Source organism: Pseudomonas sp. NPDC089401, assembly GCF_044749485.1.
Classification (GTDB): Bacteria; Pseudomonadota; Gammaproteobacteria; order Pseudomonadales; family Pseudomonadaceae; genus Aquipseudomonas.
The window spans coordinates 111,647-169,317 of record NZ_JBIVIA010000007.1; the positions used below are offsets into that span (position 1 = coordinate 111,647).

The following is a 57,671-nucleotide window of genomic DNA, read 5'->3' on the forward strand; positions in this document are numbered from 1 at the left end:
GGCTGATGGACACTTCGCCGTTGTTGATCGGCTTGCCGATCACCGCGACGCAGTCTTCCAGGCCAGCGGCGCTGAACTGGGCCAGCACGTCCGGGGTGGCGTCCTGACGCACCTGGATGACCGCGCCCAGCTCTTCGTTGAAGAGGATCGCCGGCACTTCGGCCTTGCTGTCGGTCAGCGGGTCGAGGTGCAGGTCGAGGCCGCAATGGCCGGCGAAGGCCATTTCCACCACGGTGGTCAGCAGGCCGCCGTCGGAACGGTCGTGGTAGGCCAGCAGGTGGCCGTCGGCGTTCAGGCCCTGGATCACGGCGAAGAACGCCTTGAGGTCCTCGGCATCGTCGACGTCCGGAGCCTGGGCGGCGATCTTGCCGTAGGTCTGGGCCAGGATCGAGGCGCCCATGCGGTTCTTGCCGCGGCCCAGGTCGATCAGGATCAGGTCGGTCTCGCCCTTGTCCATGCGCAGTTGCGGGGTCAGGGTCTGGCGAATGTCGGTGACCGGGGCGAAGCCGGTGATGATCAGCGACATCGGCGAGGTGACGCTCTTCTCGGCGCCCTCTTCGCTCCACTGGGTCTTCATCGACATCGAGTCTTTGCCGACCGGAATGGTGATGCCCAGCTCAGGGCACAGCTCCATGCCGACCGCCTTGACGGTGTCGTACAGGCGCGCGTCTTCACCCGGGTGACCGGCGGCGGACATCCAGTTGGCCGACAGCTTGATGTCGGACAGCTTGTCGATGCGCGAGGCGGCCAGGTTGGTGATGGTTTCGCCGATCGCCATGCGCCCGGAGGCCGGGGCGTCCAGCAGGGCCAGCGGGGTACGCTCGCCCATGGCCATGGCTTCACCGGTGTAGACGTCGAAGCTGGTGGCGGTGACGGCGCAGTCGGCCACCGGTACCTGCCACGGGCCGACCATCTGGTCGCGGGCGACCAGGCCGGTGATGGTGCGGTCGCCGATGGTGATCAGGAAGCTCTTGCTGGCCACGGCCGGGTGGTTCAGCACGCGCTGCACGGCGGCGTCCAGGTCCAGCCCGCTTGGGTCGAAGTCATCGCCCAGCTCGGCTTCGCGGGTGACCGAGCGGTGCATGCGTGGCGGCTTGCCCAGCAGCACGTCGAGCGGCATGTCCACCGGGGTGTTGCCGAAGTGGCTGTCGCTGACGGTCAGGTGCGGCTCTTCGGTCGCTTCGCCGACCACGGCGAACGGGCAACGCTCGCGTTCGCAGATGGCCTGGAAGCGCTCGAAGTCGTTGGCGCTGACGGCCAGCACGTAACGCTCCTGGGATTCGTTGCTCCAGATTTCGTGCGGGGCCATGCCCGGCTCGTCGTTGGGCACGTTGCGCAGTTCGAAGCGGCCGCCACGGCCGCCGTCGTTGACCAGCTCCGGGAAGGCGTTGGAGATGCCGCCGGCACCGACGTCGTGGATGAAGGCGATCGGGTTGGCGTCGCCCAGCTGCCAGCAACGGTCGATGACCTCCTGGCAACGGCGCTCCATCTCGGGGTTCTCGCGCTGTACCGAGGCGAAGTCGAGGTCGGCCGAGCTGGCACCGGTGGCCACCGACGAAGCGGCGCCGCCGCCCAGGCCGATCAGCATGGCCGGGCCGCCGAGCACGATCAGCTTGGCGCCGACGGTGATCTCGCCCTTCTGCACGTGGTCTTCACGGATGTTGCCCATGCCGCCGGCGAGCATGATCGGCTTGTGGTAGCCGCGCACTTCTTCGCCGTGCGGGGTGTTGATGCTTTGCTCGAAGGTACGGAAGTAGCCGGTCAGGGCCGGGCGACCGAACTCGTTGTTGAACGCAGCGCCGCCCAATGGGCCTTCGATCATGATGTCGAGGGCGTCGACGATGCGCTCGGGCTTGCCGTAGGCCTGTTCCCACGGCTGTTCGAAGCCCGGGATGCGCAGGTTGGAGACGGTGAAGCCGGTCAGGCCGGCTTTTGGCTTGGCACCACGGCCGGTGGCACCTTCGTCGCGGATCTCGCCGCCGGAGCCGGTGGAGGCGCCGGAGAACGGGGCGATGGCGGTAGGGTGGTTGTGCGTCTCGACCTTCATCAGGATGTGCACCGGCTCCTGCACCGCGCCGTACTGGCGGGTTTCAGGGTTCGGGAAGAAGCGGCCGGCGACGCTGCCGACGATCACCGAGGCGTTGTCCTTGTAGGCCGACAGCACGCCTTCGCTGTGCATCTGGTAGGTGTTCTTGATCATGCCGAACAGGCTCTTTTCCTGAGCCTGGCCGTCGATGTCCCAACTGGCGTTGAAGATCTTGTGGCGGCAGTGCTCGGAGTTGGCCTGGGCGAACATCATCAGTTCGATGTCGTTCGGGTTGCGCTTGAGCCCCTGGAAGGCATTGACCAGGTAGTCGATCTCGTCTTCGGCCAGGGCCAGGCCCAGGTCGAGGTTGGCCTGGGCCAGGGCGGCGCGGCCACCTGCGAGGATGTCGACCGAGGTCATCGGCTTGGGCTGGGCGTGGCTGAACAGGTCGCTCGCCTGCTCCAGCTGGGCCAGCACGCGCTGGGTCATGCGGTCGTGCAGTTCGGCGGCGACGAGTTGCGCATCGGCGTCGCTGAGGCTGCCGGCAACGTAGTAGGCGATACCGCGCTCAAGGCGCTTGATCGACTCCAGGCCGCAGTTGTGGGCGATGTCGCTGGCCTTGCTGGCCCAGGGCGAGATGGTGCCCAGGCGCGGCACGACCAGGAACAGGCGGCCGGTCGGCTCCTGCACCGGCACGCTCGGGCCGTACTTGAGCAGACGGCCCAGCACCTGCTGCTGGTCGGCGGTCAGCTCGCCGTCAACGTCGGCGAAGTGGGCAAATTCGGCATACAAACCAGTAACAGCGGGGACTTTCTGGCTCAGTTGCTCGAGTAATTTACCGTGGCGAAAGGCAGAAAGGGCAGGAGCGCCGCGCAGGATCAACATCGTCGGGACAGCCTCAGGAAGGGGTGTGCTTAGAGGCCGTGCATTCTAGCCTAATTCGATGGCTTTCGGCACCCGCTCTACGCCAAGCCTGCCGGGCGGCCGAACCGGACTTCAGGGTCAAAAAAAACCAGGGGTTTCCCCCTCCTGCCAGGCCGGCCTGCACGGCCACCTGGCCCGTGTAGACGACGCCCATACAAAGCCTGCTATCAGACAACCCACCTATTGTCGAGATATGGTTGGGCCTTTCCTTTGCGTATACTGCAACCTATGTTCGCCCACACTGCTCTGCGCCAGCGTTGCGCCAAATGGCTTGTTGCAACCGGTCTCTTTTTGCTGCTCGGTGCCTGCGTTGAAAAACCCAGCACCCTCGAGCGCGTGAAGGAGGACGGCGTGCTGCGCGTGATTACCCGCAACAGCCCGGCCACCTACTTCCAGGACCGCAACGGCGAAACCGGCTTCGAGTACGAGCTGGTCAAGCATTTCGCCGACGATCTGGGCGTCAAGCTGCAGATCGAGACCGCTGACAACCTCGACGAACTCTACGGTGCCCTGGGCAAGCCGTCCGGCCCGGTGCTGGCGGCCGCAGGCCTGGTCAGCAGCGAGCGGCGCAAGGCCCAGGTCAAGTATTCGCACCCGTACCTGGAAGTGACCCCGCAGGTGATCTACCGCAACGGCCGGCCGCGCCCCACCGACGCCAAGGGGCTGGTCGGCAAGAAGATCATGGTGCTCAAGGGCAGCAGCCACGCCGACCAGCTGGCGGAGCTGAAGAAGCAGTACCCGGGCTTGCAGTATGAAGAGTCCGACGCCGTCGAGGTGGTCGACCTGCTGCGCATGGTCGACGAAGGGCAGATCGACCTGACCCTGGTGGACTCCAACGAACTGGCGATGAACCAGGTGTACTTCCCCAACGTGCGGGTCGCCTTCGACCTGGGCGACACCCGCGACCAGCGCTGGGCGGTGACCGCCGGCGAAGACAACAGCCTGCTCAACGAAATCAACGCCTACCTCGACAAGGCGCAGAAGAACGGCACCCTGCAGCGCCTGAAGGACCGCTACTACGGCCATGTCGACGTGCTCGGCTACGTCGGTGCCTACACCTTCGCCCAGCACCTGCAGCAGCGCCTGCCCAAGTACGAGAAGCACTTCAAGAGCTACGCCAAGGTCGAACAGGTCGACTGGCGCCTGCTGGCGGCGATCGGCTACCAGGAATCCATGTGGCAGCCGGAGGTCACGTCCAAGACCGGCGTGCGCGGCCTGATGATGCTGACCCAGCGCACCGCCCAGGCCATGGGCGTGTCCAATCGCCTGGACCCGAAGCAGAGCATCCAGGGTGGCGCCAAGTACTTCATGAAGATCAAGGAAGAGCTCGACGACAGCATCAAGGAGCCGGACCGCACCTGGTTCGCCCTGGCCGCCTACAACGTCGGCAGCGGCCACCTGGATGACGCCCGCACCCTGGCCAAGCGCGAGAAGCTCAACCCGAACAAGTGGCTGGACGTGAAGAAGATGCTGCCGCGCCTGGCGCAGAAGCAGTGGTACCGGCAGACCAAGTACGGCTATGCCCGTGGCGGCGAACCGGTGCATTTCGTGGCCAACATCCGCCGCTACTACGACATCCTCACCTGGGTGACCCAGCCGCAGCTCGAAGGCCAGATGGCCGAAGGCAACCTGCATACGCCTGGGGTGAACAAGGACAAGCCGGCGGACCAGTCGCCGCCGATGTAAACCCGCACCGGCCCCTGTGGGAGCGGGTTTACCCGCGAAGAGGCCGGTACAGGTTAACCTTTGGCCCGTCGAGCCTTGAAGAAGTCGCTCAGGATCTGCCCGCACTCCTCCGCCAGCACCCCGCCCTCCACCATCACCCGGTGGTTGAGAAAGCCCTGCCCGAAAAACTGCCCCTGGCTCTGCACGATGCCGGCCTTGGGCTCCAGCGCGCCGAACACCACCCGCGCCACCCGCGAATGCACGATCAGCCCCGCGCACATGCTGCAAGGCTCCAGCGTCACGTACAGGGTGCTGCCGGGTAGCCGGTAGTTGCTGGCGGCCTGGGCCGCCGCGCGGATGGCCACCATCTCGGCATGGGCGCTGGGGTCGCTGTCGACGATCGGCCGGTTGAAGCCCTGGCCGAGCACCTGGCCATGCTGCACCAGCACCGCGCCTACCGGCACCTCACCCATGGCCGCGCCCTCGGCGGCCAGGGCCAGGGCCAGGCGCATGAATTCCTGATCGCGGCTGCGATCGATGATCTGCGGGCGCATCAGACCACCGCGATCGCGGCCATCAGGCCGGTTTCCATGTGGTCGATGACGTGGCAGTGGAACATCCAGGTACCGGGGTTATCCGCCACCAGAGCCACCTGGGCGCGCTCGTTCTTGCCCAGCAGGTAGGTGTCGGTGAAGTAAGGCTCGGGAATTTCGCGGCGATTGGAACCGATCACCTTGAAACTCATGCCGTGCAGGTGGATCGGGTGCTGGTACTGGGTCATGTTCTTCAGCTCGAAGATGTAGCTGTTGCCCTTCTTCAGCGTGGCGATCGGCCGGTCGGCGCAGGTCTTGTCGGTGATGTCCCAGGCCTGGCCGTTGATCTGCCACATGCTCGACGGCTTGTCCGGGGTGGCATCGACCGAAACGCTCGCTGCCCATTCGAAATTGAAGTTCAGCTTCTCGGCATTCTCCAGGTCCGGCTCGGCGATCGGGTTGGCCGGCAGGGCCTTTGGCCACTCGCCCGGCGCGTCGGTGCTGGCCACCGAGCGTAGGGTGCCCAGGCGTACGAAGCCGTCGCGCAGGGAAATTTCCTCGCCCGCTTGGGGGATGCGGATGGCCAGGCAGATACGCATGCCTGGGCCGAGCCAGTATTCATCCTCAAGTGGCCGAGGCGTCACCGGGTTGCCGTCGAGGGCGTAGATCTTCGCTTCGCAGTTGCCCTTGAGGTTGAGGCGGTAGGTCCAGGTGTTGTCCAGGTTCAGCAGGCGCACGCGCACCACCTGGCCGGCCGGCAGCTCGGTGACCGATTCGGCCTGGCCGTTGATGGTGATCAAGCGCCCGGCAGTACCGTTGCGCGCGGCCTCACGCGGGATGCTGAAGGGCAGCCAGGCGCCCTGCTCGTCCACGTGCCAGTTCTTCAGGCTCAAGGTGCGCTCGTGGGCGAAACCGGTCGGCTCGCGCTCCTCGACGATCAGCGGGCCGACCAGGCCGCGCCCCAGTTCTTCGGAGCTGTCGACATGGGGGTGGTACCAGTAGCTGCCGGCATCCGGCACGCGGAACTTGTAGTCGAAGTACTCGCCCGGCTTGACCGGCAACTGCGAAACGTAGGGCACGCCGTCCATTTCCAGCGGCAGGCGGATGCCGTGCCAGTGGATGGTGGTTTCCACCGGCAGGTGGTTGATGAAGCGCACCCGCAGCCAGGTGCCCTGGCGCACCCGCAGTTCGGTACCCGGCGCCGAAGAGCCGAAGGCCCAGGCCTCGGTCTTGAAGCCCGGCACCAGCTCGACGTCCAGGGGCGCGGCGATCAGCTCGTAGTCGTGCCCGGCGTTGTCGTCTTCCACCTTGCCCAGCCAATAGCGCGCCGCGCCACCGGCGCCCAGGCCAACCACAACCAGGCCGGTCAAGCCTTTGAGCATTTGTCGACGGGTGAAGGACATCGGTGCGGGTACCTCGTGATCGGCGCAATCAAGCTGCCAGCATGGCTGGCGGTGAAGGGCGAATACGATACACCTGCAAATGGGAAAGATTAAGTGAAGTCTTGTATCGCCCGCTCGGGCCTCTTCGCGGGTAAACCCGCTCCCACAGGGACCGCACGGTTCCTGAGGTCTGCGCAGTGATGGACCGCGGCAGACGACAGATAGCACAAGGGCGCCTTGCGGCGCCCTTGTGACTCAACTCATTCCCACTCGATGGTGGCCGGCGGCTTGCTCGACACGTCGTAGGTGACGCGGGAGATACCCTCGATTTCGTTGATGATACGGCCGCTGACGGTTTCCAGCAGCTCGTACGGCAGGTGCGCCCAGCGCGCGGTCATGAAGTCCACGGTCTCGACGGCACGCAGGGCCACGACCCAGGCGTAGCGGCGGCCGTCGCCGACGACACCGACCGACTTGACCGGCTGGAACACCACGAACGCCTGGCTGGTCTTGTGGTACCAGTCGGCCTTGCGCAGTTCTTCGATGAAGATGTGGTCGGCGCGACGCAGGATGTCGGCGTATTCCTTCTTCACTTCACCAAGGATGCGCACACCCAGGCCCGGGCCCGGGAACGGGTGGCGGTAGACCATGTCGTACGGCAGGCCCAGCTCCAGGCCGATCTTGCGCACTTCGTCCTTGAACAGTTCACGCAGCGGCTCGACCAGCTTGAGGTTCATTTCCTCCGGCAGGCCACCGACGTTGTGGTGCGACTTGATCACGTGGGCCTTGCCGCTCTTGGCGCCGGCCGACTCGATCACGTCCGGGTAGATGGTGCCCTGGGCGAGGAACTGGATGTTCTCCAGCTTGCTGGCTTCGGCATCGAAGATGTCGATGAAGGTGCGGCCGATGATCTTGCGCTTCTTCTCAGGGTCCGCTTCGCCTTCCAGGTTGTCGAGGAACTGCTTCTCGGCATCGGCACGGATCACCTTGACGCCCATGTTCTCCTTGAACATGGCCATTACCTGGTCGCCTTCGTGCAGGCGCAGCAGGCCGTTGTCGACGAATACGCAGGTCAGCTGGTCGCCGATGGCGCGGTGCAGCAGCGCGGCAACCACCGAGCTGTCGACGCCGCCGGAGAGGCCCAGCAGGACGTTGGCCGAGCCCACTTGCGCACGCACCTGGGCGATGGCGTCTTCGACGATGTTGGACGCGGTCCACAGGGCTTCGCAGCCACAGATGTCCTGCACGAAGCGGGACAGGATGCGACCGCCCTGCTTGGTGTGGGTCACTTCCGGGTGGAACTGCACGCCGTAGTAGCCGCGGGCGTCGTCGAACATGCCGGCGATCGGGCAGCTCGGGGTGCTGGCCAGCACGTGGAAGTTGCCCGGCATCTGGGTGACCTTGTCGCCGTGGCTCATCCACACGTCCAGGCCCAGTACGCCGTCGTCGTCGACGTGGTCTTCGATGCCGTCGAGCAGGCGGCTCTTGCCGACCACGTCGACACGGGCATAACCGAACTCACGCAGGTCGGAACCTTCGACCTTGCCGCCCATCTGCTCGGCCATGGTCTGCATGCCGTAGCAGATGCCCAGCACCGGCACGTTCAGGTCGAACACGGCCTGCGGGGCGCGCGGGCTGTTGGCTTCGTGGACCGACTCGGGGCCGCCGGCGAGGATGATGCCGCGCGGGTTGAATTCGCGGATCGCTTCATCGTCCATGTCGAACGGGTGCAGCTCGCAGTACACGCCGATTTCGCGCACGCGGCGGGCGATCAGCTGGGTGTACTGGGAACCGAAATCGAGGATCAGGATACGGTGAGCGTGAATGTCGAGGGCCATGACTCAATCTCGTCAGTGGAAATCGGAAACGACGCGGGGCTGTAATGACAGCCCCGCTTTCTGTTGTAGCTGGGCTTCGCACGAAATGTGCCTGCGCGGCGATCATGCTGCGTTGAAAACAGGCTCGGAATGCTCATTTGCAACCAGCAAACTGCGCTTCCTCGCCTGTTTTCGCCTTGCCTGATCGCCGCTCAGCTACATTTCGTACGAACCCGAGAAGCCTCAGCCTACGCGGTAGTTAGGGGCTTCTTTGGTGATCTGCACGTCATGCACGTGGGACTCGGCCATGCCGGCACCGGTGATGCGCACGAACTCCGGCTTGGTGCGCATCTCTTCGATGGTCGCGCTGCCGGTGTAGCCCATGGACGAACGCAGGCCGCCCATCAGCTGGTGGATGATCGCGGCCAGGGCACCCTTGTACGGCACGCGGCCTTCGATGCCTTCCGGTACCAGCTTCTCGGCACCGGCCGAGGAGTCCTGGAAGTAACGGTCCGACGAGCCTTGCGCCTGTGCCATGGCACCCAGCGAGCCCATGCCGCGGTAGGCCTTGTAGGAACGGCCCTGGAACAGCTCGACTTCACCCGGTGCTTCTTCGGTACCGGCGAACATCGAACCCATCATCACGCAGGAAGCACCGGCGACGATGGCCTTGGACAGGTCACCGGAGAAACGGATGCCGCCGTCGGCGATCAGTGGCACGCCAGTGCCTTCCAGTGCAGCGGCGACGTTGGCGATGGCGCTGATCTGCGGCACGCCGACACCGGCAACGATGCGGGTGGTGCAGATCGAGCCAGGGCCGATACCGACCTTGACCGCGTCGGCGCCGGCTTCAGCCAGGGCCTTGGCGGCGGCGCCGGTGGCGATGTTGCCGCCGATCACCTGCACTTGCGGGTAGGTTTCCTTGACCCAGCGAACGCGGTCGATCACGCCTTTGGAGTGGCCGTGGGCGGTGTCGACCACCACCACGTCAACGCCGGCGGCAACCAGGGCGGCAACGCGCTCGCCGGTGTCCTTGCCGGTGCCGACCGCGGCGCCGACGCGCAGGCGACCCTGGTCGTCCTTGCTGGCCAGCGGGTAGGCCTTGGCTTTTTCGATGTCCTTGACGGTCATCATGCCCTTGAGGGCGAAGTTGCCGTCGACGATCAGGACTTTTTCCAGGCGGTGCTTGTGCAGCAGTTCGCGGACTTCGTTCTTGTCGGCGCCTTCGCGGACGGTGACCAGACGCTCTTTCGGCGTCATCACGTCGCGGACCTTGGCATCCAGACGGGTTTCGAAGCGCACGTCACGGGAGGTGACGATGCCGACCAGGTCACCGTTGGCCAGTACCGGTACGCCCGAGATGTTGTTCAGGCGGGTCAGCTCGAACAGGTCGCGCACGGTGGCGTCGGCCTCGATGGTGATCGGGTCCTTGACCACGCCAGCCTCGAACTTCTTGACCTTGCGCACTTCGCCGGCCTGCTGTTCGATGGTCATGTTCTTGTGGATGATGCCGATACCGCCTTCCTGGGCCATGGCGATGGCCAGGCGCGCTTCGGTCACGGTATCCATGGCGGCTGAAACCAGCGGAATGTTCAGCTCGATGCCACGGGTCAAACGGGTCTTGAGACTGACTTCATTGGGCAGTACCTCGGAATAGCCAGGTACAAGGAGGATATCGTCGAAGGTCAGGGCTTCTTGGCTGATACGCAGCATCGCGGGGGCTCCCGGGCGGGAAAAATGGAAGCGCGCCATTATACTCATGCACGGCGCGCCGCTCAATGCAAAATAAGGGCCTTCGGTCAGCGTGATGGCAGTTTTACCTGCACCACCGCCACTGGCTGGTCGAGCCAGTCGGCGAAGCTGTCGAGAAAGGCCTGGGTAAACCCGGCCTCGCCCCAGTTGTTGAAGATGAACCCAAGGTTGGAAAAGGCACATGGCTGCAGGTAGATGAAGCCATTGATGTCGTCTTCATGGCCGCACAGGGGGCAGGTGAAGTTGTCGCTGACCGCCGGCATCCACTCTTCCAGGCTCTCGAACAGCGGTTCGCCGACCTCGCGCCGGCATTCCGGGCAGCCGGCTTCCTCGAGAAAACCTTCGGTCGGCGTGTAGATGCAACGCTTGAGCATCACCTCCAGGCCATTGACCTGCTCGCCGAACGGCAGCTTCTCGGGATGCAGGGCAACCTTGCGCGCGCCGCTGGCCAAAGCATGGCCCATGCGGTTGCCGGTGCGGCCACAGGTGGTCAGTTGTTCCTCGACGATTTTCTCGCGCACCAGCCAGCGCAGGATGGCCCGCGATCGGGCTTCATGCGAGGGAACGGTGGACAGTTTGGGGACGATGATACTTTGCGTGTTCATGAACGAAACGGGCCTGCGGACTGCGCTGTTCCGGCAATTCTACAGCTCAGCCGCTCAGGTAGCGACCAATCAGCGCCAGGCCGCTGGCCAGTACCAGCCAGGTGACCAGGCGCACGAAGGCCTCGCGGGACAGTTTCAGGGTCAGCCGACGGCCGACCCACAGGCCGACGAGCATCACCGGCAGCAGGCAGGCGGCCAGCAGCAGCAGGCGGGTGTCGGTGTAGACGCCGGCGATCAGGAACAGCGACAGGCGCACCAGGGTGCTGCAGCTGATCAGCGCACTCTGGGTCGCGCGCACCTGCTCTTTCAGCTCCAGGCGGGCACCGAGGTAGATCGCGTAGAGGAAACCGCCGCTGCCGAACAGCGCACCGAACAGCCCGCCCACGGTGCCCATCGGCAACGCCCACATTCCCGAAAGCTTCGCCGGCCGCACCTTCACCGCCAGGCCGTAGACCGCATAGGCCGTGACGAACAGCCCCATCAGCAGCAACAGCAGGTCGGACTTCAGCTGCAACAGGAACACCACCCCCAGCGTGCAGCCCACGGCCATGCAGGGCAGCAACCGCAGCAGCTCGGCACGCACCACATCGCGCCGCGACGGCAGCAGATTGCCGAAGGCGGCGACGAAATCGAGCAGCACCAGCAACGGGATGATCCGCGACAGGGGCATGAAATGGATCAGCACCGGGCCGGCCACCAGGGCAGTGCCGAAACCGGCGATGCCAAACACGACATAGGCGCCAGCGATCGCGAGCAGGATGACGAGCCAGTCGATGGGGGCAAACGACAACATGGCTGGCATCATCCTGAGTTCCGGCAATGGCTCGACGGGCCTGCCGCAGGCAGGCTCAAGCCTTGTAGCGCTGCACCAGTGCGTAGATGATCGCGGCGGTTTCGGCATCGAGCACGCCGCGGTGGTCATCCGCTCGGAAATGCAGCTGGAAAGCCCTGAGCAAGCGCTGGGCGAAGAGCTTGTCGGGCGCCGGGGGAACACTGTAGCCATAGGTGCGCAGTTTGTCGAAGACCTCGCTCGGTGGCGGCAGGCCATCGCTGAATCGCGCCTGGAGCTGCGCCTTGAGCGCAGGGTCATACCAGGCGCCGATGCCAGCCTGGTGCAGGGCGTGCCAAGGAAACGCCGCACCGGGATCGCTCTTGCGCCCGATGGAAATATCGCTGTGGCCCAGTACATGGGGCGGGGTGATGGCCGGATAGCGCTCGAGGATGCCCTGGCACACCTGGATCAATGCCTCGATCTGCGATGGCGGGTAGGCCGGGAAGTTGAACTGGCCGTTGCTGATCGAAGCCTCGTTGACCAGTTCGATACCGATCGCCGAGTGGTTCAGGCCGTTGTGCCCGGCCCAGTGGCTGACACCCGCGTGCCACGCCCGTTCGTGCTCGTCGACAAGGTTGAAGATCCGCACCTTGTCGAAGCCGGCGCGCCGGTAACTCGGGTCATCGGGGGTCGGCAACAGGTAATGGGCGCTGACCTCGCCGCCCTTGACCAGCGAATTGACCGCCCCGTTGAAATTGACCACGGTGTAGTGCAGCACGAGAAAGCGTATCTCCTGCTTGCGTCGATCAAACGCCCTGGAGCGGTATGTCGTGGCATCGATGTCGTACATAGGAACCTCCCATGCGTGATTGATGCTCACACGCTAGGCGCCTGTCCCTGGCCCGATAAGTCCTCGGGTTCGATGCATCCGGTAGGAGCTTTCATGCAGCTTTTGTCCGACTGCACGGCAGCGGTGCATCGGCTCGCCATGTCCTTTATGATGCCCGGCATGATCAGAGACCCTTTCGAACGACTCGGCCTGGACCGCGAGGTCCTCACCGTCAGCCAGCTCAACGGCCGCGCCCGGGTGCTGCTGGAAGACGTGTTCCGCAGCGTCTGGGTGGAAGGCGAGATATCCAACCTCGCCCGCCCGGCCTCCGGCCACATGTACTTCACCCTCAAGGACAGCGGTGCCCAGGTGCGCTGCGCGCTGTTCCGGCAGAACGCCACCCGGGTTCGCCAGGCCCTGCGCGACGGCCTGGCGGTGCGGGTGCGCGGCAAGGTCTCGCTGTTCGAGGGGCGTGGCGACTACCAGCTGATCCTCGACAGCGTCGAGCCGGCCGGTGACGGCGCCCTGCGCCTGGCCTTCGAAGCGCTGAAGGAAAAGCTCGGCGCCGAAGGGCTGTTCAGCGCCGAACGCAAGAAGCCGCTGCCGGCCCACCCGCGGCGCATCGGCATCATCACCTCGCCCACCGGCGCGGTGATCCGCGACATCATCAGCGTGTTCGGCCGCCGCGCGCCGCAGGTCGAGCTGAACCTGATTCCCACTGCCGTGCAGGGCCGCGAGGCGATCAAGCAGATCGTCCACGCCCTCCAGCAGGCTGACAGGCAGGGCTTCGACGCGCTGATCCTGGCCCGCGGCGGTGGCTCTCTGGAAGACCTCTGGTGCTTCAACGAAGAAGCCGTGGCGCGCGCCGTGGCTGCCTGCGTGACGCCGATCGTCAGCGCCGTGGGCCATGAAACCGACGTATCGATCAGCGATTTCGTCGCCGACGTGCGTGCACCCACGCCATCGGCCGCCGCCGAACTGCTGGCCCCCGACAACAGCGGCCTGCAGCAGCGCCTCGACGGCCTGCAACGGCGCCTGCTGCTGCGCATGCAGAACCGCCTGAGCCATGACCGCCTGCGCCTGGACTCGCTGGCCCGGCGCCTGCGCCACCCCGGTGAGCGGCTGCGCCAGCAGGCCCAGCGCCTGGACGACCTGGACATGCGCCTGCGCCGCGCCTTCGCGCTCAGCCTCAACCAGCGTCGCGAGCGCCTGGCACGCCTGGACACGCGCCTGGCCGCGCAGCACCCGGGGCGCAGCCTGAAGCTACTGGGCCAGCGCCTGGACAGCCTCGCCGAGCGCCTGCCACGGGCCATCCGCGAGGTGCTCAAGGACCGCCGTCAGCGCTTCCAGGCCCAACTGCAGACGCTGCAGGCGGTCAGCCCGCTGGCGACCCTGGCGCGCGGCTACAGCATCCTCCTCGACGAGCATGGCCAGGCCATCCGCAGCGCCGAGCAGACCCGCAACGGCCAGCGCCTGACCGCGCGCCTGAACGAAGGCGAGCTGCAGGTCCGCGTCGAAGACAACCACCTGACCCCGGTCACCCTCTCGCTACTGGACTGACACATGCCCCGCCTGTTCGCGCCCCTGCTCGCCCTTTCCCTGATGCTGCTGGCCGGCGGCGCCCAGGCCAGCTACATCACCCGTACGCTGAACAAACCGGTGCCCGGCGGCGTCGCCGTGGTCGACCTGGGGCCCTCGGCCGCAGCGCCAAGCGCACGCTTCGACGGCAAGCCGGTGCTGGTGGTCAAGGAGCAGGACAACTGGCTGGCCATCGTCGGCATCCCACTGACCCAGAAGCCCGGCAGCGCGATGCTGACCCAGGGCGGTCGCAACCTGCCCTTCACGGTCGGCAGCAAGAAGTACCCCGAACAGCACATCACCCTGAAGAACACCCGCCAGGTCAACCCGAACCCCGCCGACCTCAAGCGCATCGACCGCGAGCTGGCCGAGCAGATCAAGGCCTACCGCAGCTTCAGCCCCGGCCTGCCGAGCAACCTGGTACTGGACAAGCCGGTAAACGGGCCGCTGTCGAGCAAGTTCGGCGTGCGTCGCTTCTTCAATGGCGAAGAGCGCAACCCCCATGCCGGGCTGGACTTCGCCGTGCCCGCCGGCACGCCGATCAAGACCCCGGCCAACGGCAAGGTGATTCTGCTCGGCGACTACTTCTTCAATGGCCGCACGGTGTTCGTCGACCATGGACAGGGCTTCATCAGCATGTTCTGCCACATGTCGAAGATCGACGTGCAGGTGGGCCAGCAGCTGCGTCGCGGCGACGTGGTCGGGCGCGTGGGCTCGACCGGACGGGCCACCGGGCCGCACATGCACTGGAATGTCAGCCTGAACGATGCACGGGTGGACCCGGCGATCTTCATTGGCGCATTCCAGCCCTGAGACCGCGTCGCCTGCTTCGCGGGTGAACCCGCTCCCACAGGTACTTCACCGGCTTCAATGGCTGTGTTTTTCCTATGGGAGCGGGTTTACCCGCGAAGAGGCCGGCACATGGAAACACCGCTTCCCCTGTGTTGCGCCATCGAAAAATACCGCGCAACAATTCAAAACCCCAAAACAAAAATCAGCGATAAAATCTCGCCATCCCACTTTTTTTAAGCATTCCTCTCAATTTTTTTCCAACGCTTGCCATCCCTCAACCCACTGGTTAGGGTTGAAAGCATGAAAACCTTCAGCACCCTCATCCTGCTCCGACAACATCGCAGCCTCTGCCTGGTCAGCGCCCGACTACCAGGCTGATTCGCGTCGCCTCGCCTCTTCATTTCGTTATCGCTCGGCAGGCCCGATCTCGGCCGCACACAAAAGGATTGCTTCCATGTCCATGCTCAAAGACCCATCGAAGAAGTACCGCGCCTTCCCGACCATCGACCTGCCGGACCGTACCTGGCCGTCGAAGACCATCACCGAAGCGCCGATCTGGTGCAGTTCGGACCTGCGTGATGGCAACCAGTCGCTGATCGAGCCGATGGACTCGGAGAAGAAGCTGCGCTTCTGGAAGACCCTGGTGCAGGTGGGCGTGAAGGAAATCGAAGCCTCGTTCCCCTCGGCCTCGCAGACCGACTTCGACTTCGTGCGCACCCTGATCGAAGACGGCCACATCCCGGACGACACCACCATCCAGGTGCTCACCCAGGCCCGTGAAGACCTGATCGCCCGTACCTTCGAGTCGCTGCGCGGGGCGAAGAAGGCCATCGTCCACCTGTACAACGCCACCAGCCCGTCGTTCCGCCGCATCGTCTTCAACCAGGACAAGCAAGGCGTGAAGGACATCGCGGTGAACGCGGCCAAGCTGTTCGTCAAGTATGCCGCCCAGCAGCCGGAAACCCAGTGGACCTTCCAGTACTCGCCGGAAACCTTCAGCGCCACCGAGATGGACTTCGCCAAGGAAGTCTGCGACGCGGTCATCGAGGTGTGGAACCCGACCCCTGAGCACAAGGTGATCCTCAACCTGCCGGCCACCGTGGAAGTGTCCACGCCGAACATCTACGCCGACCAGATCGAGTGGTTCTGCCGCAATGTCAGCCGCCGTGACAGCGTGATCATCAGCCTGCACTGCCACAACGACCGCGGCACCGGTATTGCCGCCACCGAGCTGGGCCTGATGGCCGGCGCCGACCGCGCCGAAGGCTGCCTGTTCGGCAACGGCGAGCGTACCGGCAACGTCGACCTGGTGACCCTGGCGCTGAACCTCTACACCCAGGGCATCGACCCGCTGCTGGACTTCTCCGACATCGACGGCGTACGCAAGGTAGTCGAAGAGTGCAACCAGTTGCCGGTGCATCCGCGCCACCCGTATGTCGGCGACCTGGTCCACACCGCGTTCTCCGGCTCGCACCAGGACGCCATCCGCAAAGGCTTCGCCAAGCAGCAGGAAGGCGAGCTGTGGGAAGTACCGTACCTGCCGATCGACCCGGCCGACATCGGCCGCAGCTACGAGGCGGTGATCCGCGTCAACAGCCAGTCGGGCAAGGGCGGCATCACCTACCTGCTCGAGCAGGAATACGGCATCAGCCTGCCACGCCGCATGCAGATCGAGTTCAGCCAGGTGGTACAGGGTGAAACCGACCGCCTCGGCCTGGAAATGACCGCCCAGCAGATCTACACCCTGCTGCACAAGGAATACCTCCAGGCCAACGCCCCGTACGCGCTGGTCAGCCACCGCCTGCAGGAAGAAAACGGCAACAGCGCCGTGGAAGTGGAAGTCGCCGGCGAAGGCGAAACCACCCTGCACTGGCGCGGCAAGGGCAACGGTGCCCTGGAAGCACTGGTCGCAGGCCTGCCGGTAGCCGTGGAAATCATGGACTACAACGAGCACGCCATCGGTGCCGGCACCAACGCCAAGGCGGCGGCCTACATCGAACTGCGCGTGGCCGGCGGCCGTCCGGTGCATGGCGTGGGTATCGACGAGAACATCACCACCGCCAGCTTCAAGGCCCTGTTCAGCGCGCTGAACCGCTCGCTGAGCCAGCAGGAAGCCAAGGCGGCCTGAGCAGTCCGGCATTAGAAGAAAGCCCGCATCGTTCGATGCGGGCTTTTTTGTTGGCCTGTGCTGGCCTCTTCGCGGGTGAACCCGCTCCCACAAGGACCTCACAGCATTCGAAAGCTGTGCAGTACCTGTGGGAGCGGGTTCACCCGCGAAGAGGCCAGCACAGGCCACACAAGAACATCAGGCAAAAAAAAGGGGCGCCGACCAAGCGCCCCCACAAGCCGTAAAGCACACAACAAATTCAGTTGGCGTCCAGCAACGCCATCGCCTCGGCACTGCACGCTTCGATCCGCGCCCAGTCACCGTTCTTGATCCAGCTGCTGTCGAGCATCCAGGTACCGCCCACGCACATCACGTTGGGCAGCGCCATGTAATTGCGCACATTGGCCGGGTTGACCCCGCCGGTCGGGCAGAAGCGGATATCGCCGAACGGGCCGGCAAAGGCCTTGATCGCCGCCACGCCACCGCTGATTTCCGCCGGGAACAGCTTGAAGCGGCGATAACCCAGTCCGTAGCCCATCATGATCTCCGACGGCGTGCTGATGCCTGGCAGCAGCGGGATCTCGCTGTCCACGCCCGCCTCGAGAATGTCCTGGGTGATGCCCGGGGTGACGACGAACTGCGCGCCGGCGGCCTCGACTGCCGCGAACATGCCGCGGTCGAGCACGGTACCGGCGCCCACGCACAGCTCCGGGCGCTGCTCGCGCAGGACCTGGATGGCCTTCAGGCCGTGCTGCGAGCGCAAGGTCACTTCCAGGGTGCGGATGCCACCGGCGGCCAGGGCATCGGCCAGCGGCAGGATATCTTCCTCACGGGCGATGGTGATTACCGGCAGGATGCGCGCCTTGTCGCAGATGGCGTCGATCCGGGCGGCCTTCTCGGCCATCGAGAGCTTTGGCTGTGGGCGTTCAAGGGTGGTCATGACAGTGGATCCTTGGCTCATGGGCACCAGTAGATGTCCAGGGGGGCGTGAAGAAAGGCGCGAATCGGCATTTCCGAAAGGTCGTTGCCCGCCAGCGCGGCGCGCAGGCTGGCGAGTTTGCCCGGGCCTTGCACGGCCAGGGCGATAAAGGCGGCGCCGGCCAGCAGCGGGCGGGTCAACGTCAGGCGCTGGTGCGGCACGCTTGGCGCCAGCATTGGCAGGCAGCGGCGCTTGCCGGCCAGGTCCAGGCCTTCGCCGAGGTTCGGGCTGCCCGGGAACAGCGAGGCGGTATGGCCATCGTCGCCCATGCCCAGCACCAGCACATCGATTGCCGGCAGGTCAGCCAGCACCTGGTCGGCATGGGCTGCGGCGGCCTCGAGGTTCTCGGCCTGCTGATAAAGTCCGATGAAGCGGGCCTTGGCCGCCGGACCCTTGAGCAGGTGACGGGCCAGCAGGCCGGCGTTGCTGTCGGCATGCTCCACCGGTACCCAGCGCTCGTCGGCCAGGCTGACGGTCACTTTCGACCAGTCCAGCGCTTCGGCCGCCAGCTTCTCGAGGAACGGCACCGGGCTGCGCCCACCGGACAGCACCACGCAGGCCTGGCCTTTGGCGGCGATGGCCGCGCGCAAGCGCTCGGCCACGTCATGCGCCAGGGTCGCGGCCAGTGCCTGGCCATCGGCCAGCGAATGCGCCTTCACGGCCGCCGGCAGTTGCAGTTCAGATATCGCCATACCAGGCCCTCCCATCACGTGTGATCAATGCAATCGAGCTCATCGGCCCCCAGGAACCGGCCGCGTAGGGCTTGGGGGCGTCTCCGGCGTTGCGCCAGCCGGCGATCAACTGGTCGCACCACTTCCAGGCGTATTCGATCTCGTCCTTGCGCACGAACAGGTTCTGGTTGCCGCGCATCACTTCGAGCAGCAGCCGCTCGTAGGCATCCGGAATCCGCGCGCTGCGCCAGGTGTCGGAAAAATTCAGCTGCAACGGGCCACTGCGCAGTTGCATGCCCTTGTCCAGCCCCTGCTCCTTGGTCATCACGCGCAAGGAAATGCCTTCGTCCGGCTGCAGGCGGATGATCAGCTTGTTGCCGATCTGCAGGCGCTGCTCCGGGGCGAAGATGTAGTGCGGCGTTTCCTTGAAGTGGATGACGATCTGCGACAGCTTCTGCGGCATGCGCTTGCCGGTGCGCAGGTAGAACGGCACGCCCGACCAGCGCCAGTTGCGGATGTCGGCGCGCAGGGCGACGAAGGTTTCGGTGTCGCTCTGGGCGTTGGCGTTGTCTTCCTCCAGGTAACCCGGCACCGGCTTGCCGTCGCTGTAGCCGGCGATGTACTGGCCCCGCACCACGCTGGTGCTCAAGCCCTCGCCAGTGATCGGTGCCAGTGCCTTGAGCACCTTGACCTTCTCGTCGCGGATGCTGTCGGCCGACAAGTCGCTGGGTGGGTCCATGGCGATCAGGCACAGCAACTGCAACAGGTGGTTCTGGATCATGTCGCGCAGTTGCCCGGCCTTGTCGAAGTAGCCCCAGCGGCCTTCGATGCCGACCTTCTCGGCCACGGTGATTTCCACGTGGGAGATGGAGTTCTGGTTCCACTGGGTTTCGAACAGGCTGTTGGCAAAGCGCAGGGCGATCAGGTTCTGCACCGTCTCCTTGCCCAGGTAGTGGTCGATTCGGTAGACGCGGTTTTCCGGGAAGAACCGCGCCACGGCATCGTTGACCCGGCGCGATGACTCAAGGTCATGGCCGATGGGCTTTTCCAGTACCACCCGGGTGCGCGGCGCCAGGCCGGCCTTGTCGAGGTTCTCGCAGATCGCGCCATAGACCGCCGCCGCCGTGGCGAAGTAGGCGATCAACGGCTGCTCGCCCGGCGACAGCTCGGCCAGGGCGTGATAGCCCTCGGGCTGGAGGAAATCCAGGTGCTGGTAGCTCAGCCGCGCGAGGAAGCGGCCCAGGGCGGCGGGCTCGATGTCAGCGTCGGGCACGTGCCGGCGCAGGTGCGCCTCGATGGTATTCAGGTGATCCTGTGCGCTGCCGGCCTCACGGGCCAGCGCCAGCAGGCGCGTGTCCGGGTGCAGGAGGTTGGCACGGTCGAGCTGGTAGAGCGCGGGAAACAGCTTGCGCAATGCCAGGTCGCCCAGGGCGCCAAACAGGGCAAAGGTGCAAGGTTCGACACTGATCGCAGCCATGATGTTGGTTCTTTCCCAAAGTTGGCCTAGGAATACCGCTTTCACACACGGTTTTCAAGGGATAATGTAGTAAAAACCACAACATTGCACATAAGCATTACAGACAAGTGGTGCGTCAATCACGCCGACAGTACGATAGACCACCGTGCAAAAAGCCTGCTGCTTCCACAGCCGGCTGTCTTCCCGACCCAAGGACTACACCCATGGACCGCGTGCGCAACCTCCTGGAACAGATCCAGGGCCGCCTCGACGAGCTGAACAAGGCCGAACGCAAAGTCGCCGAAGTCATCCTGCTCAACCCGCAACAAGCCACCCGCTTCAGCATCGCCGCGCTGGCCCAGGCGGCCAAGGTCAGCGAGCCGACCGTCAACCGCTTCTGCCGCTCGTTCGGCGTCAGCGGCTACCCCGAGCTCAAGCTGCAGCTGGCGCAGAGCCTGGCCAGCGGCGCCGCCTACGTGAGCCGCGCGGTGGAGGCCGACGACGACCCGGCGGCCTACACCCAGAAAATCTTCGGCAGCGCCATCGCCTCGCTCGACAGCGCCTGCCAGCAACTCGACCCGCAGCAGGTCAGCCGCGCCGTGGACATGATGATCCAGGCCCGGCAGATCCACTTCTTCGGCCTCGGCGCCTCGGCCCCGGTGGCCCTCGATGCCCAGCACAAGTTCTTCCGCTTCAACCTGGCAGTGTCGGCCCATGCCGACGTGCTGATGCAGCGCATGCTGGCCTCGGTGGCGCACACCGGCGACCTGTTCGTGATCATTTCCTATACCGGGCGCACCCGCGAACTGGTCGAAGTGGCGCGCGTAGCCCGGGAGAACGGCGCCTCGGTGCTCGGCCTGACCGCAGCCGGCTCGCCCCTGGCCCAGGCCTGCAGCCTGAGCCTGAACATCCCGCTGCCGGAGGATACCGACATCTACATGCCGATGACCTCGCGAATCATCCAGCTGACCGTGCTCGACGTGCTGGCCACGGGCATGACCCTGCGCCGCGGCGTCGACTTCCAGCCGCACCTGCGCAAGATCAAGGAAAGCCTCAACGCCAGCCGCTATCCGATCGAGGACGACGAACTCAACTGAGCCGGTGCGCCTGCAAGCGCAGGTGCGCGCGCTGCCCCGGCGCCAGGCTCAGGCCCTCGCCACTGCCGCTGGCCGCCTCGACGCAGACGAAGCCCTGGCTTTCACGGCCGCTCACACCCATCAATGGCCGGTTGCCGGGGTGCCAGACCACGGTGTCGTCGCTATCGCCGGTGTCGATGCACAGTTCGCGCTGCCAGGCCGGGTCCTGCAGCTGCACCCGCGGTGTACCCGGGTAGACCTTCTGGCAGCCACCCTTGAGCTTCAGCGCGCCCTCTTGCCGACAAGCCTGGCGACTGAGGCGATCGTAGCCTTCGATATCCTCGAGCCCGGACAGCGCTATCTCGGACACGTCGCTGATCCGCCAGTAGGCCAGCAGCGCATGGCTCAGCTGGCACGGTTCGCTGTCCTGGTGCTCGGTGCTCAGGCTCAGTTCCATGCGGCTGCCCAGGCGCGCGTGCAGGTCGACCTGCCAGTCGCACAGGTCCAGGCGCCACTTCAAGGTCACGCCCTCCTCGTCCTCGCGGCTGTCCACCAGCTTCCAGTCCAATAGCCGCGCCCAGCCGTGGGCCGGCCACAGGTCCTCGCTGGGGTGGCGGCCGTACCAGGGCCAGCACACCGGCACGCCACCACGGATCGCGCCAACTTGCGGCCACTGCTCGGCGCACCACAGCCAGGGCCGTTCGCCAGCCGGCTGGAAGTGCAGCAACTGGGCGCCCTGGCGGCTGAACACCGCCTGGCAACGGGGATGATCGATGATCAGCACATCGCGCTGCTGGTAACGCTCCCACTCGAATGTCGGCCGGGGCCGCTGCGAGGAAAAGAAGCGATGTAGCGGATGTTCGGGCATGGTTCCAAGCTCTTGTTGTTTGAGATAGCGCTGTCTCGGCCTGTTCCCGACAACCACTGCAAGCCAGTGGGTGCCGGGAGCCGATTTGGATTGGCGTAAATTTACAACAAATGTGCTTAGAAAGACGACTGAATCTTCAAGCCTGCGACCAGCGCGTTGTCCACGTCATCGACGCCGCCCGGACTCTTGATGTACTGCAGGTTGGGCCGTACGGTCAGCCAGTTGGTGACGTGGAAACCGTAGTAGAGCTCGGCGTTGTACTCGGTGCGCTGCAGCGGCACGAAGCCTGGGTTGTCGTAATCGTCGATGCCGCTCTGGGCATTGAGCAGTTCGGCGCGTTTCTTCACGTCGTCATTCACATGAATGCGCGCCACGCCAAAGCCGATGTCGTCCTTGGGCCGCGCGTCGAAGGCGCCCTTGTAGACCAGGCCGATCTGCTGGTAGTTGTCGACCACGTTGGTGGCCTTGTCGTGCACGGTGAAGTTGGCGAACAGGCTCAGGCCGCGGTTGACGTCGCCGCCCTGGGCGGTGATTTGCTGCTGGGCCACCACCCACCAGCCATGCTTGCTGGAATGGGACTTGAACGCCTCGCCGGTCAGGGCCTGGGGATTGCCGTTGATGTCGTCATACACGTCATCGGCCTTGGCCGTGCTGTAGTAGTAGCCCAGGCGGTACTCGCCCGGCAGGCCGTTGACCTTCGGCGACCAGACCATTTCCACCGGCAGGATCGCGCCCTTGGTGCCACTGCCGCTGAGCTTGAAGCCGTTGCCGGTCTCGAGGTTCGACGGGTTCTGCTCGTAGGCGCCGACCTGCACGAAGAATTCTGGCGTGATGTTGTACTTGACCCGCAGCGCCCACTGGCTGACCGGCCAGTTGTACCAGATGCCGCCGACCCAGTTGCCCACCTGGGAACCGCAGAACGCCAGGTTCTGGAAGTCGCAGGGGAAGCTGTTGAAGTCCTCGCCTTCACCGAAACGGCCGACCTTGATGTCCAGGGCGCCGTCGAAGTACTTCTGCTTGACCCACATCTGCGTCAGCCGCCAGGTCTGGCCACGGCCCCAGACTTCCTGCACCGAGCTGAACTGCCCGGCGCGCGGGTCGCTGATGCGGTCGTTGGACAGATTACGGCCGCTGCGCTCGGTGATCGCCAGCTTGAACTCGGCATCGTGCCAGCCGAAGATCTTCTGCAGGTCCAGGTGCGCGCCGAGGGCGAACTGGTCGCTGTAGCGTGCGGTCTTGTCGTCGTTGTAGCCGCCGTGCAGGTTGCCGGCCACCTCGCCGACGTAGTCGAGGGTGAAGTCATAGCCCTTGTCGAGCAGCTCGGTGCGGGCGCCGCCCCAGTCACCGGTCATCCATTTCGATTCGCTGGAAAATGCCTCGGCAGCTTGCGCGCCACTGCTGCCGACCACGGCCAGCAGGGCCAGTGAACCCAACGTCCTGATGCGATTGCGCTGTTCCATCCCTTTGCGTCCTCTTTTTTCTTATTGATGGTGTAGACGATTCAGCGGCCCTTGAAGTGAGCCACGTTGTCCTTTACGGCGGTGCTACTGTGCGGATTCAGGTGCAGGCGCTCGCCGCTGTCAGCGTCGAACAGCAGGACGCGCGCCGGGTCGAACTGCAGGTTCAGGCTATCGCCGACGCGGCAGGCCACATCCGGGGCCAGGCGGCAGCAGACCTTGGTCTGGTTGAGGGTGACGAACACCAGCAGGTCCGGCCCGGTGGGCTCGGTCACCTGCACTTCGGCACGGATCCCCGGCAGGCCATTGCCCTCGCCCAGGGCGATCTGCTCGGGGCGGATGCCGAGCATGATCTCGCGCCCCTCCAGCCCTTCGCTGGCCGGCCCCAGCGGCAGCTCGCAGCGCGCCTGGCCGCTGTCGAGCAGCGCCACCAGGCGCCCGTCCTGGTGGGCCAGGCGCGCGGCAATGAAGTTCATCGGCGGCGAACCGATGAAGCTGGCGACGAACTGGTTGGCCGGGTCGTTGTAGATCTGCTGGGGGGTGCCGAATTGCTGGATGATGCCGTCCTTCATCACCGCCACCTTGTCACCCAGGGTCATGGCCTCGATCTGGTCGTGGGTGACGTACACGGTGGTGGTCTTCAGGCGCTGGTGCATCAGCTTCATTTCGGTACGCATCTCGACCCGCAGCTTGGCGTCGAGGTTGGACAGCGGCTCGTCGAACAGGTAGATCTTCGGCCGCCGCGCCAGCGCCCGGCCCATGGCCACGCGCTGCTGCTGGCCGCCGGAGAGCTGTGCCGGCTTGCGCGCCAGCAGGTGTTCGATCTGCAGCAGCTTGGCCACTCGCGCCACTTCTTCGTCGATGGCCACCTGGGGCATCTTGCGGATCTTCAGGCCGAACTCGATGTTCTCGCGCACGCTCATGGTCGGGTACAGCGCATACGACTGGAACACCATGGCGATGTCACGGTCCTTGGGGCTCATGCCGCTGACATCCTGGTCGTCGATGAGGATCGCGCCGCCGGTGATGTTCTCGAGCCCGGCGATGCAGTTCATCAGGGTCGACTTGCCGCAGCCCGAGGGGCCGACCAGGATCAGGAACTCGCCGTCCTTGATCGACAGCTGGATGTCCTTGAGGGTGTCCGGCAGGCCGCTGCCGTAGGTCTTGTTCACATTGCGAAGTTCGAGCGTTGCCATGTTTTACCCCTTGACCGCGCCGGCCGTGAGCCCGCGGACGAAATACTTGCCTGCCACCACGTAGACCAGCAGGGTTGGCAGGCCGGCGATCATCGCCGCCGCCATGTCGACGTTGTATTCCTTGGCCCCGGTGCTGGTGTTGACCAGGTTGTTAAGGGCCACGGTGATCGGTTGCGAGTCGCCGCTGGAGAACACCACCCCGAACAGGAAGTCGTTCCAGATCTGGGTGAACTGCCAGATCAGGCAGACCATGATGATCGGCGTCGACATCGGCAGGATGATGCGGCGGAAGATGGTGAAGAACCCGGCGCCGTCCAGGCGCGCGGCCTTGACCAGTGCATCGGGGATGCTCACGTAGAAGTTGCGGAAGAACAGCGTGGTAAAGGCCAGCCCGTAGACCACGTGCACCAGCACCAGGCCGGTGGTGGTGCTGGCCAGGCCGAGCTTGCCGAGGGTGAACGAGGCCGGCAGCAGCACGGTCTGGAACGGCAGGAAGCAGCCGAACAGCAGCAGGCCGAAGAACAGCTGCGAGCCACGGAAGCGCCACATCGACAGCACATAGCCGTTCAGCGCGCCGATGGCGGTGGAAATCAGCACCGCCGGCACGGTGATCATGATCGAGTTCCAGAAGTAGCCGCTGACCGTGCCCCAGGCCTTGACCCAGCCGATGCCGGTGAACACCGCCGGCCAGCTGAGCAGGTTGCCGGTGCTGATGTCTTCCGGCGACTTGAAGCTGGTCAGCAGCATCACCACCAGTGGTACCAGGTACAGCAGCACCGCGGCCAGCAGCACCGCGTGGATGGCGATGCGGCTGGGGCTCAGCGCCGGTTTGTCCAATGGGCTATGCATGGCGCTTGCTCCGCAGTTCCGAGTACAGGTACGGCACCAGGATCGCCAGGATCGCCCCGAGCATCAGGATCGCACTGGCCGAGCCCATGCCCATCTGGCCGCGGCTGAAGGTGAACGAATACATGAACATCGCCGGCAGGTCGGAGGAATAGCCCGGGCCGCCGGCGGTCATCGCCGCCACCAGGTCGAAGCTCTTGATGGCGATGTGCGAGAGGATCATCAGCGCACTGAAGAACACCGGGCGCAGGCTCGGCAGCACCACGGTCCAGTAGATGCGCGGCAGGCTGGCGCCGTCGATCTGCGCGGCGCGGATGATCGATTGGTCGACGCCGCGCAGGCCGGCGAGGAACATCGCCATGATGAAACCCGAGGCCTGCCACACGGCGGCGATCACCAGGCAGTACACCACCCGGTCAGGGTCGATCAGCCAGTCCAGGCGAAAGCCCTCCCAGCCCCAGTCGCGCAGCAGCTTGTCCAGGCCCATGCCGGGGTTGAGCAGCCACTTCCAGGCGGTGCCGGTGACGATCATCGACAGCGCCATCGGGTAAAGGTAGATGGTGCGGATGAAACCCTCGCGGCGGATGCGCTGGTCCAGCAGCACTGCCAGCAGCACGCCGATGGCCAGGCTGATGGCGATGAACAGGCCACCGAACACCGCCAGGTTCTTGCTCGCCACCCACCAGCGGTCGTTGTCGAACAGCCGGGCGTATTGTGCCAAGCCCGCCCACTTGTAGGTCGGCAGGAAGGTCGAGGTGGTGAAGGAGAGGACGAAGGTCCACAGGATGTAGCCGTAGAAGCCCACCAGGACGATGAACATGCTCGGCGCCAGCACCAGTTTCGGCAGCCAGCGCTGTAGCGCGTCCAGGGGGGAGGCCCGCAGTTGGGCGGTTACTGTTGTCATGGGTCACCTAATCGCACTGCCGCATCCTGTAGGAGCGGCCTTGTGTCGCGAAAGGGCTGCGCAGCAGCCCCAAAACCGGAGCATCCGGCCTGTCAGGCAGGCGGTGGCTTGAAGTCCCTGGGGCTGCCATGCAGCCCTTTCGCGACACAAGGCCGCTCCTACAGCCGGGACCGTATCAGCCTTTACTTGGCCGCCTTGATCGCCGCCGCCAGCTTCTTCGCCGCATCGGCCGGGTCGGCCTTGGGGTCGTTGATGTAGTTGGTCACCACATCGAAGAACGCGCCCTGCACGGCCAGGGTGGTGGCCATGTTGTGCGCCATGCTCGGCTGCAGGCCGCCGGTCTTGGCGTCGGCCAGGAAGTCCTTGGCCGAGGTCTGGGCGCAGGCGTCGAAGCCGTACTTGCCCATGTCGGCGAGCATGTCGTTGCGCACCGGGATCGAACCCTTGTTGGTGCTGAAGACCTTCTGGAAGTCCTGGCCCAGCACCTTGCGGGCGATGTCCTGCTGCCCCGCCGCAGTGCCGGCGTCCTTCTGCTTGAACACCACCAGCGAGTCGATGTTGTAGAGGAAGGCCTTGTCGGTACCCGGGAACGGCACGCACTGGTAGTCCTTGCCGGCGACTTTCTTCGCCAGGGTCCACTCGCTCTTGGCCCAGTCGCCCATGATCTGCATGCCGGCCTTGCCGTTGATGACCTTGGCGGCTTCCAGGTTCCAGTCCTGGCCCTTGCCGTCAGGGTCCATGTAGGTGGCGACCTTCTTCAGCTCGGTGAGCGCCTTGACCATCTCGGGGCCAGTCAGCGCCTTGTCGTCCAGGTCGACCATGGCCTTCTTGTAGCCATCGGCGCCCATCACCGCCAGCACCACGCTTTCGAACACGGTGCTGTCCTGCCACGGCTGGCCACCGTGGGCGAGCGGGATGAAGCCTTTGGCCTTGAGCTTGTCGGCGGCGGCGTAGAACTCGTCGAGGGTGACCGGCGGTTTGTCGATGCCGGCCGCCTTGAACACCTCGGGGTTGATCCACAGCCAGTTGATGCGGTGGATGTTCACCGGCACGGCCACATAGTCGCCTTCGTACTTGACGGTGTCGGCGACCTTCCTGTCGAGCAGGCTGTCCCACTTTTCCTGCTTGGCGACATCCTTCAGCACTTCGGTGTCGAGCAGGCCGGTGGCAGCCCAGTCCTGGATGTCCGGGCCCTTGATCTGGGCCACACCTGGCGGGTTGCCGGCCACCGCGCGGCTCTTGAGCACGGTCATGGCGGTGGCGCCACCGCCACCGGCGACGGCACCGTCCTTCCAGGTGAAGCCATCTTTCTCGACCTGGGCCTTGAGCACATCGACGGCAGCTTTTTCGCCGCCAGACGTCCACCAGTGCACCACTTCGACGCTGCCTTTGGAATCGGCGGCGGAGGCACTGAGCGGGAGGAGCGAAGCGAGGGAGATCGCGGCAGCGAGACGGAGCGTGGAGTTCATCGAATGTACCTTTCTCGTTTCTTGTTGTTATGCCTGGCAAGTCGGTCGCTTGCATGACATGGAGTCTAATCAGCGCGCCCGCCGCGTCAGGTAACGAAGCGATGCGCGAATGTCAGCGTTTGGTTACATAGCCCGCCAGGGCGGTGGCCAGGCTCGGGGCCAGCGGCAGCCCGGGCAGCAGCACGGCCTGGTAGGCGTGATAAAGGTCGGGCTTGCCAGGCCAGATGGTCGCGGCCGGCCGGTTCTCAGGGTCGAGTTCGTGGTGCCAGCTGCCGGCCTCGCAGTCGATGAAATGGCGGTCGATGAAGTCCCAGAAGGTGCGGTACCAGCGCTCGTACTGCGCCTCACCGGTACGTCGCAGCAAGGCCGCGGCGCTGGCACAGGCCTCGGCATGCACCCAGTGCAGGCGTTCGCGCACCACCGGCTGGTTGTCCCAGTCCAGCGTGTAGACGATGCCCTTGCCGCCATCGACATGCCAGGCATCGCGGCAGGCGCTGTCGAACAACCCCCGGGCGCACTCCAGCAACCATGGCGGCGTGTGCAGCCCGGCCTGCAGGCGCGCTGCCTCCAGGTGCAGGAGCAGCCGCGCCCATTCGAAGGCATGCCCGGGCGTGGTGCCGTAGGGCCGGAAATGGTCGGCGGGGTTGTCGCGGTTGTAGTGCGGCAAGGGCTGCCAGTGCCCGTCGAAATGCTCGACCACCCGATAGTCGTTGGCGGCGGCATGGTGCTGGACGATGCGCAGGGCGATGCGCAGCGCACGGTCGAGCCACAGCGTGTCGCCGGTGACATCGGCCAGGGCGAGGAACGCTTCGGTGGCGTGCATGTTGCTATTGGCGCCGCGGTAAGCCTCGGCCTGCTGCCAGTCACTGGAGAACGATTCGCGCAAGGCGCCCTGCTCCTCGCTCCAGAAACGCGCCTCGATGACGCGAATGGCGTCCACCAGCAAGCCCTGTGCGCCGACCGCGCCGGCCACCACGGCGGAACTGGCGGCCAGGGCGACGAAGGCATGCAGGTAGGCCGCCTTGCTGTTGTCGCCGAGCCCACGGGGCCGGGCGAACCAGCCACCGTCACGGGCGTCCTGCAGCGGCCCGCGCAGGGCATTGATGCCGTGCTCGACCAGCGGCAGGCAGCCCGGCACACCCTGCAGATGGGCCAGTGCGAAGCTGTGGGTCATGCGCGTGGTGTGCAGGGTTTCGGCACTTGCCCCGTCAGGCAGACGGCCCCGCGCGTCCAGGGCGCCGAAGCCGTCGGGCAGCGCAGAGGCCTTGGCGAAGGCCAGCAGGCGCAGGCCTTCGGCCTGAAGCCAGGCGTTGTGCAGCGGGGCGTCGAGCCAACTGCCGGAGGGGAGATCGAGGTTGTCCATGGGCCAGCTGGTTCCTTGCCAGTCTTTTGCGAATAGTAGCCAGCCGTCCTGGCCGGGATGTCACGAACGCCTGCTGTTATGTCACTGCACCGTGACATTTCTATGGCCTGTACCGGCCCTTTCGCGGGCAGCCCGCTCCCACAGGGATCGCGCAATGTTCAAGGCAGGGGCAAATCCTGTGGGAGCGGGCTTGCCCGCGAAAGGGCCGGTACAGGCGGCAGAGAAACTCAATCCATACCCCGTGGCAGATACAGCGTCACCCGCAATCCGCCCTCGCGCAGGTTCAGCAGGCTGACCTCGCCGCCATGGCTATGGGCGATATTGCGCGCAATCCCCAGCCCGAGCCCATACCCCTGTTGCTTGCCGGCCAGCCGGAAATGCGGCTCGAACACCTGCTCCAGCTGCTGCTGCGGCACACCTGGCCCCTGGTCATCGACCTGCAGGACGAACGCCTCGGCATTGTCGATGATCCGCAAACGCGCCCGCTCGCCATACTTGATGGCGTTGTCGATCAAGTTGCCGATACAGCGTCGCAGCGCCAGCGGCTTGCCCGGATAAGGTGCCCGGGCCTGCCCCTCGAGGGTGATGCGGCCATCCCCCAGATAGGGCTCGGCCAGCATCTCCAGCACCTGGTTGAGGTCGATCGCCTCGATGTTCTCGTGGATATCGGTGTCCTTCACGCACTGCAGGGCACCTTTGACCAGCAGTTCCAGCTCATCCAGGTCCTGGCTGAACTTGGCCTGCATGCGCTCGTCCTCCAGCAGCTCCACGCGCAGGCGCAGGCGGGTGATCGGTGTGCGCAGGTCGTGGGAGATGGCGCTGAACAACTGCGAACGCTCGGTCAGGTAACGGCTGATGCGCTCGCGCATGCTGTTGAACGCCCGCCCGACCTCGACCACTTCGCTGCCGCCGCCCTCGGCCACCGGCGCCACGTCGGCCCCCAGCGACATCTCGCGGGCAGCGCGCGCCAGGCGCTTGAGCGGCCAGCTCTGCCAGTGCACCAGCAAGCCGATGAACAGCAGCAGCAAGGCGGTGGTCATGACGATGAAGCCGATCTGCTGGCGTGGCAGGCGTTCGGCCTCGAGGCTGGTGTAGGGCTCGGGCAGCAACGAGGCGATGTACAGCCACTCGCCTTCGCCCAGGCGGATCTGCGTCACCAGCACGGGCGGGTTGAGCGGCTCCAGGGTCAGCGAATAGTGCGCCCAGGAGCGCGGCAGTTCGTCCAGCTTGAGTCCGCTGTTGAAGATGCGCAGGTCATCGGGGCTGACGAACTCGACGGAAATCTCCATCTGCGCCCCCAGGCGCTCGTGCAGTACCTGCTGGAAAACGTCGATCACCGCCTGCTTGCGTGGCGTGATCGGCAACACCGGCATGTCCAGCGGCTTGACGTTGAGCGACACGAAGAAACGCGTACCGCCCATGCTGCGCAACTGGTCGAGGACCATCGGCCGGTAGGCCACCGGCAACGAACGGAAGTAGCTGACACTGGCACTCATGGAGTGGGCCAGGCTGCCGGCACTGGCCCTCAGGCCCTGCAACTGGCTGGCGCGCAGCTGGGCCACCCAGATCAGGCTCGACAGCCCCTGGGCCAACAGCACCACCAGCAAGGTCAGCAGCAGCATGCGCCCCAGCAACGAGCGCGGCAGCAGCCGCCAGCGCCGCTCAGGAAGCACGGCAGACATGGGCAGCCAGCAGGTAGCCACTGCCACGCACGGTGCGGATCAGCCGCGGCGGCTTGTCGGTGTCGCGCAGGCGCTGGCGCAGGCGGCTGACCGCCATGTCGACGATGCGGTCCAGGGGCATCGGCTCGCGGCCACGGGTGGCGTTGCCGATGGTGTCGCGGTCGAGGATCTGCTGCGGGTTGTCGAGAAACAGCTTGAGCAGGGCGAAGTCGGCGCCGGAAAGGATGACCTCTTCGCCATCACGATGGAACAGGCGGTGGCTGACCGTGTCCAGGCGCCAGTCGTCGAAGGCCAGCACGGCGCTGGCCGGCGCGGCCTGGCCGAATTCGGCGCGGCGCAACAGGGCCTTGATGCGCGCTTGCAGTTCACGCGGGCTGAACGGCTTGCCGAGGTAGTCGTCGGCGCCCAGCTCCAGGCCGATGACCCGGTCGGCCTCGTCGGAGCTGGCGGTCAGCATGATGATCGGCACCCGCGCCTGGCGCGGATGCTGGCGCACCCAGCGGCACAGGCTGAAGCCGTCTTCGTCGGGCAGCATGACGTCGAGGATCACCAGGTCGCAGGGGGTGGTTTCCAGGGCCCGGCGAAAGCCCTGGCCATCGGCTTCGGCATGCACCTGCAGGCCGGCGCGGCTCAGGTAGGTTTGCAGCAGTTCACGGATTTCCTGGTCGTCGTCGACCATCAGGATCGTCTTGCCGGCAGTGCTCAAGGTGTCCCGCCCTCTTTTTGTCACAGGTCTTCTTCGCCTGCTTTGCCGATGGGGCTGCTGCGCAGCCCTTTCGCGACACAAGGCCGCTCCTACAGGGGAAGCATTCTGTGTCGCGAAAGGGCCGCAAAGCGGCCCCATTCATGATTTCAGTGATCCAGCGTTTGCTGTAATGCCACCCCCGCGCCCAACAGTCCAGAGAATTCCGCCGTCACCAGCCACACCGGCACGCCAGCGAAGTAGCCGCTCATGCAGCCCTTGTCGGCGAAACTCTGGGCAAAGCCGCTGCGCAGGAACAGCTCGGCAAAGCGCGGGATCACGCCGCCGACAATATAAACCCCGCCGCGCGCGCCGAGCGTCAGGACATTGTTACCGGCTACCCTGCCGAGGAAGCGGCAGAACTGCTCGATCACCGCCAGCGCCCGTGGCTCGCCGCCCAGCGCCGCATCGGTGATCTGCGCCGGGGAAGTATGTCGCGGTATGTCGCCGTCCAGCGCACAGATGGCCTGGTACAACCGCACCAGGCCACCGCCGCTGAGCACGGTCTCGGCGCTGACGTGGCCGATCTGCCCGTGCAACTGTTGCTGGATCGCTGCCTCGCGGGCATTGCCCACCGGCAGGTCGACATGCCCGCCCTCGCCCGGCAGCGCCTGCCAGTGCTGCTCGCCCAGGCGCAGCAGGCTGCCGACGCCCAGGCCCGTGCCTGGGCCGATCACCAGCGCCGGCCGCGCCGGGTCCGCCTTGCCGGCGCAGACCTCACGGTATTCACCCGGTTGCAGACGGGTCATGCCCAGGGCCTGGGCGGAGAAGTCGTTGATCAGCAACAGCCGCTCGACCTGCAAGGTCTGGCAAAAAGCCTTGTGGCTGAGCCGCCAGTGGTTGTTGGTGAAGCGGAATTCGTCGCCATCGACCGGCCCGGCCACCGCCAGGCACACCGCCGCCAGGCCGCCACGGGCGATGCCGTGGCCGTGCAGGTAGGCCTCGATGGCCTGTTCCGGGCTGGTGTAGTCCGCCGTGGCGAACACCTTCACCTGGTACAGCTGGTTGTCACGCCACAACGCAAAACGGGCATTGGTGCCACCGATGTCGCCAACCAGCAGGTCCTTCATTTGAGGTTCTCCAGTCCCGAAGTAAAGGCGCTCGCCCCCTGTTCGGCGGGGCTGAACGCCATGCGCATGAAGCCGAACAGCTCGCGCCCGCAGCCCAGGTCGTTGCCCTGGGGCGCGGCGGGCAGGTCACGGCTGGCCAGTTCCTCGGCCGAGACCATCACCCGCAGCGTGCCTTCGACGCCATCGACGCGCACGATATCACCATCTCGCACCCGTGCCAGCGGACCACCGTCATAGGCTTCCGGGCAGACGTGAATGGCCGCCGGGATCTTGCCCGAGGCACCGGACATGCGCCCGTCGGTAACCAGCGCGACCTTGTAGCCGCGGTCCTGCAGCACGCCAAGGAACGGCGTCAGCTTGTGCAGCTCGGGCATGCCGTTGCAACGCGGGCCCTGGAAGCGCACCACGGCGACGAAGTCACGCTCCAGCTCGCCGGCCTTGAACGCATCGGCCAGCGACTGCTGGTCATGGAACACCCGCGCCGGCGCCTCGACCACCTGGTGTTCGACCGCCACGGCGGAGACCTTCATCACGCCACGGCCGAGGTTGCCTTCCATCACCCGCAACCCGCCCTCGGCCGAGAACGGCCGCGCCACCGGGCGCAGGATGCTTTCGTCGAGGCTCTGCTGCGGGCCTTCGCGCCAGACCAGCTTGCCGTTGTCGAGGAACGGCTCCTGGGTGTAGCGGCGCAGGCCATGGCCGGCCACGGTGTTGACGTCCTCGTGCAGCAGCCCGGCGTCGAGCAGCTCGCGGATCAGGAACGCCATGCCGCCGGCCGCCTGGAAGTGGTTGATGTCGGCCTTGCCGTTGGGGTAGACGTGGGACAGGGTCGGCACCACTTCGGAGAGGTCGGCCATGTCCTGCCAGGTCAGCTGGATGCCTGCCGCCTGGGCGATCGCCGGGATGTGCAGGGTGTGGTTGGTCGAGCCGCCGGTGGCGTGCAGGGCGACGATCGAGTTGACCAGCGCCTTCTCGTCGACGATCTCGCCCAGCGGCATGAAGCTGCCGCTGGCCTTGGTCATGCGCGTGACCTGCTGCGCCGCCTCGGCGGTGAGCGCGTCGCGCAGCGGTGTGTAGGGGTTGACGAACGAGGCGCCCGGCAGGTGCAGGCCCATCACCTCCATCACCAGCTGGTTGGTGTTGGCGGTGCCGTAGAAGGTGCAGGTGCCGGGGCTGTGGTAGGACTTCATCTCCGACTCCAGCAGCTCCTCGCGGCTGGCCTTGCCTTCGGCATAGCGCTGGCGCACATCGGCCTTCTGCTTGTTGGAGATGCCGGAAGCCATCGGCCCGCCCGGGACGAAAATGGTCGGCAGGTGGCCGAAGCGCAGCGCCCCCATCATCAGGCCGGGGACGATCTTGTCGCAGATACCGAGCATCAGCGCGGCGTCGAACATGTTGTGCGACAGCGCCACGGCAGTGGACATGGCGATCACTTCGCGGCTGGCGATGGCCAGTTCCATGCCCGGCTCGCCCTGGGTCACGCCGTCGCACATGGCCGGCACGCCACCGGCGAACTGGCCGACCGAGCCGACTTCGCGCAGGGCCTGCTTGATCTGCTCGGGGAAGTGCAGGTACGGCTGGTGCGCCGAGAGCATGTCGTTGTAGGCCGAGACGATGGCCACGTTGGCCGCGTTCATCAGGCGCAGGGCCTGCTTGTCCTCGCTGCCGCACCCTGCCACGCCGTGGGCGAAGTTGGCGCACTGCAGGCTGGCGCGCATGGGGCCGTCGCTGGCCGCGCCGCGGATCAGCCGCAGGTAGCGCTCGCGGGTGGCACGGCTGCGTTCGATCAGCCGTTGGGTGACCTCAAGGATGCGCGGATGCATGTACTGGACTCCAGGCTAATTGTAAGGGCGGTTTACCGGGCATTTCCCCTCCAAACGATTGCGGCCTAGGCTCAAGGTAAAGGAGCCCGTGGCAACCGGGGAGGCACTGCGCCCAACCACTCGTTGTATGTTTAAACAAAATACTGCCATCAAAAAGGCTTGTTTTCTATCAGCCAGTGAATAATCTTGTAATTCCAACAACAAAACCGTTTCAGTGAAGCCCCTTTTTGCCACAGCTTTCACTCGGACTGCCAGAGGTACTGCCATGACCCTTCGCATCGCCATCAACGGATTCGGCCGCATCGGGCGCAATGTCCTGCGCGCACTGTATACCCAAGGCTACCGCCAGGACCTGCAGGTCGTCGCCATCAACGACCTGGGCGACAGCGCCATGAACGCCCACCTGCTCAAGTACGACAGCGTGCACGGCACCTTCGATGCCGAGGTGCACGCCGACCACGAAAGCCTGACGGTCAACGGTGACCGTATCGCCGTGAGTGCCATCCGCAACCCGGCCGAGCTGCCCTGGAAGGCCGAAGCGATCGACGTGGTCTTCGAATGCACCGGGTTGTTCACCGACCGCGCCAAGGCCGCCGCACACCTGGCTGCCGGGGCCGGCAAGGTGATCATCTCGGCCCCGGGCAAGGGCGTCGATGCCACCGTGGTCTATGGGGTCAACCATGACGTCCTGCGCGCCTCGCACCAGATCATCTCCAACGCCTCGTGCACCACCAACTGCCTGGCGCCGATCGCCCAGGTGCTGCACCGCGAGTTCGGCATCGAACAGGGGCTGATGACCACCATCCACGCCTACACCAACGACCAGGTGCTGACCGACGTCTACCACAGCGACCCGTACCGCGCCCGTTCGGCCACCCAGTCGATGATCCCGAGCAAGACCGGTGCCGCCGAGGCGGTGGGCCTGGTGCTGCCGGAGCTGGCCGGCAAGCTGACCGGCCTGGCGGTGCGGGTGCCGGTGATCAACGTGTCGCTGGTCGACCTTACCGTCAACCTTCAGCGCGAGGCCACGGCCGAGCAGGTCAACCAGTTGTTCCTCGAGGCCAGCCGGCATTCCAAGGTGCTCGGCTACAACGCGTTGCCGCTGGTGTCGTGCGACTTCAACCACAACCCGCTGTCGTCGATCTTCGACGCCAACCATACCCGCGCCAACGGGCGCATGCTCAAGGTGATGGCCTGGTACGACAACGAGTGGGGTTTCTCCAACCGCATGCTGGACAACTGCCTGGCGCTGGCCAACGCGCGCTAGCCAAGCAGAGGATGCGCGGGCCTTGCAAGCGTGCGCGGTCAATGTGGGAGTGGGTTCACCCGCTCCCACAGGGACCAGGTCTGCTTGCAAAAACGTCGACGACGAGCTTCCTGCAAGCAATCTTTACCTTTTCCTAACAATTCCAAGCTTGACCTGACAGACAGATGATAAGCATTATCATTCACCTTTCGTCGGCCAGGTCCTCCCGTGAGTCAGTCCCGGTTCAACTCCGTCTTTCTCGTCCAGCGCCTTTCCCTGCTGCGTACCCTGCAGCGCATGGTGGGCAACCCCAGCACGGCCGAAGACCTGTTGCAGGAAACCTACCTGCGGGTGTCCCGCGCCGTGGGCGAGCGCCCCATCGAACACCTCGAGCCCTTCGTTTTCCAGACTGCCCGCAACCTGGCCCTGGACCATTTGCGCACCCGCCGGGTGCAGGCGCGCATGCTGGTCGACGACGTGCCCGACGAGGTCCTGCACAACGTCGCCGCGCCCGCCGGCAGCAGCGAGGATGCCGCCCATGCCGAGCGGTTGCTCAAGCACCTGAGCGTCAGCCTCAGCCAACTGACCGAACGCCAGCAGCGCATCTTCATCCTCAGCCGCCTGCATGGCGCCAGCTACCTGGAAATTGCCGAACAACTGAAGGTCTCGGCCAGTACGGTGCAAAAGGAGCTGAAACTGATCATGGCCATCTGCATGGGCGTGGCCGATCGTCTCAAATGAGCCGACCGCTGGTTGCCTGATTGCGGCCAAGGCCTTGCCACGCCCCGCCTTAGCCAGGATCATGCGAAAAAATCATTTCAAGGACCCACCGTGACCGACCGCCCCGCCCCTCGCCCGTCAGCCGCCGGGCCCGACGCCCGCGCGCTGGACGAGGCGCTGGATTGGCTGGTGCGCCTGCAATGCGCCACTGAAGCGGACACCCTGGCCTTCGAACAGTGGCTCAGCGCGGCCCCGGAAAACGCCGAGGCCTACGTCGAGGCCGAGGCACTGTGGAACGGCACGCCACTGCGCCAGGCCGCCACGCAGATGCATCAGCGGCGGCGACGCTCGCTACCCGGGCGCCTGCGGGCGCACTGGAAACCGCTGGCTACCGCCGCCGTGCTGCTGGTCGGGCTGTTCACCTTCGGCAACCTGCCGGTGCGCCTGCAAGCCGACCACCTGACCGTGGTCGGCGAGCGCCAGCGCCTGCAACTGGATGACGGCGCCAAGGTGCTGCTCAACACCAACTCGGCCTTTGCCAGCGACCTGCAAGGTGGCCGCCAGGTGGCGCGCCTGCTGCAGGGCGAGGCGTACTTCCAGGTGCCCGGCGGCGCCCTGCAGCCGCTGGAGGTCGAGGCCGGGCCGCTGCGCGCCCAGGTGCGCGACACCGATTTCGCCGTGCGTTTCCTCGATGGCGAAGCCCAGGTGCGGGTGCAACGCGGCGACGTCGACCTGCAAGCCGCCAGTGACCAGCAGCGCATCCGCCTGAGCGCCGGCGACAGCATCAGCGTCGGCCCCCAGGGCTTCGGCCAGCGCCAGCGCCCGGACATGCACAAGGACCTGGCCTGGGTCGACGGCCGCCTGGTGTTCGAGAACTGCCCGCTGAGCCAGGTGCTGGCCGAAGTGCGGCGCTATTACCCCGGCTGGATCATCAATCGCAACAGCCAGCTCGGCGACATGGCGGTGACCGGCAACTACCGCCTCGACCAACCGCTGGAAACCTTGCGCGCCCTGGCCCACATCACTTCCGCGCAGCTCCATGAGTTCCCCGCCGTGGTGATCATCAACTGACCTGAAAGTATTTTTACGCGATCGCGCCAGCCCGCCCGTCTCGTTATAGCCAATGCAACTGATTCTTGTTTGAAAACGAGAACAGTCATCACCTATAACAGTTCGCGCGTCAGGGAGCGCTATCGATGTCCACTGGTCCATTTCGCCCGTCTACCCTTCCCCGCCGTACGGGACAATTGTCCCTGCTGACCCTCGCCCTGCTCGCCAGTGGCGCCTGCAGCCTGCCGGCGCTGGCCGCAGAGCCGGCGCAGGCCAGCAGCCCGCGCATGGGTGACTACCGCTTCAGCATCGCCCAGCAACCGCTGGTCGAGGCGATCAACGCCTTCAGCCAGGTCACCGGCTGGCAGGTCGGTTTCAGTGCCGAGCTCGCCGACGGCGTGGCCTCGCCCGGCGTGCAGGGCTCGCTGCCAGCGGAAGCCGCGCTCAAGCGCCTGCTCCAGGGCACCGGCCTGGGTTACCGCAAGATCGGCAACGGCAATGTGGTGCTCGAGCGCCAGTCGGCGGGCAACGCCATCGCCCTGCAGCAGATGACCGTCAGTGCCACCCGCAACGCCCAGGACGTCAGCCAGGTACCCAGCACCGTCAGCGTGCAGACCCGCGAGCAGCTGGACCGGCAGAACGTCAACAACATCCAGGAGCTGGTGCGCTACGAGCCCGGCGTATCGGTTGGCGGCACCGGTCAGCGCAGTGGCCTGAATGGCTACAACATCCGCGGCATCGACGGTGAGCGCGTGCTGACCCAGGTCGATGGCGTGTCGATCCCCGACAGCTTCTTCTACGGCCCCTACGCCCAGACCCAGCGCAACTACGTCGACCCCGAAATCGTCAAGCGCGTGGAAATCCTCCGCGGCCCGGCCTCGGTGCTGTACGGCAGCAACGCCATCGGCGGCGCAGTGAGCTACTTCACCCTCGACCCGGACGACATCATCAAGCCCGGCAAGGACGTCGGTGCACGCCTGAAGACCGGCTACAGCTCGGCCGACGAGAGCTGGTTGACCTCCGCCACCGTCGCCGGCCGCACCGGCGACTTCGACGGCCTGCTGCACCTGAGCCAGCGCAACGGCCACGAGACCGAATCCTACGGTGGCCACGGCGGCAGCGGCCTGGCCCGCACCGAAGCCAACCCGGAAGACGTGCGCACCACCAACGTGCTGGCCAAGCTCGGCTGGAACTACGCCGACGACGCGCGCCTGGGCTTCACCTACGAGCGCTACAAGGACGACCGCGACCAGAACATCCTCAGCGCCGTCGGCGGCCCGTTCACCAACGGCACTGGCCTTGGCATGTACCGCAGCCGCAGCGGCAACGACACCGTGACCCGCGAACGCTTTGGCATCAACCATGAGTTCGGCCTCGACTCGCTGGTCGCCGACCACGTCAAGTGGAGCCTGAACTACCAGATCGCCAAGACCGACCAGAGCACCGAGGAAATCTACTTCCCGTTCAGCCGCACCGTGCTGCGCACCCGCGACACCACCTACAAGGACCGCCAGTGGGTGCTCGACGCGCAGCTGGACAAGGCCTTCAGCATCGGCGCCACCGACCACCTGCTGACCTACGGCACCACCCTCAAGCACGAGAAGGTCACCGGCTCGCGCAGCGGCACCGGCACCTGCCTGGCGGTCAGCGGCACCTGCCGTGCCATCGGCCAGGTCAGCACGTCCGACGCCCAGGCCCTGGTCAGCGACTTCCCGGACCCGACCGTCAACACCTACAGCCTGTTCGTGCAGGACGAAATCCGCTGGAACAACTGGACCTTCCTGCCCGGCGCACGCTACGACTACACGCGCATGGAGCCGAAGTTCACCGACGCATTCCTGCGCGGCATCCAGGGCTCGGGCACCGCGCCTGCCAGCCTCGACGACTCGGACAAGAAGTGGCACCGGGTGTCGCCCAAGTTCGGCCTGACCTACGCCTTCAACGACAACTACACCTGGTACGGCCAGTACGCCGAAGGCTTCCGCACGCCGACCGCCAAGTCGATGTACGGCCGCTTCGACAACCCGACCCTGGGCTACAGCGTGCAGGGCAACCCGGGCCTGGAGCCGGAGAAGAGCAAGAGCTACGAGACCGGCCTGCGCGGCAACTTCGACGCCGGCAACTTCGACGTGGCGGTGTTCTACAACAAGTACCGCGACTTCATCGACGAAGACGCCGTGCAGTCGGCCAACCTGGAAACCACCTTCCAGGCCAACAACATCAAGCGCGCCACCATCAAGGGTGCCGAGATCAAGGGCCGCCTGAACCTCGACCACTTCGGTGCCCCGCAGGGCCTGTACACCCAGGCATCGATCGCCTACGCCAACGGCCGCAACGATGACAACGGCCAGCCGCTGAACAGCGTCAACCCGCTGACCGGCGTGTTCGGCCTGGGCTACGAGCAGCCTGACTACGGCGGCCTGCTGAGCTGGACCCTGGTCAAGCGCAAGACCCGCGTCGACGACACCACCTTCTTCGCGCCGGACGGCCAGAGCTCGCAGTTCCGCACCCCGGGTTACGGCGTGCTGGACCTGAGCGGCTTCTACAAGGTGACCGACGACGTCACCGTCAACGCCGGGCTGTACAACCTGACCGACAAGAAGTACTGGCAGTGGGATTCGGTGCGCGGCTACGACGGCCAGGGTGAAGCCGGCGTGACCCAGCCGGCCAACCTCGACCGCCTGACCATGCCGGGGCGCAACTTCGCCATCAATGTGGTGTGGGATATCTGACCCAAACAGGCAGGTCTGGCCCTTCGCGGGTAAACCCGCTCCCACAGCTGTCCCTGTGGGAGCGGGCTTGCCCGCGAAAGGGCCGGAACTGACAACACAAATATTCAGTTTTTTTACGGTCCACCCCGCGCTGTTTCGTCTTGTCACTAGACGCCCTCATTTTCCAAGGACACCCCCATGACCGACCGCCCCGCCCTGCGCTCGCAACGCCTGAACCAGGTCACCCACGCACCGCACAGCGAACTCGACGCCCTGGTCAAATCCCACGCGCCGTTCGACAGCCGCGAAAGCTTCGCCCGCTTCGTCGTCGCCCAGTACCTGTTCCAGGCCGAACTCAAGGCCCTGTACAACGACCCGCAACTGATCGCCATCGTCCCGGACCTGGCCGAGCGCTGCCGCGCCGAGCAGGCCCGCCTGGACCTGGCCGACCTGAACACCGAAATCCCCGCTGCCGTGCCCGGCGCCTTGCAGAATCCGACCCTGGCTGAAGCCATGGGCTGGATCTTCGTCTCCGAAGGCTCCAAACTGGGCGCCGCGTTTCTGATCAAGCGTGCCGTGGCCCTGGAATTGTCCGACAGTTTCGGCGCTCGTCACCTCGGCGAACCTGCCGGTGGCCGCGCCGAAGGCTGGAAGCAGTTCACCCGCATCCTCGATGGCCTGGCGCTGTCGCCCGAGGAAGACGCCGCCGCCGAGCGCGCTGCGGTGGCCGCGTTCGAGCGCTTCACCGAACTGCTCAAGCACGCCTACGCCGCCGACGCCGCGCTGGCCTGAGACGCATCAACCGGCCGCCCCACCGGCGGCCGGACGTTTTTTTGCAGTGAGACCATGACCCGACCCGCCCGCTCGAAACTGTCCCGCCTGCTCTATGGCATCCTGGCTTACGTCAGCTTGGGGATAGGCCTGGTCGCCATCGTCATCCCCGGCCTGCCGACCACCGAATTCATCCTCCTCGCGGCCTGGGCCGCGACGCGCAGTTCGCCGCGCCTGTCCGCCTGGCTGGAGAACCACCGGCTGTTCGGGCCGATCCTGCACAACTGGCGCAACGGCAAGGTGATCCAGCGCCGCGCCAAGGTCAGCGCGACCCTCAGCATGCTGCTGTGCGCCGGCCTGATGCTGACCTTTCTCGAGCACCACTGGCCGGTGTTCCTGGCCATCGCCGGCATGACCCTGGGCAACCTGTGGATCTGGTCGCGCCCGGAGCGGTTGTGCCCCGCCGCGTCACAGGCTCAGCAGCCCTGAATACAGCAGGTAGGCGGCCAGCACAGCGCCGGCCAGCACCGCCGCGAAGATCAGTTTTTCCCAGGTGGTGAACAAGGTCTGTCCCTGCTCGTGCTTGGCCCGGGCGAACAGGATCACCCCCGGGGCATATAACAGGGCTGACAACAGCAGGTACTTGAGCCCGCCGGCGTACAGCAGCCATACCGCGTACAGCAGCGCCAGCGCCGCCACCGCGAGGTCCTTGCGCCGCAGCGCCTGCTGCCCGGCGTAGCACTCGCCGCGCCACGCCAGCAGCACGGCATAGGCCGCCGACCACAGGTAGGGCACCAGGATCATCGACGATGCCAGGTAGATCAGGCTGGTGTAGGTGCCCGCCGAGAACAGGGTGATCAGCAGGAAGCCCTGGATCATGCAGTTGGTCAGCCACAGGGCATTGGCCGGCACCTGGTTGGCGTTCTCCTTGGCCAGGAAGCGCGGCATGGTCTTGTCGCGGGCCGTGGCAAAGAGGATCTCGGCGCACAGCAGCGCCCACGACAGCAAGGCGCCGAGCAGCGACACCGCCAGGCCGATACTGATCAGCAGGGCGCCCCAGGGCCCGACGATATGCTCCAGCACCGACGCCAGCGACGGGTTCTGCAGCCCAGCCAGCTCAGGCTGGGTCATTACCCCCAGCGACAGCACGTTGACCAGCACCAGCAGCGCCAGCACGCCAAGAAAGCCGATCACCGTGGCCTTGCCCACATCGGAGCGGCGCTGGGCACGCCCGGAGTACACGCTGGCGCCCTCGATGCCGATGAACACGAACACCGTCACCAGCATCATGTTGCGCACCTGCTCCAGCACGTTGCCGAACTGCGGGTTGCCCAGGCCCCAGATGTCACGGGTGAAGATGTCGGCGCGAAAGGCGAAGGCGGCGATGACGATGAAGATCAGCAGTGGCACCACCTTGGCCACGGTGGTCACCTGGTTGATCAACGCCGCTTCCTTGATGCCGCGCAGCACCAGGAAATGCACCGACCACAGCAGCAGCGAGGCGCAGCCGATGGCGACCGGCGTGTTGCCCTGGCCGAAGACGGGGAAGTAGAAGCCCAGGGTGCTGAACAGCAGCACGAAATAGCCGACGTTGCCCAGCCAGGCGCTGATCCAGTAGCCCCAGGCCGAAGAGAAGCCCATGTACTCGCCAAACCCGGCCTTGGCGTAGGCATAGACACCGGAATCCAGCTCGGGCTTGCGGTTGGCCAGGGTCTGGAACACGAAGGCCAGCGCCAGCATGCCCACCGCCGTGATGCACCAGCCGATCAGCACCGCGCCCACATCGGCGCGTGCCGCCATGTTCTGCGGCAGCGAGAAGATCCCGCCGCCGATCATCGAACCGACCACCAGTGCGATCAATGCGCCAAGGCGCAACTTCTGTCCCGGTTCGCTCATGGGCCCCTTGTCTCCCTTCGATATTCCATCAATACAGCGGCAGCATCAGGACTTATGCATTTATATAAAATGTCAGGCAATTAAACCTATAGCACTCATAACGTCTTTGTCTATAGCAGCACCCCTAGCAAAATTGCCAGTTGCAAGGTGACAAGAAAAGTTTCTAATAAAACCGTAAATGCTTATCGGAAATTTGCCAAAGCGGGAAAAGCAGCTAGTTTCAATGTTCGCAGGCCAAACAGAGCGTTTGTTCCAGATGTACATGGAGGTGCCAGCGCACAAGGCCTGCAGCTTGGCTGTCGGCACTCTCCAGGAGTCGCGTGTAGGAAACTTCCTACATCACGTGCCGATGAACTGATCCATGTCAGTTCATGGCAAGAACATCGGCATTATGCTGATGTCAACTTTCTCCTGGCAGGAGTTGTTAAATGTCTGATTCTTCCGGAAAACTTAAACTCGGCGCGCTAGTTGCGCTCGTTGTCGGCTCGATGATTGGTGGCGGGATTTTTTCTTTGCCACAAAACATGGCCGCCAGCGCCGGTGTTGGCGCGGTCCTGATCGGCTGGGCCATCACCGCGGTCGGCATGCTCATGCTGGCCTTCGTGTTCCAGACCCTGGCCAACCGCAAGCCTGACCTGGATGGCGGTGTCTATGCCTACGCCAAGGCCGGCTTCGGCGACTACATGGGCTTCTCTTCGGCCTGGGGCTACTGGATCAGTGCCTGGCTGGGCAACGTCGGCTACTTCGTGCTGCTGTTCAGCACCCTGGGCTACTTCTTCCCGATCTTCGGCGAGGGCAACACCCCGGCCGCCATCATCGCTGCCTCGATCCTGCTCTGGGCGGTGCATTTCCTGGTGCTGCGCGGCATCAAGGAAGCCGCGTTCATCAACCTGGTCACCACCGTGGCCAAGGTCGTGCCGCTGGTGCTGTTCGCCCTGATCTGCCTGTTCGCCTTCCGGCTCGACGTGTTCACCGCCGACATCTGGGCCGTGGGCACACCGGAGCTGGGCAGCGTGATGAACCAGGTGCGCAACATGATGCTGGTCACCGTCTGGGTGTTCATCGGCATCGAGGGGGCGAGCATCTTCTCGTCCCGTGCGGAAAAACGCGCCGACGTGGGCAAGGCCACGGTCATCGGCTTCGTCACCGTGCTGCTGTTCCTGGTGCTGGTCAACGTGCTGTCGCTGGGCATCATGACCCAACCGGAACTGGCCAGGCTGCAGAACCCGTCGATGGCGGCCGTGCTCGAACACGTGGTCGGCCACTGGGGCGCGGTGCTGATCAGCGTCGGCCTGATCATCTCGCTGCTCGGGGCGCTGCTGTCGTGGGTGCTGCTGTGCGCCGAGATCATGTTCGCCGCAGCCAAGGACCACACCATGCCGGCGTTTTTGCGCCGCGAGAACGCCAACCAGGTGCCGGCCAACGCCCTGTGGCTGACCAACGCCATGGTGCAGATCTTCCTGGTGATCACGCTGTTCTCCGCCAGCACCTACCTGTCGCTGATCTACCTCGCCACCTCGATGATCCTGGTGCCTTACCTGTGGTCGGCGGCCTATGCCTTCCTGCTGGCACTGCGCAGCGAAACCTACGAACAGGCCCTGGCCGAACGCAAGAAAGACCTGGTCATCGGCGCCATCGCCCTGCTGTACGCCATCTGGCTGCTGTATGCCGGCGGCGTGAAATACCTGCTGCTCTCGGCCCTGCTGTATGCCCCTGGCGCGATCCTGTTCGCCAAGGCCAAGCATGAGCTGGGTCAACCGATCTTCACCAACGTGGAAAAACTGATCTTCGCTGCCGTGGTCGTCGGCGCCCTGGTGGCAGCCTTTGGCCTGTACGACGGCTTCCTGACCCTGTGACCCACGTATTTGCCTTAATGGAGGATTGAACGATGTCCACTGAAAAACACAAGTACGGCGTGCACTCCGAAGCTGGCAAGCTGCGCAAGGTAATGGTTTGCGCCCCGGGCCTGGCGCACAAGCGTCTGACCCCGAGCAACTGCGACGAGTTGCTGTTCGATGACGTGATCTGGGTCGACCAGGCCAAGCGCGATCACTTCGACTTTGTCACCAAGATGCGCGAGCGCGGCGTGGACGTGCTGGAGATGCACAACCTGCTGACCGACATCGTGCAGAACAAAGAGGCCCTGGCCTGGATCCTCGACCGCAAGATCACCGATGACACCGTCGGCGTGGGCCTGAAGAACGAGGTGCGCAGCTGGCTCGAAGGCCTCGAGCCGCGCCACCTGGCCGAATTCCTGATCGGCGGCGTGGCGGGCCAGGACCTGCCACAGAGCGAAGGCACCGACGTGGTCAAGATGTACAACGACTACCTGGGCCACTCCAGCTTCATCCTGCCGCCACTGCCCAACACCCAGTTCACCCGCGACACCACCTGCTGGATCTACGGTGGCGTGACGCTGAACCCGATGTACTGGCCGGCGCGTCGCCAGGAAACGTTGCTGACCACCGCCATCTACAAGTTCCACCCGCAGTTCACCAACGCCGACTTCCAGGTCTGGTACGGCGACCCGGACAAGGAGCATGGCCAGTCCACCCTCGAAGGCGGTGACGTGATGCCGATCGGCAACGGCATCGTGCTGATCGGCATGGGCGAGCGCACCTCGCGCCAGGCCATCGGCCAACTGGCACGCAACCTGTTCGCCAAGAACGCGGTCAAGGAAGTCATCGTCGCCGGGCTGCCGAAGTCGCGCGCCGCCATGCACCTGGACACCGTGTTCAGCTTCTGCGACCGCGACCTGGTCACGGTCTTCCCGGAAGTGGTGAAAGAGATCGTGCCGTTCATCATCCGCCCGGACGAAAGCAAGCCCTACGGCATGGACGTGCGCCGCATCGACAAGTCGTTCATCGAAGTGGTCGGCGAGCAGCTCGGCGTCAAGCTGCGCGTGGTCGAGACCGGCGGCAACAGCTTCGCCGCCGAGCGCGAGCAGTGGGACGACGGCAACAACGTGGTGGCCATCGAACCCGGTGTGGTCATCGGCTACGACCGCAACACCTACACCAATACCCTGCTGCGCAAGGCCGGCATCGAGGTCATCACCATCAGCGCCGGCGAACTGGGCCGGGGCCGGGGCGGCGGCCACTGCATGACCTGCCCGATCGTACGCGACCCTGTCGACTACTGACGCCCATCGCACACCCGGCCGCACCCACGAAGTGACGGCCGGGACGTTCACCACACTCAAGGAGAAAAGTCATGGCGTTCAACATCCACAACCGCAACCTGCTCAGCCTCGAACACCACACCACCCGCGAGCTGAAGTACCTGCTGGACCTGTCCCGCGACCTCAAGCGCGCCAAGTACACCGGCACCGAGCAGCAGCACCTGAAGGGCAACAACATCGCCCTGATCTTCGAGAAGACCTCGACCCGCACCCGCTGCGCCTTCGAGGTGGCCGCCTACGACCAGGGCGCCAACGTCACCTACATCGACCCCAACTCCTCGCAGATCGGCCACAAGGAGAGCATGAAGGACACCGCCCGCGTGCTCGGGCGCATGTACGATGCCATCGAGTACCGCGGCTTCAAGCAGGAAATCGTCGAGGAACTGGCCAAGTTCGCCGGCGTGCCGGTGTTCAACGGCCTGACCGACGAATACCACCCGACCCAGATGATCGCCGACGTGCTGACCATGCGCGAGCACAGCGACAAGCCCTTGCACGACATCAGCTATGCCTACCTGGGCGACGCCCGCAACAACATGGGCAACTCGCTGTTGCTGATTGGCGCCAAGCTCGGCATGGACGTGCGCATCGCCGCGCCGAAAGACCTGTGGCCCCATGACGACCTGGTCGCCCGCTGCAAGCAATACGCAGAAGAAAGCGGCGCCCGCATCACCCTGACCGAAGATGCCAAGGCCGCGGTCAAGGGCGTCGACTTCATCCACACCGACGTCTGGGTGTCGATGGGCGAGCCGATCGAAGCCTGGGGCGAGCGCATCAAGCTGCTCAAGCCGTACCAGGTGAACAAGGACCTGATGAAGGCCAGCGGCAACCCGCGGACCAAGTTCATGCACTGCCTGCCGGCGTTCCACAATTCCGAGACCAAGGTCGGCAAGCAGATCGCCGAACAGTACCCGGACCTGGCCAACGGCATCGAAGTGACCGACGACGTGTTCGAGTCGCCGGCCTGCATCGCCTTCGAGCAGGCGGAAAACCGCATGCATACCATCAAGGCGATCCTGGTTTCGACGCTGGCTGACCTGTAAGGCTGACTCGCCAGGCCAGGCAACTCCGCCTCCTGTGGGAGCGGGTTCACCCGCGAATGCGTCGGTAGCACCAGCATCTTTACCTGGGCTGACGCCTTCGCGGGTGAACCCGCTCCCACAGGGGCGGTGTCCAGCCCCCGAGCAGCGCTCATCTCTTTTGCTTAAAGGACATTCCCCATGCGTATCGTTGTTGCATTGGGCGGCAACGCCCTGCTGCGCCGCGGCGAGCCCATGACCGCTGACAACCAGCGTGCCAATATCCGCACCGCCACCGAACAGATCGCCAAGATCCACCCCGGCAACCAGCTGGTCATCGCCCACGGCAATGGGCCGCAGGTCGGCCTGCTGTCGCTCCAGGGCAATGCCTACAAGCCCGACGAGGCCTACCCGCTGGATGTGCTCGGTGCCGAGACCGAAGGCATGATCGGCTACATGATCGAGCAGGAACTGGGCAACCTGCTCGACTTCGAGGTGCCGTTCGCCACCCTGCTGACCCAGGTCGAGGTCGACCCCAACGACCCGGCCTTCAAGGACCCGACCAAGTTCATCGGCCCGGTCTACACCAAGGACGAGGCCGAGCGCCTGGCCAAGGAAAAGGGCTGGGTGGTCAAACCCGACGGTGACAAGTACCGCCGGGTGGTCGCCAGCCCCAGACCCAAGCGCATCTTCGAGATCCGCCCGATCAAGTGGCTGCTGGAAAAAAGCAGCATCGTGATCTGCGCCGGCGGCGGCGGCATCCCGACCCTGTATGACGAGAACCGCAAGCTCAAGGGCGTCGAGGCAGTGATCGACAAGGACCTGTGCTCCGCGCTGCTGGCCGAACAACTGGAAGCCGACCTGCTGGTCATCGCCACCGACGTCGATGGCGCCTACATCGACTGGGGCAAGCCGACGCAGAAGGCCATTGCCCAGGCCCACCCCGACGAACTCGAACGCCTTGGCTTCGCCGCCGGCTCCATGGGGCCGAAAGTGCAGGCCGCCTGCGATTTCGCCCGCCACACCGGCAAGGTGGCGGTGATCAGCTCGCTGGAGAACATCGAAGACATCGTCAAAGGCTCCGCCGGCACCCGCGTGTCCACCGCCAAGCCCGGCATAAGCTACCGTTGAATGCAGTCGGCGGGCCTCTGTGGCCCGCTCTGTTCACCTTCCGGAGGATTCCGTCATGGCCAAGTACGAGCCGGGGCATGTCCATATCGAGCGCGCCGCGCTGAACAACAACGACCACAGTTACGACCTCTACATCGAGTACGAGGCGCAGACAGATCCCGAAGAAGGCCGAGGCATCCAGTTCCGCATGCACGGCAGCATCGAAGGCAAGCCTGTCGACGAAAGATTCTTCCTGCCCAAGGATCAGGTGTTGCCGAGCTTTCTGATGAAGCTGAGCCGCACGGCCCAGTCTTACTTGCCGGCTCCGAAGAAGTTCGAAAATCTTGGCTCGCCGCACAAGCTCTACGATTACATGTTCGAGGATATCCGCCAGAAGCTGGATGTGAAGTCCGGCGACCCGATCAAGCCCGAACACCTGGAGTGATCGCCCCGGGGCTGCCTTGCAGCCCTTTCGCGACACAAGGCCGCTCCTACACATACCTGTAGGAGCGGCCTTGTGTCGCGAAAGGGCCGCAAAGCGGCCCCGGCGATGTTGAGGCATACTACTGCCCTCCCCGGCCACGACCACCGCCTCTCCATGCGCATCCACGTCAGCTTCATCGACCGCGTCGGCATCACCCAGGAAGTCCTCGCCCTGCTCGGTGCCCGCAACCTCAACCTGGATGCGGTGGAGATGGTCCCGCCCAACGTCTACATCGACGCCCCGACCCTCAGCCCGGCCGTGCTCGAAGAGCTCCACGACGCCCTGTTCGAGGTGCACGGCGTGCAGTCGGTGGACGTGGTCGACATCCTCCCCGGCCAACGCCGCCACCTGCAGCTCGACGCCTTGCTGGCGGCCATGAGCGACCCGGTGCTGGCGGTGGACAGCGCCGGCAAGGTGCTGCTCGCCAACCCCGCGCTGATCGCCCTGTGCGGCCGCGAATCGGCCGGGCGTTCGGTGGGTGAACTGTTCAACGACCCCGGCCTGCTGCAGGCCTTGCTGGACAACAACTTCCACCTGCCGATGCGCGAAATGCAGCTCAACGGCCAGAGCCTGCTGCTGGACGCCAGCCCGATCACCAACGCCGGCGGCCTGTTGACCCTGTACCCGCCCAACCGCATGGGCGAGCGCCTGTCGGCACTGCACCACGACCACGCCGAAGGCTTCGACGCACTGCTCGGCGAATCCCCGGCGATTCGTACCCTCAAGGCCCGTGCCCTGCGCGTGGCAGCCCTCGACGCACCGCTGCTGGTGCACGGTGAAACGGGCACCGGCAAGGAGCTGGTGGCCCGTGCCTGCCACGCCATCAGCAGCCGCCAGGCCGCGCCGTTCCTGGCCCTGAACTGCGCCGCACTGCCCGAGAGCCTGGCCGAGAGCGAGCTGTTCGGTTATGCCCCCGGCGCCTTCACCGGCGCGCAGCGGGGCGGCAAGCCCGGGCTGATGGAGCTGGCCAACCAGGGCACGGTGTTTCTCGACGAGATCGGCGAGATGTCGCCGTACCTGCAAGCCAAGCTCCTGCGCTTTCTCAGCGACGGCAGCTTCCGCCGGGTCGGCGGCGACCGCGAGGTGAAAGTGGACGTGCGCATCATCAGTGCCACCCACCGCGACCTGGAGCGCATGGTGGCCGAAGGCACCTTCCGCGAAGACCTGTTCTACCGGCTGAACGTCCTCAACCTGCAGGTGCCGCCGCTGCGCGACCGTGGCCAGGACATCCTGATGCTCGCGCACTTCTTCATGCAGCAGGCCTGCACGCAGATCCAGCGCCCGCCTTGCCGGCTGACCCCGGCCACCCATTCGGCGCTGCTGGCCAACCCCTGGCCGGGCAACGTGCGGCAACTGCAAAACGTGATCTTTCGCGCGGCAGCCATCTGCGAGAGCAACCTGGTCGACATCGGTGACCTGGACATCGCCGGCACCTCCGTGGCCCGTGGCCAGGATGGCGAGGTGGCGAGCCTGGAGCAGGCAGTCGGCGACTTCGAGCGCGAGCTGCTGCAACGCCTGTACGCCAGCTATCCCTCGACCCGGCAGCTGGCGGGGCGCCTGCAAACCTCGCACACGGCGATTGCGCAGCGCCTGCGCAAATATGGGATTTCTGGAAAGGTATGACCTTTTCCTTGCCAACAATCAGATTTTACCTACACGTTCGATCATTTTTCTGTCAGCCGGCCGGGTAAAATGGCGCGCTTCTCCGTAGCTGAAAAGAACGCCTCCCATGCTGCAACTCGACTTCTACGGCACCCTGGTCGCCGCCTCCCTGGTCCTGCTCCTGGGCCACGGCCTGGTAAAGCGCGTCACCGTGCTGCGCACCTACAACATCCCTGAACCGGTCGCCGGTGGCCTGGTGGTGGCGCTGATCCTGCTGGGCTTGCGCAGTTTCGAGCTGAAGGTGCAATTCGACACGTCCCTGCAGGCGCCGTTGATGCTGGCCTTTTTCGCCACCATCGGCCTGAATGCCGACCTCGCCAGCCTGAAGAAAGGCGGCCGCGTCGTCGGGGTTTTCCTGCTCACGGTGACCGGCTTCCTGCTGGCGCAGAACGCCTTGGGCATAGGCCTGGCGGCAGCCCTGGGGCTCGACCCGCTGATGGGCCTGCTGACCGGTTCGATCACCTTGTCCGGCGGCCATGGCACCGGCGCGGCGTGGGGCACCACGTTCAGCGAAAAATACGGCCTGGCCTCTGCCTCCGAACTGGCCCTGGCATCCGCCACCTTTGGCCTGGTACTGGGTGGCCTGATCGGTGGCCCGGTAGCCCGACTGCTGATCAAGCGCGTGCAGACACCCGGCTTCGAACAGGCGGTGCCCCATTTGCCCAGGGGCTTCGAAGAGCCCCGCAAAGAACGCCTGATCACCCCACTTTCGTTCATCGAGAGCCTGGCACTGATCTCGGTCAGCCTGCTTGGCGGCACCCTGCTCAGTGGCCTGTTGCACGGCACCGCTTTCGAGCTGCCGACGTTCGTCTGCGTGCTGTTTGTCGGGGTATTGCTACGCAACGGGCTATCGGCGCTGGGCCTGTACCAGGTGCTCGAGCGGGAAGTCTCGGTACTCGGCAACGTCAGCCTGGCGCTGTTCCTGGCCATCGCGCTGATGTCGCTGAAACTGTGGGACCTGGCGGCACTGGCCTTGCCGTTCCTGATCATTCTGGCGGCGCAGACGTTGCTGATGGCACTATTTGCGATCTTCGTCACGTTCCGGGTCATGGGACGCAACTACGATGCCGCGGTACTGGCAGCAGGGCATTGCGGCTTCGGCCTGGGGGCCACGCCAACCGCCATCGCCAACATGCAGGCGGTCACCCACCGTTTCGGGCCATCGCAATTGGCGTTTCTGGTGGTGCCAATGGTGGGAGCGTTCTTTATCGACATCATCAATGTGATCGTGATCAAGCTGTATCTGGCGTTGCCGTTCTTCGTCGCAACCTGAGCCTTCCCTGACCATGCCGTATCGATTTCAATACAACGTACTGAATTCGATACAGCTCGACTTTGGCGCCGCTGCGCAAGGGTTTGATCCTGAAACGCTTTTCTAGCCAGCCTGTGCTGTATCGATTTCATTCCACAAGCGTGACAAAAGTCCCTCGATAAATATTTAAGTTATTGATTTATAAGCGATTTTATTAGATGGCCGCTTTTTTGCTTAGGGTTCCTCAACCCAAGAGCGCGGAGGCACCGCGCCCAACGCCCTGCTTCCCGAGGAATTCCCATGAGCGAGTTGCGTTTCACTGAAGATCACGAATGGCTGCGCGTCGAAACCGACGGCAGCGTCACCGTGGGCATCACCGCCTACGCCCAGAACGCCCTTGGCGATGTGGTCTATGTGCAACTGCCGGAACTGCAGCCCTACGAGAAAGGCGCCGAAGCTTCCACCGTCGAATCGGTGAAGGCCGCCAGTGGCGTGTACATGCCCCTGAGCGGCGACGTGGTCGCCGTCAACGACGCCCTCAATGACAGCCCCGAGCTGGTCAACGAAGACCCGCTGGGCGAAGGCTGGTTCTTCCGCTTCAAACCGGTGGACATGGCCGAAGTCGAAGCCCTGCTCGACCAGGACGCCTACGACCGCCTGATCAAAGCCAACGACGACGCTTGAGGAACCCGACCATGACCAACAACCTCGGCACCGCCAACGAATTCATCGCCCGTCACATCGGCCCACGCGCCGCCGACGAGCAAGCCATGCTCGCCACCCTCGGCTTCGACTCGCTGGAGGCCATGAGCGCCGCCGTCATCCCCGACACCATCAAGGGCACCAGCGTGCTCGGCTCGGAAGACGGCCAGAGCGAGGCCGATGCCCTCGCCGCGCTGAAAGCCATCGCCGGCAAGAACCAGCTGTTCAAGAGCTACATCGGCCAGGGCTACTACAACACCCACACCCCGGCGCCGATCCTGCGCAACCTCCTGGAAAACCCGGCCTGGTACACCGCCTACACCCCTTACCAACCGGAGATCTCCCAGGGCCGCCTGGAAGCGCTGCTGAACTTCCAGACGCTGATCAGCGACCTCACCGGCCTGCCGATCGCCAACGCATCCTTGCTCGACGAAGCCACCGCCGCCGCCGAGGCCATGACCTTCTGCAAGCGCCTGTCGAAGAACAAGGCCAGCCACGCCTTCTTCGCTTCCGTGCACTGCCACCCGCAGACCCTCGACGTGCTGCGTACCCGTGCCGAGCCGCTGGGCATCGAGATCGTGGTCGGCGACGAACGCGAACTGGGCGATGTCAGCGCCTTCTTCGGCGCACTGCTGCAATACCCGGCCAGCAACGGCGAAGTGTTCGACTACCGCGAGCTGGTGCAGCGCTTCCACGCCGCCAATGCCCTGGTGGCGGTCGCCGCCGACCTGCTGGCCCTGACCCTGCTGACCGCGCCGGGCGAATTCGACGCCGACGTGGCCATCGGCAGCGCCCAGCGCTTCGGCGTGCCGCTGGGCTTCGGCGGCCCGCACGCGGCCTACTTCGCCACCCGCGACGCGTTCAAGCGCGACATGCCCGGCCGCCTGGTCGGCGTGTCGATCGACCGCTTCGGCAAGACCGCCCTGCGCCTGGCCATGCAGACCCGCGAGCAGCACATCCGCCGCGAGAAGGCCACCAGCAACATCTGCACCGCCCAGGTGCTGCTGGCCAACATCGCCAGCATGTTCGCCGTGTACCACGGCCCGGCTGGCCTCAAGCGCATCGCCGAACGCACCCACCGGCTGACCGCGATCCTCGCCGCCGGCCTGAAAATCCTGGGCCTCGAGGTGGTTGGCGAAACCGCCTTCGACACCCTGACCCTGGCCACCGGCAGCGCCACCGCCGCGCTGCACGACAAGGCCCGCGCCCAAGCCATCAACCTGCGCCAGATCGACGCCGGCCACCTGGGCCTGTCGCTCGACGAGACCAGCACCCAGGCCGACGTCGAGGCGCTCTGGCAACTGTTCGGCGCCGAGCAGGCCCAGCCTGACTTCGCCGCCCTGGCCGCGAGCACCGGCTCGCGCCTGCCAACCGCCCTGCTGCGCCAGTCGGCGATCCTCGAGCACCCGGTGTTCAACCGCTACCACAGCGAAACCGAGCTGATGCGCTACCTGCGCCGCCTGGCCGACAAGGACCTGGCGCTGGACCGCAGCATGATCCCGCTGGGCTCGTGCACCATGAAGCTCAACGCCGCCAGCGAGATGATCCCGGTGACCTGGGCCGAATTCGGCAACCTGCACCCATTCGCCCCGGCCGCCCAGAGCCAGGGCTACCTGCAGATGACCACCGAGCTGGAGGCCATGCTCTGCGCCGCCACCGGCTACGACGCCGTGTCGCTGCAGCCCAACGCCGGCTCCCAGGGCGAGTACGCGGGCCTGCTGGCGATCCGCGCCTATCACCGCAGCCGCGGCGAAAGCCACCGCGACATCTGCCTGATCCCGTCCTCGGCCCACGGCACCAACCCTGCCACCGCGCACATGGCCGGCATGCGCGTGGTAGTCACCGCCTGTGACGCCCGCGGCAACGTCGATGTCGAGGACCTGCGGGCCAAGGCCATCGAGCACCGCGAGCGCCTGGCGGCGATCATGATCACCTACCCGTCGACCCACGGCGTGTTCGAGGAAGCCATCGGCGAGATCTGCGCGATCATCCACGACAACGGCGGCCAGGTGTACATCGACGGCGCCAACATGAACGCCATGGTCGGCCTGTGCGCCCCGGGCAAGTTCGGTGGCGACGTGTCGCACCTGAACCTGCACAAGACCTTCTGCATCCCCCACGGCGGTGGCGGCCCGGGCGTCGGCCCGATCGGCGTCAAGGCGCATCTGGCACCGTTCCTGCCGGGCCACGCGCAGCTCGAGCACACCGCCGGCGCGGTGTGCGCCGCGCCGTTCGGCAGCGCCAGCATCCTGCCGATCACCTGGATGTACATCCGCATGATGGGTGGCGCCGGCCTCAAGCGTGCCTCGCAGATGGCGATCCTCAACGCCAACTACATCGCCCGTCGCCTGGAAGAGCACTATCCTGTGCTGTACACCGGTGGCAATGGCCTGGTCGCCCACGAGTGCATCCTCGACCTGCGCCCGCTCAAGGACACCAGCGGCATCAGCGTCGACGACGTGGCCAAGCGCCTGATCGACTTCGGCTTCCACGCCCCGACCATGTCCTTCCCGGTGGCTGGCACGCTGATGATCGAACCGACCGAAAGCGAGTCCAAGGAAGAGCTGGATCGCTTCTGTGACGCGATGATCCAGATCCGCGAAGAAATTCGCGCGGTCGAGAGCGGCAGCCTGGACAAGGACGACAACCCGCTGAAGAACGCCCCGCACACCGCGGCCGAGCTGGTTGGCGAATGGGCCCATGGCTATAGCCGCGAGCAGGCGGTGTACCCGCTGCCGAGCCTGGTGGAAGGCAAGTACTGGCCACCGGTCGGTCGGGTCGACAACGTGTTCGGCGACCGCAACCTGGTCTGTGCCTGCCCGTCGATCGAGAGCTATCAGGACGCCTGATCGCTCCCAGGCTTGCCACATACCCTGTGGGAGCGGGTTCACCCGCGAATACGATGGTGGCTCCATCGCCGCATTCGCGGGTGAACCCGCTCCCACAGGGGTCACCGTCCGCCTCACGAACCTGGCAGGAGGTCACCATGTCACTGAGCGTCTTCGACCTGTTCAAGATCGGCATCGGCCCCTCCAGCTCCCATACGGTCGGCCCGATGCGCGCCGCCGCGCGTTTCGCCGAGGGGCTGCGCCGCGATGGCCTGCTGGCCAACACGGTATGCGTCAAGGCCGAGCTGTACGGCTCGCTCGGCGCCACCGGCAAGGGCCATGGCAGCGACAAGGCGGTCTTGCTCGGCCTCGAAGGCGAGCACCCCGACACCGTCGACACCGAGTCCATCCCCGCCCGCCTGCACGCCATCCGCGACAGCGGCCAGCTCAGCCTGCTCGGCGAGCACACCATCGCCTTCGTCGAAAAGCAGCACCTGGCGATGATCCGCAAACCGCTGGCCTATCACCCCAACGGCATGATCTTCCGTGCCTTCGACGCCGCCGGCCTGCAAATCCGCAGCCGCGAGTACTACTCGGTCGGCGGCGGCTTCGTGGTCGACGAGGACGCCGCAGGGCAAGACCGCATCGTCGAGGACAGCACCGCACTGGCCTACCCGTTCACGACCGCCAAGGCACTGCTCGGCCATTGCAGCGCGCAGCACCTGTCGATCAGCCAGGTGATGCTGGCCAACGAGGCGGCCTGGCGCACGGAGGCCGAGACCCGCGCCGGCCTGCTGCGCATCTGGCAGGTGATGCAGGATTGCGTCGAAGCCGGCTGTCGTCACGAAGGCATCCTGCCCGGCGGGCTCAAGGTCAAACGCCGGGCGCCGGCCCTGTACCGCCAGCTCAGCCGCCACCCGGAGGCCAGCCTGCGCGATGCCTTGTCGGTGCTCGACTGGGTCAACCTGTACGCCCTGGCCGTCAACGAGGAAAACGCCTACGGCGGGCGCGTGGTCACCGCCCCCACCAATGGCGCGGCAGGCATCGTCCCGGCGGTGCTGCACTACTACATGCGCTTCGTTCCCGGCGCCAGCGAAGACGGCGTGGTGCGCTTTCTGCTCACCGCCGCCGCCATCGGCATCCTCTACAAGGAAAACGCCTCGATTTCCGGCGCCGAAGTCGGCTGCCAGGGCGAGGTCGGGGTGGCCTGTTCGATGGCTGCCGGAGCCTTGTGCGAAGTGATGGGCGGCACCGCGCAGCAAGTGGAGAACGCCGCCGAGATCGGCATGGAACACAACCTCGGGCTGACCTGCGACCCGATCGGCGGGCTGGTCCAGGTGCCCTGCATCGAACGCAACGCCATGGGCTCGGTGAAGGCCATCAACGCGGTGCGCATGGCCCTGCGCGGCGACGGGCAGCACTACGTGTCGCTCGACAAGGTGATCCGCACCATGCGCCAGACCGGCGCCGACATGAAAAGCAAATACAAGGAGACCGCCCGCGGCGGTCTGGCCGTCAACATCATCGAATGTTGACCCGACAAACAACCAAGGAGTCATCGATGTCCGAAACACTGCAAAAGACCCCGCTGCACGCCCTGCACCTGGAACTGGGCGCGCGCATGGTGCCGTTCGCCGGCTTCGACATGCCGGTGCAGTACCCCCTGGGGGTGCTCAAGGAGCACCTGCACACCCGCGAGCAGGCCGGGCTGTTCGACGTCTCGCACATGGGCCAGATCATCCTGCGCGGCGCCGATGCGGCGTCAGCCCTGGAAAGCCTGGTGCCGGTGGACATCATCGACCTGCCGGTGGGCATGCAGCGCTATGCCATGTTCACCAACGAACAGGGCGGTATCCTCGACGACCTGATGGTCGCCAACCTGGGTGACGACACGCTGTTCCTGGTGGTCAACGCCGCCTGCAAGGACCAGGACCTGGCCCATCTGCAACAGCACATCGGTGGCCGTTGCGAGGTGCAGCCGCTGTTCGAGCAACGCGCCCTGCTGGCCCTGCAAGGCCCCGCCGCGGCCAAGGTGCTCGAGCGCCTGGCGCCGGAAGTGGCCGGCATGACCTTCATGCGGTTCCGCCCGATCAATCTGCTGGGCGAGGATTGCTTCGTCAGCCGTTCGGGCTACACCGGCGAAGACGGCTACGAGATCTCGCTGCCGGTCGCCGCCGCCGAAGCCCTGGCTCGCCGCTTGCTGGCCGAGCCTGAGGTACAGCCGATCGGCCTGGGCGCACGTGACTCGCTGCGCCTGGAAGCCGGCCTGTGCCTGTATGGCCACGACATGGACAGCGCCACCACGCCGGTCGAAGCCAGCCTGCTGTGGGCCATTTCCAAGGTGCGTCGCGCCGATGGCAGCCGTGCCGGCGGCTTTCCGGGTGCGGCAATGGTATTCGCGCAGCAACAGCAGGGCGTGGCGCGCAAACGGGTCGGCCTGCTGCCACAGGAACGTACACCGGTGCGCGAAGGCGCGGAGATTGTCGATGCGGCCGATAAAACAGTCGGCAAAGTGTGCAGTGGCGGCTTCGGCCCGACACTCGGCGCACCGCTTGCAATGGGTTATGTCGATATCGAACAGAGCGCACTCGACACCCCACTGTTTGCCGTGGTGCGGGGCAAGAAGGTTGGCTTGAAAGTCAGCAAAATGCCTTT

45 protein-coding genes (2 of these 45 running past the window's edge) are annotated in these 57,671 nt (G+C 65.3%); 22 read left to right on the forward strand and 23 right to left on the reverse strand.

The genetic code is table 11. The features are described 5' to 3' along the window. A protein-coding gene (gene purL, locus ACIP21_RS17170) for a phosphoribosylformylglycinamidine synthase (RefSeq protein ID WP_400689759.1) crosses the window boundary here: on the reverse strand, positions 1-2,911 show its 5' portion. 986 nt of this gene lie to the left of the window's left edge; the window shows 2,911 of its 3,897 coding nt (coding positions 1-2,911); its start codon is at positions 2,909-2,911; its stop codon lies off the left edge, out of view. A 267-nt stretch (positions 2,912-3,178) separates the two neighbouring features. Here purL and mltF point away from each other — a divergent pair, with 267 nt between their 5' ends. Beyond that, entirely contained in the window at positions 3,179-4,636 is a 1,458-nt protein-coding gene (gene mltF / locus ACIP21_RS17175) for a membrane-bound lytic murein transglycosylase MltF (RefSeq protein WP_400689762.1), read from the forward strand. A 53-nt stretch (positions 4,637-4,689) separates the two neighbouring features. On the opposite strand, the gene tadA is transcribed toward mltF, so the two are convergent. The 7 genes from tadA to ACIP21_RS17210 all read right to left on the reverse strand — a co-directional run bounded on the left by tadA (position 4,690) and on the right by ACIP21_RS17210 (position 12,326). Continuing rightward, complete coding sequence (gene tadA / locus ACIP21_RS17180; protein WP_400689765.1) at positions 4,690-5,169, reverse strand: tRNA adenosine(34) deaminase TadA; 480 nt, start codon at positions 5,167-5,169, stop codon at positions 4,690-4,692. Continuing rightward, positions 5,169-6,551, reverse strand: a complete 1,383-nt coding sequence (locus ACIP21_RS17185; RefSeq protein ID WP_400689767.1) for a multicopper oxidase family protein — start codon at positions 6,549-6,551, stop codon at positions 5,169-5,171. The genes tadA and ACIP21_RS17185 overlap by 1 nt, the downstream gene beginning before the upstream one ends. 239 nt (positions 6,552-6,790) lie before the next feature. Further along, positions 6,791-8,368: a glutamine-hydrolyzing GMP synthase gene (guaA, locus tag ACIP21_RS17190; protein ID WP_400689770.1), complete on the reverse strand. Its 1,578-nt coding sequence runs from the start codon at positions 8,366-8,368 to the stop codon at positions 6,791-6,793. A 222-nt stretch (positions 8,369-8,590) separates the two neighbouring features. Next, entirely contained in the window at positions 8,591-10,060 is a 1,470-nt protein-coding gene (gene guaB, locus ACIP21_RS17195) for an IMP dehydrogenase (protein WP_400689772.1), read from the reverse strand. A gap of 86 nt (positions 10,061-10,146) precedes the next feature. Beyond that, positions 10,147-10,704 carry a sugar ABC transporter ATPase gene (locus tag ACIP21_RS17200; RefSeq protein WP_400689775.1) on the reverse strand — a complete coding sequence of 186 codons (558 nt, stop codon included), beginning with the start codon at positions 10,702-10,704 and terminating at the stop codon, positions 10,147-10,149. Positions 10,705-10,750: 46 nt separating this feature from the next. Next, positions 10,751-11,506, reverse strand: coding sequence for a sulfite exporter TauE/SafE family protein (locus tag ACIP21_RS17205; protein WP_400690225.1), 756 nt, complete (start codon positions 11,504-11,506; stop codon positions 10,751-10,753). Positions 11,507-11,552: 46 nt separating this feature from the next. Further along, positions 11,553-12,326, reverse strand: coding sequence for an N-acetylmuramoyl-L-alanine amidase (locus ACIP21_RS17210; protein WP_400689777.1), 774 nt, complete (start codon positions 12,324-12,326; stop codon positions 11,553-11,555). 159 nt (positions 12,327-12,485) lie between these two features. On the opposite strand from ACIP21_RS17210, the gene xseA reads away from it, so the two are divergent. From xseA to leuA, 3 genes are all read left to right on the forward strand, one after another. Continuing rightward, entirely contained in the window at positions 12,486-13,865 is a 1,380-nt protein-coding gene (gene xseA, locus ACIP21_RS17215; protein WP_400689780.1) for an exodeoxyribonuclease VII large subunit, read from the forward strand. 3 nt (positions 13,866-13,868) lie between these two features. Beyond that, a complete protein-coding gene (locus ACIP21_RS17220) occupies positions 13,869-14,696 on the forward strand; it encodes a peptidoglycan DD-metalloendopeptidase family protein (protein WP_400689783.1) in 828 nt (275 codons plus the stop codon). Positions 14,697-15,129: 433 nt separating this feature from the next. Further along, positions 15,130-16,803 carry a 2-isopropylmalate synthase gene (gene leuA, locus ACIP21_RS17225; protein ID WP_400689785.1) on the forward strand — a complete coding sequence of 558 codons (1,674 nt, stop codon included), beginning with the start codon at positions 15,130-15,132 and terminating at the stop codon, positions 16,801-16,803. Between the two features lie 238 nt (positions 16,804-17,041). On the opposite strand, the gene ACIP21_RS17230 is transcribed toward leuA, so the two are convergent. The 3 genes from ACIP21_RS17230 to zwf are packed head-to-tail and all read right to left on the reverse strand — an operon-like array spanning position 17,042 to position 19,909. After that, entirely contained in the window at positions 17,042-17,722 is a 681-nt protein-coding gene (locus ACIP21_RS17230; RefSeq protein WP_400689788.1) for a bifunctional 4-hydroxy-2-oxoglutarate aldolase/2-dehydro-3-deoxy-phosphogluconate aldolase, read from the reverse strand. A gap of 17 nt (positions 17,723-17,739) precedes the next feature. Next, a complete protein-coding gene (gene pgl, locus ACIP21_RS17235) occupies positions 17,740-18,453 on the reverse strand; it encodes a 6-phosphogluconolactonase (protein ID WP_400689790.1) in 714 nt (237 codons plus the stop codon). After that, positions 18,440-19,909: a glucose-6-phosphate dehydrogenase gene (zwf, locus tag ACIP21_RS17240; RefSeq protein ID WP_400689793.1), complete on the reverse strand. Its 1,470-nt coding sequence runs from the start codon at positions 19,907-19,909 to the stop codon at positions 18,440-18,442. The genes pgl and zwf overlap by 14 nt, the downstream gene beginning before the upstream one ends. Positions 19,910-20,121: 212 nt before the next feature. Here zwf and hexR point away from each other — a divergent pair, with 212 nt between their 5' ends. Next, positions 20,122-20,985, forward strand: coding sequence for a DNA-binding transcriptional regulator HexR (hexR, locus tag ACIP21_RS17245; protein WP_400690227.1), 864 nt, complete (start codon positions 20,122-20,124; stop codon positions 20,983-20,985). Here the strand turns inward: hexR and ACIP21_RS17250 are convergent. The 11 genes from ACIP21_RS17250 to edd form a co-directional block, all read right to left on the reverse strand. After that, positions 20,978-21,832: a D-hexose-6-phosphate mutarotase gene (locus tag ACIP21_RS17250; protein WP_400689795.1), complete on the reverse strand. Its 855-nt coding sequence runs from the start codon at positions 21,830-21,832 to the stop codon at positions 20,978-20,980. The two genes, hexR and ACIP21_RS17250, sit on opposite strands and share 8 nt — an antisense overlap. Before the next feature lie 116 nt (positions 21,833-21,948). Further along, positions 21,949-23,292 (reverse strand): carbohydrate porin, encoded by a 1,344-nt coding sequence (locus ACIP21_RS17255; protein WP_400689797.1) that lies wholly within the window; start codon positions 23,290-23,292, stop codon positions 21,949-21,951. Positions 23,293-23,333: 41 nt separating this feature from the next. Continuing rightward, positions 23,334-24,485, reverse strand: coding sequence for an ABC transporter ATP-binding protein (locus ACIP21_RS17260; RefSeq protein ID WP_400689799.1), 1,152 nt, complete (start codon positions 24,483-24,485; stop codon positions 23,334-23,336). A gap of 3 nt (positions 24,486-24,488) precedes the next feature. Continuing rightward, positions 24,489-25,334 (reverse strand): carbohydrate ABC transporter permease, encoded by an 846-nt coding sequence (locus tag ACIP21_RS17265; RefSeq protein ID WP_400689801.1) that lies wholly within the window; start codon positions 25,332-25,334, stop codon positions 24,489-24,491. Further along, positions 25,327-26,235: a carbohydrate ABC transporter permease gene (locus tag ACIP21_RS17270; RefSeq protein ID WP_400689802.1), complete on the reverse strand. Its 909-nt coding sequence runs from the start codon at positions 26,233-26,235 to the stop codon at positions 25,327-25,329. The genes ACIP21_RS17265 and ACIP21_RS17270 overlap by 8 nt, the downstream gene beginning before the upstream one ends. 182 nt (positions 26,236-26,417) lie before the next feature. Further along, positions 26,418-27,704 (reverse strand): ABC transporter substrate-binding protein, encoded by a 1,287-nt coding sequence (locus ACIP21_RS17275; protein ID WP_400689803.1) that lies wholly within the window; start codon positions 27,702-27,704, stop codon positions 26,418-26,420. Between the two features lie 112 nt (positions 27,705-27,816). Next, on the reverse strand, positions 27,817-29,067 hold the full coding sequence (locus ACIP21_RS17280) for an AGE family epimerase/isomerase (RefSeq protein WP_400689806.1): 1,251 nt from the start codon (positions 29,065-29,067) through the stop codon (positions 27,817-27,819). A 227-nt stretch (positions 29,068-29,294) separates the two neighbouring features. After that, positions 29,295-30,749 carry an ATP-binding protein gene (locus tag ACIP21_RS17285; protein ID WP_400689809.1) on the reverse strand — a complete coding sequence of 485 codons (1,455 nt, stop codon included), beginning with the start codon at positions 30,747-30,749 and terminating at the stop codon, positions 29,295-29,297. After that, a complete protein-coding gene (gene gltR, locus ACIP21_RS17290) occupies positions 30,730-31,428 on the reverse strand; it encodes a two-component system response regulator GltR (RefSeq protein ID WP_400690229.1) in 699 nt (232 codons plus the stop codon). The genes ACIP21_RS17285 and gltR overlap by 20 nt, the downstream gene beginning before the upstream one ends. Positions 31,429-31,601: 173 nt before the next feature. Further along, a complete protein-coding gene (locus tag ACIP21_RS17295) occupies positions 31,602-32,561 on the reverse strand; it encodes a glucokinase (RefSeq protein WP_400689812.1) in 960 nt (319 codons plus the stop codon). Further along, positions 32,558-34,384, reverse strand: a complete 1,827-nt coding sequence (gene edd, locus ACIP21_RS17300; protein ID WP_400689815.1) for a phosphogluconate dehydratase — start codon at positions 34,382-34,384, stop codon at positions 32,558-32,560. Before edd ends, ACIP21_RS17295 begins: the two co-directional genes overlap by 4 nt. A gap of 265 nt (positions 34,385-34,649) precedes the next feature. On the opposite strand from edd, the gene gap reads away from it, so the two are divergent. From gap to ACIP21_RS17330, 6 genes are all read left to right on the forward strand, one after another. Then, complete coding sequence (gene gap, locus ACIP21_RS17305; RefSeq protein WP_400689818.1) at positions 34,650-35,651, forward strand: type I glyceraldehyde-3-phosphate dehydrogenase; 1,002 nt, start codon at positions 34,650-34,652, stop codon at positions 35,649-35,651. Positions 35,652-35,858: 207 nt separating this feature from the next. Then, a complete protein-coding gene (locus ACIP21_RS17310) occupies positions 35,859-36,371 on the forward strand; it encodes an RNA polymerase sigma factor (RefSeq protein ID WP_400689821.1) in 513 nt (170 codons plus the stop codon). A gap of 90 nt (positions 36,372-36,461) precedes the next feature. Continuing rightward, positions 36,462-37,421: a FecR family protein gene (locus ACIP21_RS17315; protein ID WP_400689824.1), complete on the forward strand. Its 960-nt coding sequence runs from the start codon at positions 36,462-36,464 to the stop codon at positions 37,419-37,421. 125 nt (positions 37,422-37,546) lie between these two features. Beyond that, complete coding sequence (locus ACIP21_RS17320) at positions 37,547-40,132, forward strand: TonB-dependent receptor (RefSeq protein WP_400689827.1); 2,586 nt, start codon at positions 37,547-37,549, stop codon at positions 40,130-40,132. 177 nt (positions 40,133-40,309) lie between these two features. Further along, positions 40,310-40,903 (forward strand): biliverdin-producing heme oxygenase, encoded by a 594-nt coding sequence (locus tag ACIP21_RS17325; protein ID WP_400689830.1) that lies wholly within the window; start codon positions 40,310-40,312, stop codon positions 40,901-40,903. 54 nt (positions 40,904-40,957) lie between these two features. Next, the gene (locus tag ACIP21_RS17330) at positions 40,958-41,371 is read left to right on the forward strand and encodes a YbaN family protein (RefSeq protein WP_400689833.1); all 414 of its coding nucleotides are present in this window, start codon (positions 40,958-40,960) and stop codon (positions 41,369-41,371) included. Here the strand turns inward: ACIP21_RS17330 and arcD (ACIP21_RS17335) are convergent. Next, the gene (gene arcD / locus ACIP21_RS17335; RefSeq protein ID WP_400689836.1) at positions 41,351-42,778 is read right to left on the reverse strand and encodes an arginine-ornithine antiporter; all 1,428 of its coding nucleotides are present in this window, start codon (positions 42,776-42,778) and stop codon (positions 41,351-41,353) included. The genes ACIP21_RS17330 and arcD (ACIP21_RS17335) overlap by 21 nt on opposite strands. Positions 42,779-43,206: 428 nt before the next feature. Between arcD (ACIP21_RS17335) and arcD (ACIP21_RS17340) the strand changes: the two genes are divergently transcribed. From arcD (ACIP21_RS17340) to gcvT, 11 genes are all read left to right on the forward strand, one after another. Then, a complete protein-coding gene (arcD, locus tag ACIP21_RS17340) occupies positions 43,207-44,634 on the forward strand; it encodes an arginine-ornithine antiporter (protein WP_400689838.1) in 1,428 nt (475 codons plus the stop codon). Positions 44,635-44,666: 32 nt separating this feature from the next. Beyond that, positions 44,667-45,920, forward strand: coding sequence for an arginine deiminase (arcA, locus tag ACIP21_RS17345; RefSeq protein ID WP_400689840.1), 1,254 nt, complete (start codon positions 44,667-44,669; stop codon positions 45,918-45,920). A 71-nt stretch (positions 45,921-45,991) separates the two neighbouring features. After that, positions 45,992-47,002: an ornithine carbamoyltransferase gene (locus ACIP21_RS17350; protein ID WP_400689842.1), complete on the forward strand. Its 1,011-nt coding sequence runs from the start codon at positions 45,992-45,994 to the stop codon at positions 47,000-47,002. A 177-nt stretch (positions 47,003-47,179) separates the two neighbouring features. Beyond that, positions 47,180-48,109, forward strand: coding sequence for a carbamate kinase (gene arcC, locus ACIP21_RS17355; RefSeq protein ID WP_400689845.1), 930 nt, complete (start codon positions 47,180-47,182; stop codon positions 48,107-48,109). Positions 48,110-48,164: 55 nt separating this feature from the next. Continuing rightward, positions 48,165-48,533 (forward strand): DUF5064 family protein, encoded by a 369-nt coding sequence (locus tag ACIP21_RS17360; RefSeq protein WP_400689848.1) that lies wholly within the window; start codon positions 48,165-48,167, stop codon positions 48,531-48,533. A 153-nt stretch (positions 48,534-48,686) separates the two neighbouring features. Further along, entirely contained in the window at positions 48,687-50,195 is a 1,509-nt protein-coding gene (locus ACIP21_RS17365) for a sigma-54-dependent transcriptional regulator (RefSeq protein ID WP_400690231.1), read from the forward strand. A 106-nt stretch (positions 50,196-50,301) separates the two neighbouring features. Beyond that, positions 50,302-51,507, forward strand: a complete 1,206-nt coding sequence (gltS, locus tag ACIP21_RS17370; RefSeq protein WP_400689850.1) for a sodium/glutamate symporter — start codon at positions 50,302-50,304, stop codon at positions 51,505-51,507. Between the two features lie 279 nt (positions 51,508-51,786). After that, positions 51,787-52,170 carry a glycine cleavage system protein GcvH gene (gene gcvH, locus ACIP21_RS17375; protein ID WP_400689853.1) on the forward strand — a complete coding sequence of 128 codons (384 nt, stop codon included), beginning with the start codon at positions 51,787-51,789 and terminating at the stop codon, positions 52,168-52,170. A gap of 11 nt (positions 52,171-52,181) precedes the next feature. After that, a complete protein-coding gene (gcvP, locus tag ACIP21_RS17380) occupies positions 52,182-55,037 on the forward strand; it encodes an aminomethyl-transferring glycine dehydrogenase (protein ID WP_400689856.1) in 2,856 nt (951 codons plus the stop codon). A gap of 137 nt (positions 55,038-55,174) precedes the next feature. After that, on the forward strand, positions 55,175-56,551 hold the full coding sequence (locus tag ACIP21_RS17385; RefSeq protein ID WP_400689859.1) for an L-serine ammonia-lyase: 1,377 nt from the start codon (positions 55,175-55,177) through the stop codon (positions 56,549-56,551). Between the two features lie 26 nt (positions 56,552-56,577). Beyond that, positions 56,578-57,671: the 5' portion of a glycine cleavage system aminomethyltransferase GcvT gene (gcvT, locus tag ACIP21_RS17390; RefSeq protein ID WP_400689862.1), read on the forward strand. 28 nt of this gene lie beyond the right edge of the window; only the first 1,094 of its 1,122 coding nucleotides appear in the window; the start codon lies at positions 56,578-56,580; its stop codon lies off the right edge, out of view.

Bases quoted from the DNA above. Each gene is read 5' to 3' on its own strand.
- ACIP21_RS17360 (WP_400689848.1), top strand. From the start codon at position 48,165: ATGGCCAAGTACGAGCCGGGGCATGTCCATATCGAGCGCGCCGCGCTG.
- ACIP21_RS17205 (WP_400690225.1), bottom strand. From the start codon at position 11,506: ATGCCAGCCATGTTGTCGTTTGCCCCCATCGACTGGCTCGTCATCCTG.
- zwf (WP_400689793.1), bottom strand. From the start codon at position 19,909: ATGGCTGCGATCAGTGTCGAACCTTGCACCTTTGCCCTGTTTGGCGCC.
- leuA (WP_400689785.1), top strand. From the start codon at position 15,130: ATGTCCATGCTCAAAGACCCATCGAAGAAGTACCGCGCCTTCCCGACC.
- ACIP21_RS17320 (WP_400689827.1), top strand. From the start codon at position 37,547: ATGTCCACTGGTCCATTTCGCCCGTCTACCCTTCCCCGCCGTACGGGA.
- ACIP21_RS17260 (WP_400689799.1), bottom strand. From the start codon at position 24,485: ATGGCAACGCTCGAACTTCGCAATGTGAACAAGACCTACGGCAGCGGC.
- tadA (WP_400689765.1), bottom strand. From the start codon at position 5,169: ATGCGCCCGCAGATCATCGATCGCAGCCGCGATCAGGAATTCATGCGC.
- ACIP21_RS17200 (WP_400689775.1), bottom strand. From the start codon at position 10,704: ATGAACACGCAAAGTATCATCGTCCCCAAACTGTCCACCGTTCCCTCG.
- ACIP21_RS17285 (WP_400689809.1), bottom strand. From the start codon at position 30,749: ATGTCTGCCGTGCTTCCTGAGCGGCGCTGGCGGCTGCTGCCGCGCTCG.
- gltS (WP_400689850.1), top strand. From the start codon at position 50,302: ATGCTGCAACTCGACTTCTACGGCACCCTGGTCGCCGCCTCCCTGGTC.
- arcA (WP_400689840.1), top strand. From the start codon at position 44,667: ATGTCCACTGAAAAACACAAGTACGGCGTGCACTCCGAAGCTGGCAAG.
- guaA (WP_400689770.1), bottom strand. From the start codon at position 8,368: ATGGCCCTCGACATTCACGCTCACCGTATCCTGATCCTCGATTTCGGT.
- ACIP21_RS17295 (WP_400689812.1), bottom strand. From the start codon at position 32,561: ATGAAGGACCTGCTGGTTGGCGACATCGGTGGCACCAATGCCCGTTTT.
- ACIP21_RS17265 (WP_400689801.1), bottom strand. From the start codon at position 25,334: ATGCATAGCCCATTGGACAAACCGGCGCTGAGCCCCAGCCGCATCGCC.
- gcvP (WP_400689856.1), top strand. From the start codon at position 52,182: ATGACCAACAACCTCGGCACCGCCAACGAATTCATCGCCCGTCACATC.
- ACIP21_RS17255 (WP_400689797.1), bottom strand. From the start codon at position 23,292: ATGGAACAGCGCAATCGCATCAGGACGTTGGGTTCACTGGCCCTGCTG.
- ACIP21_RS17280 (WP_400689806.1), bottom strand. From the start codon at position 29,067: ATGGACAACCTCGATCTCCCCTCCGGCAGTTGGCTCGACGCCCCGCTG.
- xseA (WP_400689780.1), top strand. From the start codon at position 12,486: ATGATCAGAGACCCTTTCGAACGACTCGGCCTGGACCGCGAGGTCCTC.
- ACIP21_RS17350 (WP_400689842.1), top strand. From the start codon at position 45,992: ATGGCGTTCAACATCCACAACCGCAACCTGCTCAGCCTCGAACACCAC.
- arcD (WP_400689838.1), top strand. From the start codon at position 43,207: ATGTCTGATTCTTCCGGAAAACTTAAACTCGGCGCGCTAGTTGCGCTC.
- ACIP21_RS17270 (WP_400689802.1), bottom strand. From the start codon at position 26,235: ATGACAACAGTAACCGCCCAACTGCGGGCCTCCCCCCTGGACGCGCTA.
- arcC (WP_400689845.1), top strand. From the start codon at position 47,180: ATGCGTATCGTTGTTGCATTGGGCGGCAACGCCCTGCTGCGCCGCGGC.
- ACIP21_RS17385 (WP_400689859.1), top strand. From the start codon at position 55,175: ATGTCACTGAGCGTCTTCGACCTGTTCAAGATCGGCATCGGCCCCTCC.
- gcvH (WP_400689853.1), top strand. From the start codon at position 51,787: ATGAGCGAGTTGCGTTTCACTGAAGATCACGAATGGCTGCGCGTCGAA.
- gap (WP_400689818.1), top strand. From the start codon at position 34,650: ATGACCCTTCGCATCGCCATCAACGGATTCGGCCGCATCGGGCGCAAT.
- guaB (WP_400689772.1), bottom strand. From the start codon at position 10,060: ATGCTGCGTATCAGCCAAGAAGCCCTGACCTTCGACGATATCCTCCTT.
- gltR (WP_400690229.1), bottom strand. From the start codon at position 31,428: ATGGTCGACGACGACCAGGAAATCCGTGAACTGCTGCAAACCTACCTG.
- ACIP21_RS17330 (WP_400689833.1), top strand. From the start codon at position 40,958: ATGACCCGACCCGCCCGCTCGAAACTGTCCCGCCTGCTCTATGGCATC.
- ACIP21_RS17210 (WP_400689777.1), bottom strand. From the start codon at position 12,326: ATGTACGACATCGATGCCACGACATACCGCTCCAGGGCGTTTGATCGA.
- ACIP21_RS17275 (WP_400689803.1), bottom strand. From the start codon at position 27,704: ATGAACTCCACGCTCCGTCTCGCTGCCGCGATCTCCCTCGCTTCGCTC.
- ACIP21_RS17250 (WP_400689795.1), bottom strand. From the start codon at position 21,832: ATGCCCGAACATCCGCTACATCGCTTCTTTTCCTCGCAGCGGCCCCGG.
- pgl (WP_400689790.1), bottom strand. From the start codon at position 18,453: ATGGCGATATCTGAACTGCAACTGCCGGCGGCCGTGAAGGCGCATTCG.
- edd (WP_400689815.1), bottom strand. From the start codon at position 34,384: ATGCATCCGCGCATCCTTGAGGTCACCCAACGGCTGATCGAACGCAGC.
- ACIP21_RS17185 (WP_400689767.1), bottom strand. From the start codon at position 6,551: ATGTCCTTCACCCGTCGACAAATGCTCAAAGGCTTGACCGGCCTGGTT.
- ACIP21_RS17365 (WP_400690231.1), top strand. From the start codon at position 48,687: ATGCGCATCCACGTCAGCTTCATCGACCGCGTCGGCATCACCCAGGAA.
- ACIP21_RS17230 (WP_400689788.1), bottom strand. From the start codon at position 17,722: ATGACCACCCTTGAACGCCCACAGCCAAAGCTCTCGATGGCCGAGAAG.
- arcD (WP_400689836.1), bottom strand. From the start codon at position 42,778: ATGAGCGAACCGGGACAGAAGTTGCGCCTTGGCGCATTGATCGCACTG.
- ACIP21_RS17220 (WP_400689783.1), top strand. From the start codon at position 13,869: ATGCCCCGCCTGTTCGCGCCCCTGCTCGCCCTTTCCCTGATGCTGCTG.
- mltF (WP_400689762.1), top strand. From the start codon at position 3,179: ATGTTCGCCCACACTGCTCTGCGCCAGCGTTGCGCCAAATGGCTTGTT.
- ACIP21_RS17325 (WP_400689830.1), top strand. From the start codon at position 40,310: ATGACCGACCGCCCCGCCCTGCGCTCGCAACGCCTGAACCAGGTCACC.